Source organism: Hymenobacter glacieicola (genome assembly GCF_014640315.1).
Classification (GTDB): domain Bacteria; phylum Bacteroidota; class Bacteroidia; order Cytophagales; family Hymenobacteraceae; genus Hymenobacter; species Hymenobacter glacieicola.
The window spans coordinates 114,106-171,776 of record NZ_BMGS01000001.1 but is presented as its reverse complement, the minus strand read 5'-3'; the positions used below and the strand labels follow the sequence as shown (position 1 = coordinate 171,776).

Genomic DNA, 57,671 nt, shown 5'->3' with positions numbered 1-57,671 from the left:
CGCCTGGTGGAAGACATTGCCAAAGTATGCGGCGAGCAGGTAGAGGAAGTGGCCTTTATTATCGGGCGCTTTGGCGCGGAGGTGGAGAAAAGCCTCGTGCAGATTGCCGATTCCGTAGGTGCCAAGGGCACTATTCATTACCAGGACGAGCCCCTGGGCACGGCCCACGCCATCCTGTGCGCCCAGTCGGCCCTCGATGGTCCGGTGGTAGTAGCCTTTGCTGATACGCTGTTTAAGGCTGATTTCATTCTGGATTCTTCCGCCGAGGGCACCATCTGGGTGCAGCGCGTAGACGACCCCAAGCCGTTCGGGGTAGTGAAGCTCAACGAGCAGGGCCAGATTACCGACTTCGTGGAGAAACCCCAGGAGTTTGTTTCCGACCTGGCCATCATCGGCATCTACTACTTCAAGGATGGCGAGTACCTGAAAAACGAGCTGCAATACCTGCTCGACAACGACATCAAGGACAAAGGCGAGTACCAGCTCACCAACGCCCTGGAGAACATGAAGAACAAGGGTACCTCCTTCGTGCCCGGCCGCGTGACCGAGTGGCTCGACTGTGGCAACAAGGATGCTACCGTATTCACCAACCAGCGTTACCTGGAGTACCTGCAGGAGCGCGGCGAAAACCTGGTGTCGGAGTCCGCGCAGGTAACCAATTCCGTCCTGATTCCGCCGGTGTACATCGGCGAAGGCGTTATCATTACCGATTCGGTGGTAGGCCCGCACGTTTCCTTAGGCAACCATACCAACGTACGCGCGTCCATCGTTTCTAACTCCATCGTGCAGCAGTCGGCCACGGTGCTGCACGCCAACCTGACCAACTCCATGGTGGGCAGCCACGCTACCGTTGCCAGCACGCCCAATGATTTGAGCCTGGGAGACTACAACACGCTGCGCGTGTGATATTTTTGCGTCTCCTGACGTTTCAGTAGCGCGGACCTTTACCCGGGTCTGTCGTGTTGGGGTTAGGTTTCCTCGTTTCCAAACCGCGGCCGTAGGGTCCGCGCTACTGTTTTCATGAGTCGATTCGGTGCTTTTTCTGTGCTTCTGCTGGGCCTGCTGGTGGCCAGCCCCGGGTACGCCCAACAGGCAAAGCCGGCGGCTCCCACTTCTACTGCGGCTCCGGAAAAGAAGCCCCGCAAGCTGACGCGCAAAGAGCGCAAGGAGTTGGCCCGTAGGGCGGCCCTGGACGCCGCCGCTCAGCAAAAACGCCCCTTATCGGAGAAGGACCGGGAAATGAGCGAGGCTTATTTCGTGGACGGGGTGCGGTTTGTGTTGCTGGAAGATTACAACAAGGCCCTGGAGCGGCTGCTAAAGGCGTACGCCCTCAACCCCACCAATGCGGCCGTCAATTATAAAATTGCTGAAACCAACCTGCTAAGCGGCAACCTCCAGGATGCCACCAACTTTGCGCAGGCAGCCGTGAAGCTAGACCCCCAGAACGCCTACTACTACTTGCTGCTGGCCCAGATTTACGCCTCGCAAAAGCAGTTCGACCAAGCCATTGGCGTGTACACTACGCTGATTAAGCAGGTGCCTAACTCGGGCTACTACCTCTTCAACCTAGCCGATCTGTACATTGCCCAGGGCAAGCTAAACGAGGCGCTGGCGACCTTCGACCAGGCGGAAAAGCAGTTTGGGCCGTTGGATGAGGTATCCTTCAAAAAGCAGCAGATCTACCTTAAGCAAAACAACCTCGACAAGGCCCTGAAGGAAGGCGAAGTCCTGATTACGGCCAACCCGAACGAGGTACGCTACGTGCTGGCCCAGGCCCAGATGTACGCGGCCAACAACCGTTTTCCCGACGCCATTCGGGTAGCGCAGCAGGCCCTCAAGCAGGACCCTGATAATCCGCGGGCCCGCATGATTCTGGCCGACGTGTACCGGCAGCAGAACAACGCCCCGGAGTCGGAAAAGCAAATCAAGCTGGCCTTTGAAAGCCCGGCCCTGGACATCGACGACAAGGTTCGGATTCTGGTTGACTACATCAAGCAGCTGCCCAACCCGGCCCTCAACCAAACGGCCCAGGACCTGGCCGCCATTACTACCCGGGTGCATCCGCGCGAAGCCAAGGCCTTTTCCATTGCCGGCGACATTCAGACGGTAACCGGTAACCGGCCCGCCGCCCGCACCAACTACCTCAAGGCCATTCAGCTCGACAACTCCCGCTACCAGATCTGGCAGCAGGTAGTATTGATTGATGCCGAGCTAAACCAGGTTGATTCCTTGCTCACGCACACGGAGCAGGCCCTGGAGCTATTCCCCAACCAGGCTCCGCTGTGGTTTTACAACGGCGTAGGCCACCAGTTGAAAAAGCAGCCCACCAAGGCCATCAAATCGTTGGAGTACGGCCGCAAGCTGGCCACCGACAACCCCGAGTTGCTGGCGCAGTTCGACACCCAGCTCGGCGACACCTACCACGAGTTGAAGGAATACGCTAAGTCGGATGCAGCTTACGAAGCGGCCCTGACCTTTGACGCCAACAACGCCCAGGCGCTGAATAACTACAGCTACTACCTTTCCCTGCGGGGCGAGAAGCTGGACAAGGCCAAGGAAATGGCGGGCAAGCTGGTCAAGCAGAACCCCGATAACGACACCTACCTCGATACCTACGGCTGGGTGCTCTACCGGCTGAAAGACTACGACGGGGCCCGGCAGCAGTTTGAAAAAGCCCTGAAGACGACCACGGATGCTACCGTAATCGAGCACTACGGCGACGTGCTATTCAAGCTGGGCGAGGCTGATAAGGCGCTGGCGGAGTGGCAGAAAGCCAAAAAAACAGGCGGTGCTTCCCCGCTCATCGACCGGAAGATAAAAGACAAGAAACTATATGAGTAACCGCCTCCTGCTGGTGCTGCTCAGCGCCACGTTGATGCTGGGTAGCTGCAACCGCAAATTGCTTTCCATTGGCTCCAAGGCCAGCAAACCAACGGTGCCCATGCCGGAGTCGGTGCGGGCGGCTAACGTTGATTTCCGCTTTCTGGCGGCGAAAGGCAAGGCGCAGTTTGACCAGCAGAGTGGCAACATCAATGTGCGCATCCGCAAGGACAGCGTCATCTGGATTTCGGCCTCGCTGATTGGGGTAGAAGGCGGCCGCATTTACATCACCCGCGACTCGGTACAGGTGCTCGACAAACTCCACCGCGAGTATTACGCCGGCGACTTCGCCTACCTCAGCAAGCGCCTGAACGTACCCGTCAACTTTGACATGCTGCAGGCCTTGCTGCTGGGCAATTACCTGGCCCCGCTCAGCGCCACTACCCAGCCTACGGTTACTACCGAGGGCCCGGTGCAGCGCGTGAATTATGAGCAGGCCGGCCTGCTGGTGCAGCAGCTGGTAAACCTGGAGCGTGGGCGCATTCAGCAACTGCAGGTACAGGCCCCGGCCAGTGAAAACAAGCTCACCGTCGACTACTCCGACTTCCGGCCCTTGGAGCGCACGGCCCAGCCGTTTGCCCACAGTAGCCTGGTGCAGGTGCAGCAAGGCCAGGCCGCGCCCTCCACGCTTACCATCACCTACCGCTCGATAGATGTGGACAAGGAGCGGCTGCAGTTCCCTTTCTCGGTTCCTAAGGGCTATGCGCGCAAAAAGTAAAAGCTGGCTGCTGGTAGTAAGTTGCGCGTTGTTGCTGGGGGTAGCCGATGCCTCTTGGGCGCAGCGCACGGGCTCCACGGGCCGCAAAAGCAAGGCCCAGCTCGAGCGGGAGCGACGCCTGACCCTGAAGCGCATCAACGAAACCAGCCGGATTCTGGAGCAAACCCAGCAGCAGAAGCAGGCCTCGGTTGGGCAGCTTAACGCGCTGAAGGAAAAGCTCACGGTGCAGCAGGGCGTCATCAAGAACATCAGCAGTGAGCTGCGCTACATTGAAACCGACGTTAAGCAGACGGAAAACCAGGTGCAGCAGACCCGCCAAAGCCTGGAGCAGCTCAAGGCGGAGTATGCCCGCCTGATTTACGCCGGCTCCAAAACGGCCAACGGCTACAACCGGGTCATGTTTCTGTTTGCCTCGGAGTCGTTTAACCAGTTCATGCTCCGCCTTCGCTACATCCGCCAGTACACGGAAGTACGCAAAGCCCAGGCTGCGCAAATCAGCCACACCCAGCAGCGCCTAAGCACCCAACTTACGGGCCTCAAGGAGAAGCAGGAGGAAAAAGGCTCCCTGCTTACTACCCAGATTTCGGAAAAGAAAAACCTGCTCACGCTCAAAACTCAGCAGGATCAGGTCGTCACGAAACTCACCCAGCAAGAGCAGAGCCTACGTCAGGAGCTGGCAACCCGCCAGCAGGCCGTAACCCGCCTCGACAACCTGATTGCTCAGCGGGTACGGGAAGAAATTGCCCGCGCCGCCCGCCTGGCGGCCCGGCGGGCCGCCGCTAAAGCCGCTGCGGCCCGCGCCAGCACTGCGGCTACCGCACCTTCCCGTAGCCCGGGGGCTACTGCCCGCACTACCACTACCGAGGCCACCGAAGCAGCCGCGGAAGCCGCGGCCGAACGCGTCGACCGCGTCACGATGACTCCGGAGGGCGCCGAGCTGGCTTCATCGTTTCATGATAACCGGGGCCGGCTGCCGTGGCCCGTGGGCCGGGGGTTTATCAGCCAGCACTTCGGCCGGCACAATCACCCCGTACTGAAGAATGTAGTAGTAGAGAACCGGGGCGTTGATATTCAAACCAATGCCGGGGAGCCGGTGCGGGCCGTTTTCAGCGGGAAAGTGCTGACCGTGGCCAGCGTGCCCGGCATGAACACCATTGTAATGGTGCAGCACGGTGACTACTTCACGGTGTACGCCAAGCTACGCAGCGTTAGCGTCAGTGAGGGCCAGACCATTAGCGCTCGCCAAACCATCGGCACCGTGTCTACGGATGCGGAAGGGACCTCCGAGGTGCAGTTTCAGGTGTGGCACAACAGCTCCAACCTGAACCCGGAAAACTGGTTGGGCCGCAAGTAGGTAGCAAAAAAAAACACCGCACAGCATGCGGTGTCTTTCTGAGCTATGAAAACAAACTTAGCTATCAGAATCCCTCCCCCGGTCCGCTAGCGGCGGTGAAGCCACCAACCTGGCCAGGGTAATCCCCGATAACATGACGAAAGATACATGCGGCGCTATTTCCTGCTCTAGCAATTTCGCCGAATGTGTTTTTTCCCTCGGTGAATACTCGCATTCTGAATGCTTTTCTCACTTGTTGAGCTTAAATAAGATTTAGGCGGCTCAGTAGCGCAGCTTTATATGAGCTACCAATGGGCACGGGCAGCACGCTGGCAGCCTGTTCGGCACTACGCCCAGCCTCAACAATAACGGCGTCGTTCTCGATGGCAATGATCCGGTCTAGCCGCACAATATACTTACGGTGTACCCGGGCAAAGTCGCGGAGGGGCAGCTTGGCTTCCAGCTCCTTCATGGTGCTGTACACCGTGTACCGCTCGCGGCCGGAGTAGATGTTCACGTAGTCGCCGAGCGCCTCTACATACCGGATATCAGATGTGTTCACCCGCAGCAGTTTATGGTCCTGTTTTATAAAGATTTCATTCTGGCCTCCGTTCAGGTAGAACGATTCTGCCGTGTCGTTGGCCATGCGTAGTAGTCCCTCCAACTTGATTTTTTCTTCTTCCAGCTGCAGGCGGGCCCGCCGCAACTCTAGGTGCGATACTACTTCCCGGGCCAAAATGCGAAGCGCATCGCGCTGCTCTTCGGTTAAGCGGCGGGGCACGGTATCGATGGTGCAAATGGTGCCTAACGCCTGCCCCTCGGGGGTTATCAGCGGTGCGCCGGCGTAAAAGCGAATGTTAGGGTCGCCGGTAACCAGCGCATTTTGCTTGAAAAGGGGGTCCAGCGTCGCATCTTCTACTTCATACACCTTATCTGAGAGAATGGCGTGCTGGCAAAAGGCCAGGTGGCGAGGTGTACTCTTAACGCCCAGGCCCACTTCGGCCTTAAACCACTGCCGCTCAGCATCCAGCAGCGACACCAGGGAAATAGGTGTACCACAGATATAAGCTGCCAACCGCACCAAGTCATCAAAAGCCGCTTCGGGGGGCGTGTCCAGGATGCGGTAATTACGCAGAACTTCCAGACGAGCGGCTTCGTCGAAGCGGCGGGTCAGCGGCTTTACGGTGCTTTCCGTGGCGGAAAAAGTAGGAGACATTAGGGAAGGGAAAGGAGCAGGTGATGAAGCGTGAGCAAGGTAGGATAGTCTATAAACAACTCTCTAAATAGCAGGTATAGTAGCAATTTGTTGCTAACGCCCCGCCGAGTAGACGGATTTGCCAGCTTAACATCATTATTCCCTGGCTAAAGCTGTTGGCCTCAGTCCATTCCAGAGCATTGCCATTAGCGCGCTCATTAGGGTAGCCTGGAGGCGCACGGGAACTGATTTTGAAATTATGCGGTACCTTTACCAATCCCGATGCGTACAAGGCTGCGTATACGTAGCTTTGCCACATAATAACCCGACCTGTTGGTCTTCCTCCCTATGAATTTTGCCTCCCTTTTGCTTGGTATTGGCGGCCTCGGCGGCACTGAGCTACTGCTTATCGGCCTCGCTATCATTCTCTTATTTGGAGCTAAGCGCATTCCAGAGCTGTTCCGGGGCATGGGCCAGGGCATCCGGGAATTTAAGGATGCCTCCAAGGAAGAGAAGCCGGAGTTTCGCGACGGCCCGATCAATCCGAATGATCCCACGGCTCCCCGCCGCTAAATGCTCGCAGTCATGAACACTCCCTTCTTCCTCTTCTTAGGTGATTTGGGCGGTGGTGAGCTAATGCTCATCATGGTCGTTATCCTTATTTTCTTCGGGGCGAACAAGATTCCGGAGCTGGCCCGTGGCCTGGGCAAAGGCATCCGCGAGTTCAAGGATGCCTCCCGTGAAATTCGGAGCGAAATTGAAAACTCCGGCCAGCCCCAGCAGCCCTACCAGCAGCAATTCAACCAGCAACCCTACCAGGCCCCCGTGGCCCCGGTAGCCGAAGCCCCGGCCGTTACGCCGGTGGCTCCGCCCATGGACGGCGGCCTAACCCACCCGGTTACGCATACCCCCGAAGAGCGGCCCCGCCTCGACCAAATGAACTAAACCCTTTTTCGTCTTGAGACGCTTTAACTCCCTCACGGAAGTTCGCCACGAGCTGACGGCAGGCACCACGTCCTGTCGTCAGCTCGTGGCTTATTATCTGGATAATATCCGCCGCAAAGAACACCTGAACGCCTTTTTGGAGGTGTGGCCCGAAGAAGCCCTGGCGCAGGCAGAGGCCGTTGATGCCAAGCTGGCTGCCGGTACGGCTGGCAAGCTGGCCGGCATGGTTATCGGCCTGAAAGATGTGCTGGCCTACGAAGGCCACAGCTTGCAGAGCAGCAGCCACATCCTGGACGGCTTCAAATCCTTGTTTACGGGCACGGCTGTGCAGCGCCTGCTCGATGAGGATGCCATCCTGATCGGCCGCCAGAACTGCGACGAGTTTGCCATGGGTGCCTCCAACGAGACCTCCTATTTCGGCCCCGCCCGCAATGAAATTGACCCCGAGCGGGTACCCGGTGGCTCTTCTGGGGGCTCGGCAGTGGCGGTGCAGGCCGATATGTGCCTAGCTTCCATTGGCTCCGATACGGGTGGCTCGGTGCGGCAGCCGGCCGCGTTTTGCGGAATTGTGGGCTTTAAGCCAACTTACTCGCGCATCTCTCGCTACGGGCTGGTTGCGTACGCGTCTTCCTTCGACCAGATTGGTACACTGACTCGCTCAGTGGAAGATGCCGCCCTGCTGCTGGAAGTTATGGCCGGCCCCGACTCCTTCGACAGCACGGCCAGCCAGCGCGAAGTGCCCGCCTACAGCCAGCAGCTGACGCCGGCCCCGCACTACCGCATCGGCTACATCAAGGATTGCCTGGAGCGGCCGGGTCTGAATCCGGAAATCAAGGCGGCCACGGAGCAGGCCCTGGAACAGTTCCGGGGTCAGGGCCACGTGGTAGAAGCCGTGGACTTCCCTTACCTCGACTTTATCGTTCCTACGTACTACATCCTGACCACAGCCGAAGCCAGCTCTAACCTGAGCCGGTACGACGGGGTGAAGTTTGGCTACCGCGCCCCGGACGCTACGGACTTGGAGTCGCTCTACAAGAAAACGCGCGCCCAGGGTTTCGGCCCCGAAGTGCAGCGCCGGATTCTGCTGGGCACTTTCGTGCTGAGCGCCAGTTACTACGACGCCTATTATACCAAGGCCCAGCGCGTACGCCGCCTCATCAAGGAAAAGACCGACGAGCTGTTGCGCGAGTACGATTTCCTGGTGCTGCCGACTACCCCGACCACGGCCTTCCACATCGGCGACGTGAACAAGGATACGCTGGCCATGTATCTGGCTGACATCTTTACCGTGCAGGCCTCTCTGGCGGGTGTACCCGCCATTTCGGTGCCCGCTGGAAAGGACGCGCAGAGTTTACCCATTGGTTTGCAGATTTTGGCGGGCGCTTTCCGCGAGGAGCACCTGCTGGCGTTTGCCAGCACCGTGACGGAAACTGTCGTTCCCGTAGAGGCCTAACCAGCCCGTAAAGGATAGCCCCGGAGTTTCGCTTTGGCTTCCTTGCTGATGACTGCCGAGCGCAGCCGTAAGCAGGGGCCTACGCGAAGCTTCGGGGTTCTTATTCGCTGCCGGGCTGGCATTTATGTCAATCCGTGCTATTTTTGAAGATGCGCTGGGCTGAGGCACAGCAAGTTGAGGTTTTCGGCTTACCTGCCAGTTTCCATGTAAGATGAAGAAGTCGTTGCTGCGTGCTGCTGTTCCCTTGTTATTTGCCGCTGCCGTGGGGCGCTCCGCGGCGGCCCAGGTTCGGCCCGAACTGCCCCCTACCTCCCCGACTCAAACGCTGCCACCGGCGGATGACTCGTTGCGGGTTAACCTGGAGTTGCTCCCCGATTCTTTGGTAGCGGCGCCGGTACCTGTTGACTCAGTGAAGCTAGCGTGGCTGCGCACTCCACCGGAGCTGCGCGACTTGGTAGGGGACCGGATCAGCTGCTTTGAAACCGATGTGCCGCACGTCTTCAACTCGCATGTACTGGCGTTTGTGCGCCTATTCACGGAACGGCAGCGCGGCTATACCCAGCGCGTGCTGGAGCGCGAAAACCTGTATTTCCCGCTCTTCGAGAAGTATCTGGCCAAGTATAACCTGCCCACAGACCTGAAGTATCTGGCCGTGGTAGAGTCAGCCCTGATTCCGACGGCGAAGTCCCGGGTGGGGGCTACGGGCTTGTGGCAGTTCATGGGCCCAACGGCCAACGACCTGCGCCTGCGCCGCGACGAGTGGGTGGACGAGCGCATGAACCCCGAAAAAGCTACGGAAGCGGCTTGCAAGCATTTGCGCTACCTCTACGGCGTTTTTCACGATTGGGAAATGGTGCTGGCGGCGTACAACTGGGGCGCGGGCAACATGCAAAAGGTAGTGCGCCGCACGGGCAAGAAAACGTACTGGGAGGTGCACCCGAGCCTGCCGGCCGAAACGCGCAACTACGTGCCCACCTTCACGGCCATTATGTACGCCATGAAGTATGCCCAGCAGCACCAGTTGCACTCCCCTACCCTGAAATATCAATACGCGGAGGCCATGGATACCCTGCAGCTGGGTGGCCGAGCCTTTGACCTGACGCGGCTGGCCCGGGCTTGCGGCTACTCTGATTCTATGGTACTGGCCCGCCTGAACCCGGAGCTGCGCAAGCCCTGGCTACCGCACGGTTACCGGCCGTACGCGGTGCAGTTGCCGGCGGCAGTGCGGCCGGCCCTGGCTGTAGTCGACCGGGAGACGCTGTTTGACTACTGTCGCCCCCTGGCCGAGCTGCCGCAGCCGGTGCTGCCACGCCCAGTACTACTAGCCGGGGTTGAGCCCTTCCCTACCCGCGGCCTAGCCGTGGCCGGAGCCGCTGCCGGCGGGCATTCTTCACCGCCTCGTTACCGCCGGGTGCGCCACACTGTGAAGCGGGGCGAAACGGTGGCGTCAGTAGCGGAGCGCTACGAGGTAAGCTCAGCCCAGGTACGCCGCTGGAATAATTTGGGCAAGCGCTCTGCCTTGACGCCGCGCAGCCAGGTAGTAGTTTTTGTGCCGCTGTCAGCCACCCAACTTCCAGCCGGGCCAGCTACTACCTCCGAAGTCCAGGCCCTTGTTGCCACCAGCAACCGGTTGCCGCTGGCGGTACCCGCACGGGTAGGAACTAGCAAAACCAAGCTTACCCCTTCAGAAACCGAAGACGCTACGGAACCAGTACTTACCCGCCCGGCAGCTACCAAGCCAGCCTCGGCTGCAATTCGGGCTACTCGTTCTACCTCTGAGGCTGTAGCCTCAACCGCTGCTGCCAATGAGCCGGCGCCTACTACCTACACCGTGCGGCGAGGCGATTTTCTGGAGAAGGTAGCCCGCACCCACGGCCTGACGGTAGCTCAGCTCATGGCGCGCAATAAGCTGACGGGAGAAGCCCTTACGCCCGGCCAGAAGCTGAACCTGCAGGAGCTGGCCTCGGAACCCGCAGCGGAGCTACTAACCGCTACGCGCGAAGCTGCCACCGCGGCCCAGGAGCCAGCCCGACGAGCTGCGCGGTCGGCTTCCCGCTCTCTGCTGCCCGCTCCGCAAGTACACTTAGTACAGCCTGGCGATACGCTCTACAACATTTCCCGCCGCTACCAGGGCCTCACGGTTGAGAAGTTGCGGGAGCTGAATCATCTGCAGTCAGACGAGGTAAAGCCTGGCCAAAAGCTGATTGTAAAGAGCTGATACTTTTGTGCGGCTAGTTATTAAAAAGCGCAGAGCTTCTTCTGCGCTTTTTTTATATCTAACTATCAACCACTTGACCAAAAATTACATCAATTAGCTCCAGAAAGGGAACTATTTACTTGAAAGTTGGCACGACGCTTGGCTACGACTGATTATAAGCCGCTCTGTCCTTTTCCTTCCTTTTCAATTATGCTGAAATTCGTACGTATCCTGTCGGGTATATCCATGCTGACCTTGGTGGCCGGTTGCCAGAAAGACACCGAAATGCCGGAACCTACCGTAGCTCCTGCCGTGCAGGAGGCCAACCTCAACTTCACTTATACCTACCCCACTGAAAGCAAAGGGCAGACGTTTCTGGCCCAAGCACCTTCCGGCAAGCTGGCTTCAGATAGGCTGACGCTTGTCTTTGAAAAGGAGCCCCGCCCGGCTGGCATGGGCACCGAAGAACGGATTGAGTTCCTGCTACCCAAAGGCAAGCAAAAGGCTGGCCTGGTTGGCACGTATACACTTTCTTCCCAGCCCGACCCGGGCCAGGGCGACATGCTGGCTACGTACGAGCGCCCCACCTACGGCTCGGGCGTTTACCTCAACAAATACTCCGGCAACTCCCACCGGCTGGAAGGAAACTTCGTCATTACTGAGTTTAACGCGGCTCGCCAACTCATCAGCGGGTCATATACCTTCACGATTCGCAACGCCAAGGACCCGTATGTATACCTGGCCGTGGGCTCGCAGGCAGACAGCCGGCGCGATTGTGACATAAAAGTCTACGGCACCTTTAAAGAAATTCCGCTGCTCTAGGCTGCCATAGCTAGGTACCCCAGCGTAACGCTCCGAGTTCAGCTGAACTCGGAGCGTTTTTTCTATCCGGGCGGGGGCGCGTACCTTTGCCGCGGGTTGATATTGCCCATTTTGCTTTCTTGCCCTTTAAAGGAAGCTCCATCCTAGCACCGTAGCATGCTGAAAATAAATAAACAGGACGCCCTGAATTACCACTCCCAAAGCCCCGCCGGCAAAATTGAGGTAGTCCCGACCAAGCCCGTCAGTACGCAGCTGGACCTGGCCCTGGCCTACTCGCCCGGCGTAGCGGAGCCCTGCAAAGAAATTGCCGCCAACAAGGACGAGGTATATAAGTACACGGCCAAGGGCAACCTGGTGGGCGTTATCAGCAACGGGACGGCCGTGCTGGGCCTGGGCAACATCGGGCCCGATGCGTCCAAGCCGGTAATGGAGGGGAAAGGCGTATTGTTCAAGAAGTTTGCGGGCATTGACTGCTTCGATATTGAGATTGACGCCACGGACCCCGAGGAGTTTATCCGCATCGTGAAGTCGTTAGAGCCCACGTTTGGCGGCATCAACTTGGAGGACATTAAGGCCCCGGAGTGCTTCCCGATTGAGACGGCCCTGCGCGAGCAGATGAACATTCCGCTCATGCACGACGACCAGCACGGCACGGCCATTATTTCCTCGGCGGCTTTGCTGAACGCGCTGGAGGTAGTCGGCAAGAACATCCAGGAAATTCGGGTGGTAGTAAGCGGGGCCGGGGCCGCGGCTATTAGCTGCCTGCGCCTGTACCTGGAGCTGGGCTTGAAGCGCGAAAACGTGGTGGTGTTCGACAAGGACGGCATCATTCACCCGCAGCGCACCGATCTGGCGGCCCTGCAGCTGCAGTTTGCCACCGAGCGGCCCATTACTACCCTGGCCCAGGCCATGGAAGGGGCCGACTTTTTCCTGGGGCTTTCGGCCGCCAACGTGCTGGCTCCGGAGTTGCTGCTGAAGATGGCCGCCAACCCCATTGTATTCGCCCTGGCCAACCCCGACCCGGAAATTCCCTACGAGGTAGCCATGGCCACCCGCGAGGACATCATCATGGCAACGGGCCGCTCCGACCATCCCAACCAAGTAAACAACGTGCTGGGCTTCCCCTACATTTTCCGGGGGGCTCTGGACGTGCGCGCCACCGAAATCAACGAGGCCATGAAGCTGGCCGCCGTGCGCGCCCTGGCTGAGCTGGCCAAGGAGCCGGTGCCGGATATGGTGAACAAAGCCTACGGCGACAACACCCTGTCCTTCGGCCGTACCTATCTGATTCCCAAGCCCCTGGACCCACGCCTGATTACCGCCGTTAGTCCGGCCGTAGCCAAGGCCGCCATGGAAAGCGGCGTGGCGCGCATTCAGATCGACGACTGGTTTGCCTACGAGGACGAGCTACGCGCCCGCCTCGGCGTGAATCAGAAGCTGATGAACCGCATTACCCAAGCGGCCCGCAGCAACCCCAAGCGCGTGGTGTTTGCCGAAGGCGACACCTACAAAATCCTCAAGGCGGCCCAGATCCTGCACGATGAAGGCATTGCCCAGCCCATCTTGCTCGGCAACCGCAACAAGATTGCGCGCATTGCCCAGGAAAACTCCCTGGACCTAGAAGGCTGCCAGATCATCGATATTCTGCACGAAGAAGCCAAGCGAGAGGAGTTTGCCCAGAAGCTCTACGAGAAGCGCCAGCGCCGCGGCATCACGCTCTACGAAGGCCGTCGCCTGCTGCGCGAGCGAAACTACTTCGGCAGCATGATGCTGGAAACCGGTGAGGCGGATGCTTTTATTACGGGTCTGAGCAAGGATTACGGCAAGAGCATCATGCCTTCCCTGCAGGTAATTGGGGTAGCCGAAGACGTGAAGCGCGTGGCCTCCATGTACATCATTCAGCACAAGAAGGGCCCTTACTTCTTTGCCGATACTACCGTGAACATCGACCCTTCGGCCGAGGAAATGGTGGAAATTATTGGGCTTACCTCCCGGGCCGTAAAGTTCTTCGACACCGAGCCGCGGGTAGCCGTTATCAGCTACTCCAACTTCGGCTCCAACCCCGGCGAGCTGCCCGATAAAGCCCGCCGCGCCACGGAGCTAGCCAAGCAGCGCTACCCTGAGCTGATTCTGGACGGGGAAATGCAGGCTAACACTGCTCTCAACTCCGAACTGCTCCGCGAGCAGTACCCTTTCTCGCCCCTGGCCGACAAAGGCGGGGCCAACACGCTCATTTTCCCGAATGTTATCAGCGGCAACATTGCCTACAAGGTGCTCCAGGAAATTGGGGGCGCGGAGGTGATTGGGCCAGTACTCATGGGCATGCGCAAGCCGGTGCACATCCTACAGCTCGGCGCTTCCGTCCGCGAAATCGTGAACATGGCCGCCATTGCCGTGGTGGACGCCCAGCACCCGGAGGGCAAAGGCCTGTGATTGGTGATGAGGTGAAAAGTAATAGGTGAATGGTGATGAGGTGAATGGTGACAGGTAACAACCTAAGCCTTCCTCCCCTTCACAAGTGCTAAAAGCCCAGCTGCTTGCCAAGCGGCTGGGCTTTTGCATTCCTGCCTCCGGTTTCCTCACGCCCCGACCTCATCACCCCATTACCTCTCACTTTGATTCCGGGCAAATTCGCCCCAACTTGCTCAACCACCTCATCGGCCCGCCCAGGCCGGCTAAATCAATTAGAACAACTAACCCCCTTGGCACAAATCCCGGCTGTAGCGTGTTGTTCTCGTTCTGACAGTTTCTACTTCAACCACCCCGCATGATTGCCTACGTCGACGGTAAACTCGCTTATAAAGACCCCACCCAAGCCATTCTGGACGTGAACGGCATTGGCTACGAAGTCCGGATTTCCCTGGCTACTTACGCCAAGCTGCCCGCTGACGGGGAAAAGGCCAAACTCTATACCTACCAGCACATTAAGGAAGACGGGCAGGCGCTGTACGGCTTTCTGGACCCCAATGAAAAGGCCTTGTTCATGCAGTTGATTTCCGTTTCGGGTATTGGGCCGGGCACGGGCATCGTGATGGTGTCGTCCATGTCGGTGGGCGAAATCCGCCAGGCCATTGTCAGCGAGGACGTGCGCTCCATCCAGAGCATCAAGGGGGTAGGCCCCAAAACCGCCCAGCGCGTGGTGCTGGAGCTTAAGGATAAGCTCCGCAAAGATGAGCTGCTGGCCAAAGCCGGCATTGATACCGTACCGCTGGCCAAAGCGCACAATACCAACCGTAGCGAAGCGTTAGCGGCTTTGGTAACGCTGGGCTTTGCGCGGGCCGCGGCCGAGAAAACCCTCGACCAGATTCAGCACAAGCACGGCAACGACCTGAGCGTGGAGGAATTGATTAAATTCGCTCTTAAGTCTCATTAAGAGCCGACGGCTATAAGCTAGTAGTTGTCAGCTTTTTTAGTGGCTATTCATTTGGTGTGTTATCCACGGCCAAGGGGTAGCAGCTGACCGCTCCTAGCTTCCTTTTCTCCCCTTTCCGACGACTATTGACGCTTGAATACCGGTAAGAAGTCCCTTGCTGCCTCCCTGGCGGCAGTTGTATCGTTGGTGGCGTGGTGGTCGCAGGCAACGCCGCTGGGCAGCGCGGCTACCCCGTTTGCCATGCAGCAGCTCTGGTCGGATTGGCTGCCCGCCAGCTCCCCGCGGCTGCGCTTGCCGCTGGGCTTTGCCCCCGATACGCCCCGCATTGATACGGCTCGTTACCAGCCCAGCCGGCGCCCGCGCGTGGCCCCGCAGGATCGGGTGGGCACGCCCATGGCACCGCAGCGCCGCCGCTCGCCGCTGGTGCTACCCCTACCCTCCAACGTGCAACTCGACGTGCAGGCCGACGACAGCCTGAAAAACTTCGATGTGCGCGAGAAGCTTGGCTCAGATCTGGACTACCGCGACCCAAGCCGCATGACGTTTGAGGAGTACTCGCGCTGGCAGCAGCAGCAGGCCGTGCGCAACTATTTCCGCCAGCGCTCCGCCGGCGGCGTGGCCGGGGACGCCAACACTCCCGCCAGCAAGCGCCTGATTCCGAAAATTTACCTGGGCCCCATGGCCGACCGGATTTTCGGGGGTAGCTACGTGGACATCCGGCCCCAGGGCTCCGTGACGCTGCGCATGGGTGCGCGCTTCAACCGCAACGAAAACCCTACCCTGACGTTGCGTCAGCAGCGCGTGGGCGACTTTCAGTACGACCAGAACCTCAACCTGAACCTGACCGGGCAGATTGGGGAAAAGCTCAAGCTGACGTTTAACTACGACACCCGCGCGGCCTTCGATTTCGAGAACAACATGAAGCTCGATTACACGGGCTACGAAACCGATATCATCCGCAAGGTGGAGCTGGGCAACGTGTCGTTGCCCCTGAATAACTCCCTGATTACGGGCGGGCAGAACTTGTTCGGGGTAAAGGCCCAGTTCCAGTTCGGGCGCCTGGGCATTACCACCGTGGCCAGCACCCTGCGCGGCCAGGCCGACGAGGTGCGGATTCAGAACGGGGGCCAAAGCCGGCAGTTTGAGCTGAAAGCCAGCCAGTACGAGCGGGACCGGCACTACTTCCTGTCCCAGGCCTTCCGCGACCGGTACGACGCGGCCCTGCGCAACCTGCCCACGGTGCAGAGCGGGGTCGAAATCACCAACCTCGAAGTATACGTCACGAACGACAACCGCCAGAGCGACAACCTGCGCAACGTGGTGGCCCTCATGGACGTGGGCGAGCCTCAGCGCCTGTACCGCCGGCGCTTTCAAAAGCCGGCCGGCCCCAACGCCCAGGCCGACAACAACGCCAACACCCTGCTCAGCCAAATTCTGGCCGGCGGGGCCACGGCCCGCAACGAGCTGGGCGTGGATGACTACCTGACGGGCACGCTGCAGCTGCAGCGCAACATCGACTACGAGCACATCCGGGCCCGCAAGCTGGACCCGCGCGAGTACACCTACAACGCGCAGCTGGGCTACATTTCGCTGAACACGCAGCTGCTGCCTGAGCAGGTGCTGGCCGTTTCCTATCAGTACGTGGACAACCGGGCCAGCGGCACCCGCTCGAATGCGCCCAAGCAGGTAGGGGAAATCAGCTCCATTGACTACGCTTCCCGCAACCAGGACGAGGTCATTTTCCTGAAGATGCTGAAGGCCACCAACCCCGGCGTGGGCCTGGCCGACCCCAGCCAGAACCCCAGCAACGAGAATTTGCTGACCCGCAACCTGCCGACCTGGGATTTGATGATGAAAAACATCTATCCCCTGAACGCCTCCCAGCTCAACCGCGACAATTTTCAGCTCCAGATCATCTACAAGGATGACGTAACGGGCGTGGATTTGATTTCGCTCAAGGAAGGCCAGCGCATTGCCAACCGCCCCCTGATTGAGGTGCTCAACCTCGACAATGTAAACCCCAACAACGACCGGAACCCCGACGGTAACTTCGACTTTTTCCCCGGCATCACCATTGACACGGAGCTGGGCAAGATCATCTTCCCGGAAGTGCAGCCCTTCGGCAACTATCTGGCGGCCCAGTTCGATACGGCTACCTCCGCCACGGAGCGGGAGTTAGCCCGCAAATACGTGTACCGGGAGCTATACACCCAGGTGCAGAGCGACGCCCAGCAGCGCCAAGAAAAGGACAAGTTCTTTCTGCGCGGCCGCTTCCAGGCTACCGCCACCGACGAAATCAACCTGCCCGGCATTGGCATTGCCGAGGGCTCGGTGCGGGTGCGCGCCGGCAGCACCTTGCTCCAGGAAGGTGTTGACTACCAGGTATTCTACGATCAGGCCAAGGTTAAAATTCTGAATCCCAGCTACCTCAACTCGGCTAATGAGCTGCGGGTGGAGTTCGAGAAAAACGCGCTGGTGCAGGTGCAGCCCCGCAAGCTGCTGGGTGCCCGCTTCGACTACCGCGTATCGCCGGACCTGAACTTTGGGGCCACGGTGCTGCACCTGCGCGAAAACCAGGCCCCGGGCATCAACCGCGTCAACATCGGCGACGAGCCGGGCAACAACACCATCTACGGCTTCGACGTGAACATGCGTCGGGAGTCGCGGGCCCTGACCAAGTACCTGGACATGCTCCCCCTGCTTTCGACCAAGGAAGTTTCCTCGGTGGCCTTCAGCGGGGAGTTTGCCCAGCTGCTGCCGGGCCAGTCGAGGCTGGGCAACGGGGAAAGCGGCGGCGAAAACGGCGTCTCCTACCTCGACGACTTCGAAAACGCCCGCACGCCGTACACGCTGGGCGGCCTCAACTCCGCGACTACCTGGCGGCTGGCTTCCACGCCAGCCCCGCTGGGCGGCACCGTGCAGGGCCTGGAAGCAGGCTACCGCCGGGCCAAGCTGGCCTGGTATACCGTGGACCAAACCTACTACACCAACGGCCAAAGCAAGCCCCAGAACATTGGGGCAAACGACCTGAAAAACCACTACGTGCGCGGCATTAAGCGCACGGAAATCTTCCCGAACCGCGACGTAGGCACCACGGGTAACTCCTTCGAGTCGACCTTTGATTTGGCTTACTTTCCCGATGAGCGGGGCCAGTACAACTATACCCCCAACGTCGACCCCAGCCAGCCGCGGCGGTTTTCTGCCACGAATGCGCCCGCTAACCGGGCCCGCTACGGCGGCGTATCGCGCGAAATCACCTTCGATACGGATTTCGACAACGCCAACGTGGAGTACCTGGAGTTCTGGCTGATGGACCCGTTCATCAACACCGAGAACGGCCGGGTAATTGACTCCGACGGGCACCAGTCGAACAACACGACTGGCGGCGACCTGTACATTAACCTGGGCTCCGTTTCGGAAGATGTGCTCAAGGACAATAACCGCTACGAGTTTGAGAACGGCCTGCCCGCTGACGACGCGAACCGTAACCAGGATACTAGCCCTACGCCCTACGGCCGGGTATCACGCCAGCCTTTCCTAACCGATGCCTTCAGCGCTACCCCCGGGGCCCGGGCCCGCCAGGATGTGGGCCTGGATGGGGTAAACGACACGGAAGAAAGGACGCTGGCCGGAGCCCCAGCCGCGTACGGCTCGGTACCCGACCCCGCGGCCGACAACTTCCGCCACCACCTCGACGAGAGCTACGACCAGGCCGACGCCAAGATTCTGGCCCGCTACAAGGATTTCAACGGCATGGAAGGCAACTCCCCGGAGGGCAGCCAGCGCAGCTCCAGTGCCTTTCCCGACAAGGAAGACCTGAACCGGGACAACGTGCTTACGGACACGGAGCGCTACTACGAGTACCGCATGCAGTTGCGGCCCGGGCAGATGGAGGTAGGCCAGAACTTCATCGTGGACAAAATCACGAACAAGAATCGGGATACTGATAATGAGGAAGTAACCTGGTACCAATTCCGGATTCCGGTGCGCCAGCCTACCGGAGTGGTGGGTACGTTGCAGGGGCAGGACTTCGGCTTCAAATCCATCCGCTTTCTGCGCATGTACCTGACGCAGTGGGAACAGCCGGTGGTCTTGCGCATGGTGCAGCCTCAGTTTGTGGCCAACCAATGGCGCCGCTACCTCACCAAAATTGCCGACCCCACGCAGGTTATCGTGAGCCCCGACACGGACGCCGATGCCTTCAATATTTCCACGGTCAGCATTGAGGAAAATGGCCCGGCAGTAACTGCCGGCTCCGATGCCATTCCGTACGTGCTGCCGCCCAACATCCGCCGCGACCGGGAGTACGGCTCCAGCACCGTGAACCGCCAGCAGAACGAGCAGAGTTTGCGCCTGGTGGTGGAAGGCCTGCGCGACGGTTTCGCGAAGGCTGCCTACAAGAACGTGAACCTGAACATGCTGCGCTACAAGCGTCTGCGCATGTTCCTGCACGCCGAAAGCGAGGATGGCACCGTACGCAACGGCCAGCTGCGGGGCTTCGTGCGCATCGGCACCGACTACACCCAGAACTACTACGAGTACTCCCGGCCCCTGGAGCTGACCCAACGTGGCCTCGGGTCCTACACGGCCGAAAATGTGTGGCCTGAAGCCAACCGCATCGACCTGAAACTGCAGGACTTTATTGACGCCAAAGCCCGCCGCAACCAGCAGGCCGCTAACAGCGCCGACTACACCAAGCCCTTCGTGGTGACCCTGCCCGATAACTCCACGATTACCATTGTGGGCAACCCCGACTTGTCGGCGGTGCAGGGCGTGATGATTGGCATTCTGAACCCGCGCGACGACAACGCCACCAAAAACCTGACGCTCTGGGCCGATGAGCTGCGCGTGTCGGAGTTTGATACCGAAAACGGCTGGGCCGCTACCGCCCGCTTCAACGCCAAGCTGGCCGATGTAGCCAACATCACGGCCACGGGCAGCTACGTGACTACCGGCTTCGGCGGGTTGCAGGACCGCGCCCAGCAGCGCTCCATCGACAACATTGCCCGCGGCGACGTAAATGCTACCATTTCGGCCGACAAGTTTTTCCCCGAGAAGCTGGGCATCCGGGTACCGGTGCTCGTGCAGGCCGGCGTGGAAAGTCGCGCCCCCAAGTACGACCCGCTCGACCCCGACACGGAGCTAACCCAGTCCTTGGAGAAATTCAAGACGGCGGAGGAAAAAGCGGCCTACCGCCGGGAGGTAGTAGACCAGACGAGCCAGCGGAGCATTTCCCTGCTCAACGTGCGTAAGGAGCGCACCAACCCCGAAAAGAAAGTCCGCCCCTACGACATCGAGAACTTTGCCCTGAGCTATTCGCTCACGGAGCGCCTGCACACCGACGTGCGCACCGACCGGGATTACACCCGCACCTACACCGGGGCCCTGGCTTACGTGTATCAGGCTACCCCGCGCAACTACACGCCCCTGGCCAAGGTGAAAGCCTTCGACTCGCCCTACCTGAAAATGTTCCAGGAGGTCAACTTCACGCCCCTGCCCTCGCGCTTCTCCTTCCGCGCCGACCTGGACCGCCGCTACAACGAGCGGTTCCTGCAACGCACCCTGGAGCCCGGCCAGGTACCCGTGACAGCTGGCATTCCGGGCGTGTTCCAGAAGTCGTTTTTCCTGAACCGCATCTACGACCTGCGCTGGGACCTGACCAAAGCCCTGGCCATTGACTACACCGCCACCAACCGCGCGGTAGTAGACGAAGGCCCCGGTCGCACCATCGGCGACGACGCCATTGCCCAGCGCAACCGCCAGCAACTGCGCGACAACCTGTTCCGCCGCGGGGGCCGCACCACCAACTTCAACCAGACGGTGGCCTTCACCTACCGCCTACCCCTGGACAAGTTCCCGCTCACCGACTGGCTCTCGGCTGATGCGCGCTACGCCGCCAACTATACCTGGCAGGCGGCTTCCACGGCCTTGCGGGCGCCTTTGCACCCCGGCAACCCCGCTGATACCACCTCCGGGCGGCTGAACCTGGGCAACACCATTCAAAACAACGGGGAACTGAGTGCCAACGGCAAAATTGACTTGGTGAAGCTTTACAATAAGGTGCGCTTCCTCAACATCATCAACAATGCCCCGCCACCCCAGCCCCGGGCCCAAGCCACCGACAACCCGCGCGACTTACGCGGGGGCGTTGCCCGCCGCGCCGCGCCCGGCGTGGTGCCCGACCCCGCCCAGGCCGCCGCTGACTCGGCGAAAGGACCGGAGCTGCGGGCCCTGAAAGCCGTGCTTCGCTCCCTGATGACAGCCCGCTCCATCAACTTTACCTACACCCGCTCCAACGGCACCTTGCTCCCGGGCTACCTGCCCGGCACCCGCTTCTTCGGGATGAACAGCGACTTTGACGCGCCCGGGGTGCCCTTCCTGCTCGGCCGGCAGTACGACCTGGATAACCTGTACCAGCGGGCCGAAAGCCGGGGCTGGTACACCGACAGCAGCCAGTACCTGAACACGCCGCTTAGCTCCCTGCTCACCGAGGCCCTAACCCTGCGCACTACCCTGGAACCCTTCCGCGACTTTGTGATTCAGTTGGATGCCCGCCGCAATTTGGTTCGCAATCGGGAAGTGTTTTACCGCCTGCAGGTAGACACGGTGAAGCTCACGCCCATTCCCGGCCTGGGGCCGCAAGCCAGCAACGCCCTCGGCTCCGGCACCTTCAACACCTCGTTTATTTCCATCCAGACCTTGTTTGGGGACCTGAGCAACCGGGGCGAGATTTCGAAGGCCTTCCAGCGCTTCGTAAACAACCGCGTGTTTGTGCAGCAGCGCCTCGCCGCCGATAATCAGTCCGTAGACCCGACCAATGGGCGCACCGGTACCTACAGCTACAACTCCCAGGATGTGCTGCTACCCGCTTTCCTGGATGCGTACCGGGGCCAGTCGTCGGATGGCTACAAGTCCAAGAAGTTCAACCCCTTCGCGGTACTACCCATCCCGAACTGGACTATTGCGTACAACGGCTTGTCGGAGCTGCCGTTTGTGCAGCGCTACTTCCGCTCCATTCAGCTGAGCCACGCCTACGCCTCCAACTACAACATCAACGGCTACACGACCAACGCTACCTACACCCAGGAGCCGGAAAACCTGCCCAACCGCGTGAACCTGTCTAACGGGCAGTACGTGCCTTACTACATCATTGGGCAGGTGACCATTGCCGAGCGGCTGGCCCCGCTGATTGGCCTGAACTTCCAGACCACCGGCAAGCTCAGCGGCCGCCTGGAATACCGCATCGACCGCAACCTTGGCCTGAACACGAACAACGCCCAGGTGACGGAGCTGCACTCTACCGAAATGATAGTGGGCTTCGGCTTTGCCACGAACCGCCTGAAGCTGCCCTTCCGCGTGGGTGGGGAGCAGCGCATCCTGCGCAACGAGCTTAACGTGCGCTTCGACCTCAGCATCCGCGACAACTTCACCATTCAGCGGACTATTCTGGATGTAGTTGACCCCGGCACCACGGGTACGGCCTCGGCGGGTCGGGCATCCAGCCAAGTAACCAACGGCACCCGCCAGTTCCAGCTCCGGCCCACCGTCGACTACGTGCTTAATCAGCGCCTGAATCTGCAGTTCTTCTTCACCCAGAATATTACGGCCCCGCGCGTGCAGAATGCCTTCCGCAACACGGCCACGGAAGGTGGCGTCCAGCTCCGCTACAGCTTGTCGCAGTAGCGGTGCAGTAGTGATTGAGTGATTGAGTGATTCAGCGAACTGATGAGTTAAACCCGTCTGTCATCCGGAGCTTGCCTTAACGCTCTAACTCACGAATCTCTAACTCACTAAATCACCCAATCACTCACGCACTGTCTCACTATTTCACCTTTAACCTTTACTTTTGAGCCGACACGCTCCGCGTGCACCCATTTACTTTTTCCAAAACCGCACCCCATGAATCTGCCCGCCAGCCTGAAGTACACCAAAGAGCACGAATGGATCCGTGTGGAAGGTGACGTTGCCTTCATCGGCATCACCGACCACGCCCAGAAAGAACTCGGCGACATTGTGTACGTGGACATTGACACCCTCGACAAGGAGGTAGCGCAAGACGAGGTATTCGGCACCGTGGAAGCCGTGAAAACCGTTTCGGACTTGTTCAGCCCCATTACTGGCACCGTACTGGAAGTAAACAGCGCCCTCGACGGTAGCCCCGAGCTGGTAAACTCTGACCCATACGGCGACGGCTGGATGGTGAAAATTGCTATTGCCAACCCAGCTGAGCTGGACGGCTTGCTGACTGCAGAAGCGTACGGTGAGTTGGTAGGCGCCTAGCCCACCGCTCCTATCTATACTGGCCGTGCTTCCTACCGCGCCGCCCCCGCCCCGCCGTCGGGCCCTTGTGGTCCTGCCGCTGGCGTGGGCGGCGCTGGTATTTGCCCTGACCCTGACGCCAGCCCAGGAAATGCCCGATACGCCCCACTGGGAGCTGCTGGCCTTTGACACGGCTGCCCACGCGGGCGTATTTCTGGTGCAGGCCATGCTTACAGTTTATTGGGCGCGGCGGCAATCCTGGTTTCCTCGGCTGCAAGCCCGCGCCTTTAGCGCCGTACTGGCGCTAACCGTTGGGATGGGCGCTTTTATTGAACTACTCCAAATGCTGATGGACCTAGGCCGGCGGGGCGAATGGTCAGATTTATTGAGCGACTCGCTGGGGGTAGTAGGCGGCTTGCTGCTGATGTGGGCTACCCGCCGTTTCTGGCAATGAAAGCGCTTCGTCCTGGCCGCTGCTTCCGGCCCTCCCCTATTACTCTGGCCCTTGCTTTTGCTGGCCTGTTCCTGGCTCCGGCCGCCTACGCCCAGGACATGCCCCGCGTGCGGAGCACTATTGCCGAGCTGGCTTCTCCCGCTTTTCACGGCCGGGGCTACGTGCGCCAGGGCGAGCAAAAAGCGGCCCGCTACCTGCAGCAACGCTTTCGTCAGCTGGGCTTGCAGCCGCTTGCGCCGGATTTTCGGCAGTCCTTTACACTAGATGTCAATACATTTCCGGGTAAGCTGAAGCTCCGCTTAAGCCGGGCGCTGTTTGCTTTCCCATTGCTAGGTAATCAGCGTCGCCTCCGGCCCGGCCTCGATTTTATTGCGGCTCCCGACTGTGGACCAGGCCGACTAAGTATCGGTCGGACGCTAACTTACTTGGATAGCACGTTACTAACGGATGCCGCCGCCCGGCAATGGTTCCTGCGTCTCACGAGCTTCCCGGGTACTGTGGTTTTGTCGGCCCGTACTAAAGCGCGGTTAGCTCAGTATCCGCCGGATATCCGCCAGCGCCTCGACTCGGCCACTGCTGTAATCACCTTGGTTCCGAAACTAACGGCCTCGTTGGCTCCTGTTCAAAGCCGACAGATACGGCTTGAGGCGCTGCCACATCCTTGGTTAACAGGGGCCAGTAACTATTCTGGCTTACCGCCTGCTGCTACGGCCAAACTGCGGGTAGATGCTCAACTTAAAACATCGTACCAAACCCAGAATATCGTCGGCTACCTGCCCGGCCGCATTCAACCCGACTCGTTTTTGGTAGTAACCGCTCATTATGACCACTTGGGCCCGATGGGCAAGCGCGCGTACTTTCCCGGCGCCAACGACAACGCCAGCGGCGTGGCCATGCTGCTGGAACTGGCCGCCTATTATGCCCGCCCCGAAAACCGCCCGGCCTGCTCCCTAGTGTTTATTGCTTTTGGGGCGGAGGAGGCGGGCCTGGTCGGCTCCAAGTATTTTGTGGAGCACCCCCTGGTTCCATTAACGAGCATCCGGTTTCTGCTAAACTTGGATTTGCTGGGTACGGGAGAGGAGGGAGCTACGGTAGTGAACGGACGGGTGTTTGAGCGTCAGTATCGGGAGCTAGCGGAGCTAAACGCTACGGGCCAGTACCTGCCCGCTCTTGCCGCCCGGGGCCGCGCCGCTAACTCCGACCATTACTACTTTTCCGAGCGCGGCGTACCGGCTTTTTTCCTCTATACCCGCGGCGGCATTAAGGCGTACCACGACGTGGCCGACCGTGCCCGAAGTCTACCGTTGACTGGTTTTACCGGTATGTTTAGCTTGCTGCGAGACTTCCTAAACCAGCAAAGCGCCCATTAAGGTTACTGCTGGCTAGCAAAGCAAACAAAAAACCGGGGCCTTCCAGTAGTTGCTGAAAGGCCCCGGTTTTTAAGTAATCAGCTGCCAAAAAGCTTTGGCAAATGTGTTTTAGCTGTTGGCTTTAAGCGAAGCCATGATCTGCTTGGCTACGTTTTCCCACTCCGGCTTCTGACGGTCAGCGCAGGTGAAGGTGCACATGAGCAGCTTGCCTTCCACATCGGTGAAGAAAATCAGGTTGTACACCTCGTGGCCAAGCTCGGGCTTCATCAGCTCCATGTAGCCTACTTTGCGGCCGTTCACTTCCTTCACGCCGTGGTTAAACCACTTAGCTTCTTTGAACTGCTTGGCGTAGGTCTTGTAGAAGTTGTCCGAGTACATGTCGATCATATCCTGATCGGCCGTGTTGTCGGTGTAGGAGAAGGCAATGCTAGCCTCCTTGCTATTGGTGTAGATAACACTTGGACGGCTCTGCGCCTTGGCGTAGTTGAAATCCATTTGCTGTTCGCTCATCACCTCAAAGCCTTTGGGGATGAGAATCTCCACCCGCTCGCTTAGCACGCGCTTTTTGATCAGCTCCACTTCAGCGAAGGGACGGGCAGCCATCAGCAACAGCATCAGGCAAAAAATGGGGGCGGCGAGTAATACTTTTTTCATAAGTATGGACTGAAAAAAGGTGGAATTCAAAAGCAAGATGTGGTCCGAAGAGTGAGAAGTCGCTCTGTTTGGATAACACAATTTACGCACAAAATTTCAAGCTGCAAGTATTTTACAAAAAAATAGTTCCCGCTTTGGGAGAAATCCTTCTGTAATTAGAGCAAAAAAACCTCTTTAAAGCGTAAAAAGGCACTTTACGAGCAACATATAGAGCTAAGCATATTCCAGAGACTTCCCTGAAAAATCCCAATAATGTATTGGGAATAGCCTATACGAGATACTAACGGCAAAGTTCAATTCCTGGATTTTAGTCCCGCACATTTTCCGAGGTAGTACTCAGAGAATGTTGTTGATTTGTTCCTTGATTTTCTCGAGCTCTTCCTTCATTCCTACCACCAAGTGTTGGATGGTAGAATCGTTGGCTTTGGACCCGATAGTGTTGATTTCTCGTCCTATTTCCTGCGAAATAAAGGCTAATTTCTTTCCGGTGGGCTCTGGCAACCCGGCCGTTTCGGCGAAGTAGTGCAAATGGTTGATCAATCGCACCTTTTCCTCGGCAATGTCAAGCTTCTCAATGTAGTAGAGCACCTCCTGTTCAAACCGAATCGGGTTGAAATGCTCGTTGCTGCTAATCTCGGCCAAGTGGGTTTGCAGGCGCTGCCGAACCTGCTCAATACGAATCGGATCGAAGCGCTCCACTTCCGCGAGCAGGATGCGAATTCGGTCAACATAACCTAGAATTTCCGAGGTTAGAGCCTGGCCTTCGTCGCGGCGGAACTGGTTAACCCGGTCCAGGGCCTGCTGTAGCAGGGGCAGTAACTCCTCCCAAGGCGTTTCCTCTTCCTCCTCAGTGGCGGCCGTGGCATCAGTGGGAATGCGCAGGGAGCCTGGCAAAGCGTGGGCAACGGCCGTGAGCTGCTCCAGGGAAAGACCCGTTAGGGCGCTCAGCTCCTGCAATTCTCGGCAGGCTAACGTCAGGACCTCCTTATTAACAATGGAGCCCTGGCCGCCCGTAGCACGCGGACGCGTGAAATCCAGGTTCAGGTTTACTTTGCCCCGAATCAGGCTTTTGGTTACTAGATTCCGGATTTCCAGCTCCCGATCCAGCAGAAACCGGGGCAGCCGCAGGCTCAGATCCAGCGTTTTGGAGTTGAGCGATTTAATTTCAACGGTGGCGGAGTAGCGGTCGGTTTCGCGGTGCGCGATTCCGTAGCCGGTCATCGACTGGAGCATAAGCAGGTAAAGCAAAGTGAGGACGAAAACAGTATTTCCGGCGCGGTCAGGGTGCTGTAGGAAGCGCTGACTCAGGCGTGAGGGAAGTGCAATATTAGCATATCGGCGCTAGTCTGCTTACCCGAACTGTTATTAAAAGATGAACCCAAGCCATTCATCTTCAGCAGCTTTCTCATTATAAATAAAGCAGTTACCGGGTCCTGGTCAGGAAAATGCTAGTTGTGCCCGGCACGCCCTGCCACTTGGGTTGCGGGCCAGTGGCTACCACACGTTGGCGCGTAGCACCCAGACAAACGCGCCGGTTGTCGAGGCAAGTAGCATCCACTATGTTATCAGAGCATCGTCTCTCTTCTAACAGCTTTGTATACTATATAGAGAGGAAGCAGAGCCGGTGGATTTCCGCTTGACTGGAGGCGAAGCTCTTGGTGTTAGTTGAACTATGGCTTGTCTTCTTTCGGCTGCTGGGGTTTCCGGTTAGCGCCTACATGGGTACCCCACCCATTTCATTTGCTACCTTCGTCGCATGCGTGTTTTGCACCTGCCCAAGTGGTATCCTAACCGCTACGACGACCAGGATGGGGACTTTGTAGCGCGGCACGTAGCGGCAATTGCCCAGTCGGCCGCTACGGAGGGCTGCGCCGTACAGGCGGCCGTGCTTCTGGCCACTGTTGCCCGGGCCCCCCTGCCTACCCTGCTCGATAAGGAGCTTGATTTCACGGGTCCGGTTCCTACCCTGCGCTATTACTACCGAAACCGCATTACGGGGCTGGCTCCGGTAGATAAGCTGCTAAAGCTGGGGCTGTATTTTTGGTGCCTGAGCAGCGGGTACCGCCGGTTGCAACAGCACTGGGGCGGCCGGCCCGACCTAGTGCACGTGCATGTGCTGCTGCGGACGGGCTTGTGGGCGTGGTGGCAGCAGCTGCGTCACAGGATTCCCTACCTCGTTACCGAACACTGGACTATTTATCTGCCGGAGCGCGCCCATCATTTGGGCTGGCTGCGCCGCCACCTGACGCGCTTCGTGGTGCGCCGGGCGGCGGTGCTGCACACCGTTTCGGAAAGCTTACGTGGGGCCATGCAGCAGCTGGGTTTTTGGAACCCGCGAACCGTAGTGCTGGCCAATGTGGTTGATACAAGCCTATTTGCCCCCGCCACTACCCCGCGGGTTCCCGGGCAGTTGCTGGTGGTGTCGGCCTTTCATGAGCAAGTAAAAAACATCGGGGGCATTTTGCGGGTAGTGGCCCGCTTACGGCCGCAGTGGCCCCAGTTGCGCCTGCGCCTCGCCGGCTACGGCCCCGACGAGCACCGGCTACGCCAGCAAGCGGCTGAGCTAGGCCTGCTAGCCGATGGTGCCGTGGTGTTTCTGGGCAAGCTGCCGCACCCGGCAGTAGCGCAGGAAATGCAGCAAGCGGCCGCGCTGGTGTCCTTCAGCCGGGCCGAAACCTTTGGCTGCGTGTTGCTGGAGGCCCGCGCCACCGGCTGCCCGGTGGTAGGGCCCGCCACCGGGGGCGTGCCCGAGCTGTTTCAGCCTCCCAGCGCTTTTGGCCTGTTGGTGCCGCCTGATGACGAAGCAGCCTTGGAGCAGGCCCTGACAACAATTCTCACCAACTCCGTGGCCTTCGCCTCCGACAGATTGCGCGCAGATGCGGAACAGCGGTGCGGCTATGAGCCGGTAGGGCGGCAGTTTATTGACTTGTACATCAGTATTATAGGTAACGCAGCCCGCCGGCCCGCCGAAACCGGTGCATCTTAGCGGCCCGTTCGCTTCTGGTACTATATGCTCCGCCGCGTTGTTCACAATTTCGCTACCCGCCTGGGTACTGCCCTCCTCAGCTTCGGCGTCGTCTGGCTGACGGCCCGCTACCTGGGAGCGGCGGGCCGTGGGGCCGTAAGCCTGTTCGTGACGGATTGCGCGGCCCTGCTGCTCTTTATCGGGCTGCTGGGGGGTTCTTCGCTGATTTACCTGGCCCCGCGCCGCAACCTCTGGCACCTGTTGCTGCCGGCTTACGGGTGGGCCGTGGTGGTGTGCCTGGCCGGAACGGCGGCAGTAGCCGGCCTGCGGCAACCTGGTCCGGCCTACCTCGGGCATCTGGCCAGCCTGAGTATTCTGCAAGCCTTCTTTTCAATCAACACGTCCCTGGTGCTGGGGCGCCGCCGCGAAGGAGCGTACAATCTACTGACCATCACGCAGATTGGGCTGTTGGCCGGCAGCTTGCTGCTGGCTTTTCAGGCGGGCGGGCCCTGGCTTTCCATGCAGGCCTACTACTGGAGCTCTTACGTGGCGTTCGGCGTACCGCTGCTACTGAGCTTCATTCCCCTGCTGCGGCAACCCGACCGGCGCCGACGTATGGGGCGGCGCTTGCGCGCTACTACCCGCGAGCTGGCCCGGCACAGCCGGGGCGCCCACTTCTCCAACATCCTGGCTTTCGCCAATTATCGGCTTAGCTACTACTTCGTGGCGCATTACGTCGACCTGCCGTCCGTGGGCATTCTGTCGGTGGGCGTGGCGCTGGTAGAGGCTATCTGGCTGATTCCGCGGAGCGCGGCCCTGGTGCAATACGTTGACCTGGTCCATTCTACCGCCACAGCTGGCCCTTTGCCAGCCGGCGCCCTGCGGGTGGCTCGCCTGGCGGTGCTGGGCACGGCCGCGGCTGTGGGGCTGCTCATTGCCCTGCCGGCCACGGTACTTACCTCCATTTTCGGCGCTGAGTTTGGGCCCGCCCGCCCGGTGATGGTGCTACTAGCCCCAGGAGCCGTTATTATGGCCGTGCAAATGGTAGTCAGCAGCTATTTTGCCGGTCGGGCCCGCTACCGAATCAACAATCTGGCTTCCGTGGTGGGGCTGGGTGTTACCCTGCTGGCCTGCGGACTGCTTATTCCCCCGTTCGGAATTCGGGGGGCAGCCCTGGCGGCTACCCTTTCCTACGGTGCATCTACGGCCTTTCTGCTGCTCCACTTTTGGCGCGATACGGGAGCCTTGCCGATGGCTTTTCTGCCTAGCGCGGCGGATGTCCGCTACTGCTGGCAGCTGCTGCGGGCGCGAATGGCGGCTAAGTAGCGGCTTTTACCGTCACCTCAAACCACGGACTGGGGTCAGCCCAGTAGTCGGGTTGCTGGCTGGGGCGCGGGGTAGGAAAATAAACGGCGCACAGCGTGTTGCCCACCTGCACGAGCTGGCCGGTGGCCGTGCCCGGCAGCCCATCCAGAATACCTGCCAGCACTTCCCACCGGGGCTGCCCGGGCTGCCGGCTGGCATCGTGCCACACCACCACGGTTTCCGGACCCACGAGGTGGGCAAATACCCGCTGGGTATCGGTCCGGACGGCTTCGTACCGATGGTCACCGTCAATGAATACAACCCCAAACGTGCCGAGTTGGGCCATGTCGTAGGTTGCTGAGTTACCCTCCAGGTGGTGCACGTTGGGCAAGGGTCGCGAGAAGAAGCCGTGCAACTCAATGTAACGCTCCGCCAGCCCCAAGGCCCGCAGCTCAGCCCCCGACAAGTTCAAAGTGTACACCTGCGAGGCTACTTCGGCCACGTTGGCGGCACTCTCGCCCCGCCACGTACCAATCTCGAAATAGCGCGTATCCGGGGCCTGCCGAACCAGGGCGCGCAGCAGCGCCAAGTCAGTGGGCAAGGACCCGCCGTCGCGGAAGGCAAACGGCCGGATGGTTTCGCCAGCGGGTGGCAGCAAACCGGGCAGCGGCACGAGGGGTAGCCCCTCTGCTCCAACAAGCCAGCGCGAGGCGTGGCGCAGGGCTTTAGCACGCCAAGTGGCTTCATCGGCCGCCAGCACTGTGTTCAGCAGCCACGGATTGCGCAGCAGGCTGCCCAGCCCGCGCAGGGTTTTGGTGAATCGGGACAAGTAAGAGGGATGCCGTTATAAAGTAGAGAAGTGACGCCTTATCCAGCCCAGAGGCATTGTGCAGCAAATTTGTGACACCAGAACATCAACCCCACCTCGTCACAACTTCACTGCTTCTTGCTTAGCTGATCGGGACTTTGCGCAGAATGGCCTCAATCATATCCTGGGTCCGGATGCCATCGGCCTCGGCTTCGTAGTTGAGCAGGATGCGGTGGTTTAGCACATCGGCCGCTACCTCCTTGATGTCTTCGGGCAGCACGTAGTCGCGCTCATCCAGGAAGGCCACGGCTTTGGCCGCGCGGTGCAGGGCGATGCTGGCCCGCGGGCTCACGCCAAACTGCACATACTGCTGAAACTCCGTCAGGTCGTACTCGGCCGGTTTGCGGGTGGCAAACACCAGCTCAATAATGTACTTCTCCAGGGTCTCGGAAATCTGTACCTGATTGATTTGCTGCCGAATACCGAAGATATCTTCCTTGGTCAGGATGGGGCTTACCTCGCCCACGTAGCTCATGTTGGCCATGCGGCGCATCACCTCCAGCTCGTCCGTTTTCTTGAGGTAGTCTACGTACACTTTCATCATGAAGCGGTCAACCTGGGCCTCGGGTAAGGGGTAGGTGCCTTCCTGCTCCACGGGGTTTTGGGTGGCCAGCACCAGAAATGGCAAATCCAGCGGATAGGTGGTTTCCCCAATGGTCACCTGCTTTTCCTGCATGGCTTCCAGCAGGGCGCTCTGCACTTTGGCCGGGGAGCGGTTCACCTCGTCGGCCAGCACCAGGTTCGCGAAAATAGGCCCCTTCTTGACCTGAAACTCCGACTGGTTCTGGTTGTAAATCATGGTGCCGACCAAGTCAGACGGCAGCAGGTCCGGGGTGAACTGTACGCGCTGGAAGTGCAAGTGCAGCACTTTCGAAAGCGTGCTGATGGTCAGGGTTTTGGCCAGGCCAGGTACGCCTTCCAGCAGAATATGCCCGCCGGTAAATAGCCCGATCAGCAGCCGGTTCAGCATGTAGTGTTGCCCTACTACTACTTTGCCTACCTCGGCAAATACTTGCTTGATTTTCTGCTGGTAGTCGGGAGCCGAAGCAAACTGCGGAGGCATCATACGGGAGCAAAACAGGTCTAAGGAGATTAAAGGTAGAGAAACCTTGCCACTACCCCTAAGCAGGCCTCCTTCTTATAAGGTATCGCCCGAGGGCAACAACTTATTTCCCGTCCTGAGACAGAGTGTTTTTTTATGAAACAACTACAATTTTTTATACTACAAGTACCAGCAAATTTATACCTTCAAGGTACTGAAGCTGTTGATTACCTGTGCTGTTGACTTTGCGAAGCCGTGCGGCTCCGCGCGGGCCCTACCCACGGCCACCCATTCCAACATTGCTGCTTTTCAGCCCCCAATACTGGGGGCCAGCTACTGCATTTACCGTCCTGAATTTCCACCCATTTATTCTGTTTCGCTATGAAAACACTTCTTCTCTTACTGCTTCTGCTTGGTAGTTATGCGGTATCAGCCCAGTCGGGCTGGCAATGGGTAAACCAGCTTAGCGCCTCCGGCGCTAGTATGGCTGCTAAAGGCGTCGTTACGGATGCAGCCGGCAACAGCTACGTTACGGGCTCCTTCGCAGGCACCACCTCGTTTGGCCACTTGTCCCTGACCAGCCGCGGCCTCACGGATCTGTTTCTGGTCAAGTACAATCCCGCTGGTAAGGCAGTGTGGGCCACCCAAATCGGCCGCGACCCAAAAACGCAGGCGTACTCCCAACCCACCGCTAGTGGCGTCGACGTAGCCCTGGACGCGGCGGGCAACGCGTATGTTATCGGCAATTTTACCGGTACCCTGTCGTATGGCAAAAGTGGCACCATCAGCAGCTTCAGCGACGGTTTCAACACGGCACTGGTAGCAAAATTCAGCTCCGCAGGTCAGGTACAGTGGGTTGAGCGGTTCGGCATCGCGCAGTTTAGCTGCTACGGCGCCGCCATTGCCACCGATGCCGCGGGCAACAGCTACGTCACTGGCCGTTCTGATTACGGCGGTATTCAGTTTGGCACTCAGGTGGTGGGGAGCAGCCGCCGGGTCATGTACGTGGCGCGCTACACCCCAACCGGCGCCGTTGCCTGGGCCAAAGTTTCTTCGAACTACAGCAGCTACGGGGCCAGCGGGGCCGACGTAGCCTTGGATGGACGCGGGAACTGCCTGGTGGGCGGGGGCTTCACCAACGATATGGTTCTGGACGGCACTGCCCTTACTACCACCGGCTCCGACGCGTTTTTGGCCAGCTTTCACGCGGCTTCCGGCAGCCTGCAATGGCTCCGGCAAGGCGGCGGGGGTAGTGCCAGCTCAACGGCGTACATCAGCGCCCTCGCCACCGACGGCCAAGGCAACGTGTACGCCGCCGGGCAGCACGCTGGCCGCACGGCCTTCGGGGGGCAACCCCTTAGCAGCAACGGCGACTTTGACCAATTGCTAGCCCGCTACACCCGTACGGGGGCCTTACAATGGGTGTACTCCGGGGGCACCAGCGCGCCGGAGTACAGTTCATGCCTGGTTACAACTCCGGAAGGCACCAGTACCTTGATTGGGCGCCGCCTGAACTCGCGCAACGAGGCTACCACCATAATTCAGAGCATACAGCCCACTGGCACGGCATATTACTCGGAGACGTTGGGCAAAACCGGCAGCTGCATTACCGCCAGCATTGCCCAAGACAAAGCCGGCAAGCTTTACCTGGCCGGCAGCCTGGAAGGTACCGCTAGCTTCGGGGCCACCACGTTGCGGGTGCCCGCCGGAACCGCTGGTTTTGTGGGCCGCCTGCACTTACCGGAGGCTAAGTCTCACCACCGCGGTGGCAGCCACGCCAGCGTGCAGGTGTATCCTAACCCGGTGCAAGGCCGGCTGGTAGCTAGCCTGTCAGGAAACAAGGTTGGCCTGCTGCCCGGCAAGGCCCTGCTCCATAACTCCCTGGGCGTAGTGGTCGATGCCCAACCCTTACTCCTAGCCGACGTCACTCAGGCCCAAGCTACTTTCGATTGTAGCTCGTTACCTAAAGGGCTGTACGTGCTCAAGCTGTACTCCCCGGATGGCACCAGCTACGCCCAGAGCGTTGAAGTTCGGTAGTATAGCGGTTCACTAAAAGCAAAAACGTCCTCCGCAAGCCGCGGAGGACGTTTGTTGTACCAGAGACGGGACTCGAACCCGTAAGCCCTTAGGGCAAGTGATTTTAAGTCACTCGTGTATACCATTCCACCACTCTGGCTCTTGCCTGATTCTTCCCTCGATAACTAGCCGTTAATGCGTGGCAATTTGGGCATAATAGCTGTAAATTTTCAATGCGGTGGTCATTATTTATTCCATTTATGTGGTGAAGTTCCAGCGGAATAGGCTGTTGCAGCCAACGGCTTAACTTGCATTGCTCGCACTCCCATTGCTTCATACCTTCCTTTAACAGACGATTACGAAACCTATAAGTTGAAGTATAAGTCGAATTCTGAACAAGAATTGCTGCTAATTCCAGTGTCGCCCCGAAATTCTTGTACCGCTTCCCACAGTTCCAGGCACTACCTGTAAAATGGCTGGTACTAAGAGCGAGCTTTTGAATTCGTTGCTGCACCGTTTTATAGTTACCACCGGCCGGCACCAAGCCCAAGCGGCTTAAAACTTGGGCCACAGACAGGCTATCTGCTACAAGCTGTCGAAATTGCTCATCGGTGATGTTATGCTTGCGCGGGGCAGCCATTGCTAGTAGTTGTAACTATAGATTCACTCAAGACTTAGCATAAAGCAAAAGACCCTGCCGAATGACAGGGTCTTTTTTTGGAGCGGGAGACGAGGTTCGAACTCGCGACCTCGACCTTGGCAAGGTCGCGCTCTACCAACTGAGCTACTCTCGCTTTTGATCTTGGCGCCGTAGTGGCGTTTTGATGTGACAAAGGTACTACAGGAAACTGCGAAGTCAAGAGCCCGCCGCAAAAAAACCGATACTTTTTCTCTGTTCGCGGCCTTCCAGGCTGATTTTCAGGGAGAAAAATTTCAAGCAAAAACTCACTTTTTAAAGCTAGGCCGCTACTACCTGCTCAGCCTACATCGAAAACCCTACCCCACTTTTGGTCCACACCCGATGAATTCAGGCGGCCTTTAGGTGAGGCAGGGTTTTCGAGGATGGCGGACAAGGAGCCTACTTGCTGTGTAGGGTAAGCTTCAACTCGTTAAGCTTGAGCAGGGCTTCGATGGGCGTTAGCGTGTTCACGTCTAGCTTTTCCAGGAGTTCCCGCAGACGTTCCAGCGCTGGGTCAGCGGGCTCGAACATACTGAGTTGCAGGCTGGGGCGCGGAGCACTGTGCATGGCAGCCGTCGGTTGGGCCTTGGGGCCACGCGGGGCTACCTCCGCTGCGGGGGCGTGCCCGTTCAGTGGCACTACTTTCCCGCGGGTGGGCTCGTCCTCGAGGCCGGCCAGCACTTCGTCGAACTCGGTGGGGGCATCCGCATCGGGGCCGGCGGAGGTGCGCTCCTGCTCCAGGTGGTGCATAATTTCGTTGGCGCGCAGCACTACGGAGGTGGGCATGCCGGCCATGCGGGCCACGTGAATGCCGAAGGAGTGCTCGGAGCCGCCTTCGCGCAGCTTGCGCAGGAACAGGATGCGGCCATCGGCTTCCTTCACGGCCACGTTGTAGTTGCGCACCCGCGGGCAGTCGTCGGCTAGTTGGTTGAGCTCGTGGTAGTGGGTGGCAAACAGGGTTTTGGCGCGGGCCTTGGGCGAGTTGTGCAGGTGTTCCACAATGGCCCACGCAATGCTGATGCCATCATAGGTGCTGGTACCCCGCCCAATTTCGTCCATGAGGACCAGGCTTCTATCCGACAAATTATTGAGGATAGACGCCGTTTCGGTCATCTCCACCATGAAGGTACTTTCGCCCTTGCTCAGGTTGTCGGAAGCGCCTACGCGGGTGAATATCTTGTCGATGATGCCCAGGTGGGCCGCGTCGGCGGGCACGAAGGAGCCGATCTGCGCCAGCAGCACAATCAGGGCCGTTTGGCGCAGCAGGGCCGATTTACCGGCCATGTTCGGGCCCGTAATCACCACAATCTGCTGGTCGTCCTGGTCCAGGCGGATGTCGTTGGGAATGTACTGCTCGCCGGGGGGTAGCTGGCGCTCAATCACAGGGTGGCGACCGGCCCGGATATCGAGGATGGTGGAGTCATCGACGGTGGGCTTGACGTAGCGGTGCTGGCGGGCGGTAGCGGCAAAAGACGCCAGGCAGTCGGCCACGCCAATGGCGCGGGCGTTCTGCTGAATCTGGGTGACGTAGTCGGCGGCAAAGAGCACGAGGTCGTTGTAGATGTTCTGCTCAATGACGAACAGGCGCTCCTCGGCGTGCAGAATCTTCTCCTCGTAGGTTTTCAGCTCCTCCGTGATGTAGCGCTCGGCATTTACCAGGGTTTGCTTGCGAATCCAGGAGGTAGGCACCTTGTCCTTGTGGGCGTTGGTAACTTCGAGGTAGTACCCGAACACCTTGTTGTAAGCAATTTTCAGGGAGGAAATACCGGTTTCCTGCACGGCCCGCTGCTGGAGCTGAAACAGGTAGTCTTTGCCCGAAAAGGCCATGGCCCGCAGTTCGTCCAGCTCCCTGTCTACGCCATCGTTGAGCACGCCGCCCTGGTTGGTCAGAATGGGCGCATCGACCCGGATTTTGGCCTGAATTTCCTCGCGCAGGGTAGTGCAGGGGTTGAGCTGATCGGCCAGCTTCTGCAGGGCGCGCACGCCCGAGGCGGCCAGTTCCTCCCGAATGGGGCCAATGGCTTCCAGGGCTCGGGCCAGCTGCTGGAGCTCCCGCGGGTTCACGCGGCGCACGGCCACCTTGGAAATCAGCCGCTCCAGGTCGTTGATCTGGCGCAGGTGCTGCAGGGTGTTTTCCAGCAGCTCGGGGGTTTGCAGCAGGGCTTCTACCGTATCGAGGCGGCGCTGAATTTGGGCGGGCTCCTTCAGGGGTAGCACCACCCACTTGCGCAGCAGCCGGGCGCCCATGGGCGTCACGGTCTGGTCGAGAATGTCAATCAGGGGCACGCCGCCGGGGTGCTGAGGCTGCACCAGCTCCAGGTTGCGCACCGTAAACCGGTCGAGCCACACGTATTTGTCTTCCTCCAGGCGCCCGATGCTGCCGATGTGGCCCACGTCGGTGTGCTTGGTTTCGGCCAGGTAGTGCAGAATGCAGCCCGCGGCCGTGATGCCCTCGCGCAGGCCATCAATGCCAAAGCCTTTGAGGGAGGTAGTGTTGAAGTGGCGGGTGAGGGTTTCGTGGCCGTAGTCGAAGCCGAACACCCACTCATCCAGCGCGAAGTGGCAGTAATCGGGGCCGAAGTGGCTTTCGAACTCCTGGCGGCTTTTCTTGCAGAACAGCACCTCGGCGGGCAGAAAGTTCTGGAGCAGCTTGCCCAGGTAGTCTACCGTGCCCTGGGCCACCAGAAACTCGCCCGTGCTGATGTCGAGGAAGCTGATGCCAGCTTCCTGCTTACCGAAATGCACGGCGCAGAGGTAGTTGTTGCTCTTGCGTTCCAGCACGTTGTCATGCAGGCTCACGCCGGGCGTTACCAGCTCCGTGATGCCGCGCTTGACCAGGCCTTTGGCCTGCTTGGGGTCTTCAAGCTGGTCGCAGATGGCCACGCGCTGCCCGGCCCGCACGAGCTTGGGCAGGTAGTTGTCGAGGGCGTGGTGGGGAAAGCCGGCCAGCGGGGTTTCCGAGGAGGTGCCGGCCCCACGCTTGGTAAGCGTAATGTCCAGAATGCGGGAGGCCGTTACGGCGTCCTCGCCAAAGGTTTCGTAGAAGTCGCCCACCCGAAACAGCAGCACGGCGCCAGGATGCGCCTGCTTGAGCTGGTAGTACTGCTTCATCAGCGGCGTATCGACGACGGGCGCGGGCCCGAGGGAGCCGTGCGTGCGGATAGGCTTTTTGTTGGGGTCGGCAGTTTTGGTTTTCACTGGCAGGTAGATGTAGCGCGAAGCTCCAGCTTCGCGGATCGTGGGGCGGCAGGACCACGGCGGGGCCCGGGTTGGTTTTACCGGCGCGCGAAGCTGGAGCTTCGCGCTACGGGGCAGTAGCGGGCGTAACAACCGTTGCGCGGCCGGGCGTTCCTACCTTTGCCGCCATGCGCAAACTCTCGATGGAAGAACTGAACCGGCTGACGGTGGCAGACTTCAAAAATACGCGAAAATTCCCCCTTACCCTAGTGCTCGACAACGTGCGCAGCCTGCACAACGTGGGGGCCGCCTTCCGCACAGCCGATGCCTTTGCCATTGAGAAAATCTGGCTCTGCGGCATTACGGGCCGCCCACCCCAGCGCGAAATCACGAAAACGGCCCTGGGCTCCACTGAGTCGGTGGCGTGGGAATACGCTGCTTCCACTACTGAGGCCATTCAGCAGCTGAAGGCAGCGGGCTACGTGGTGGTGGCCGTGGAGCAAACCACCGGCAGCCGGCCCCTGCCCGCCTTCCAGCCCGACCCCGCCCGCGCCTACGCCCTGGTCATGGGCAACGAAGTGTTCGGGGTAGAGGACGAGGTGCTGGCCCTCTGCGACGCGGCCGTGGAAATTCCGCAGTTCGGCACCAAGCACAGCCTGAACGTGAGCGTGGCCGCCGGCGTCGTGCTCTGGGACTTTATTAGCAAGATTGGCTGGGGCCTAACCGAGTAAATGGCGGCAGAAATGTAAGCTTGGCAACAAAGCCTCTCATTTACTCAAAATTACGGTAAGAACTACGCGTTTTCTTGTGTAGATTTGAAACGGACCGCCCCGCGTGGGAGGCCATTGCCCCTGCCCACACCTATTTACCCTCCTAGCCCTTCTTGATGAAGTCAACTTTTACTCCTACGGTGCGCGTTTTAGCTACCGCTGCCCTCTTGGCAGTACCGGGCCTTGCCATGGCTCAATCGGCGGCGCTGCTTGACCAGGCGCGTAATGCGTTGCAGGCGCGCACTTCCGCCCTTGGCCTGAAGAAAACGGACGTTTCTGATCCGGCTATAACCAGCTCGTTCACTGACGACTACAACGGCCTCACGCACGTGTACCTGCGCCAGCGCTACCAGGGCGTAGAAATTTACAACGCCGTAGCCGACGTGCACCTGAACGCGGCGGGGCAAGTGGCTAGTCTGCACAGCACGTTTGTGGCGAATGCGGCAGCCCAGGCCCGGCCGGCCACCCCAGGCCTGACGGCCGAGCAAGCCGTAGCCGCCGCCGCGCGGGCCCTGAACCTGGCGGCGCCCCAAAACCTGCGGGTAACCAAAGCGGGCACCGCAGCGGCGGGCACGGAGTTCTCGACCGGCGGTATTTCCCTGGAGCCGATTCCGGTAAAGCTGATGTACCTGCCCATGCCCACCGGCGAGCTGCGCCTGGTATGGGACGTGACTATTTACCCCCGGGACGCCCGCAACTACTGGAGCGTGCGCGTGGATGCCTCCAGCGGCGCCCTGCTCGACCAGCACGACCTGGTGATTCGGGAGCCCTTCACCATGACGGCCCTCACCGCGCCCCTGGCCCTGGCCTCCACGCCTACCCCGGCGGCCCCCACGGCGGCCCGCCCCACGGCTGGCAACAGCTACAATGTGTGGCCCATTACGGTGGAAAGCCCCAACCACGGGGCCCGGCAGGTAGTAACTGACCCCGCCGACCCGGCCGTTTCGCCCTACGGCTGGCACGATGTGGATGGCAAACCTGGCGCCGATTCCCTGCGCACGGCCGGCAACAACGTGTACGCTTACGAGGACCGTAACAACCGCAACAACTCCACCACGGAGCTCTGGCGCGGGGGCTACGCCCCGAAAGGCGGAGCTAACCAAATCTTCGACGCAGCCTTTAACAGCGCTGTTACCGCGGCCCCAACTGCCAACCTTGATGCGGCCATCATCAACTTGTTCTACTGGAGCAACCTGATGCACGATGTGATGGCGCGCAAGGGCTTTACTGAAGCCAGCGGCAACTTTCAGGCCTTCAACTATTCGGGGCAGGGCCGAGGCAACGACGCCGTGTTTGCCGAAGCCCAGGATGGCATCATTGCCAGCCCACCGGACCTGAACAACGCCAACTTTGCTACCCCCGCCGATGGTCGCAACCCGCGCATGCAGATGTACCTGTGGGACCGTACGGTGGCCCTGGCTAGCGTAACGGCGCCAGCTAGCCTGGCTGGCCCCATTGATGCCACGGAGGCTGCTTTCACCCCGAAGCTTTCCAAAACGGGCCCCATCAGCGGCAACTTGGTATTGGTAAATGACGGCACCACTGCCCCTACCCTAGGCTGTAGCCCGCTAACAAACGCCGCGGCCGTTAACGGCAACATTGCCCTCATTGATCGGGGCACCTGCAACTTCACCGTGAAGATTCAGCAGGCCCAGGTCGCTGGGGCCAAAATGGCCGTTATTGTCAACAACAACCCCGAGCAGGCTCCTTACACCTTCGGGGCTGCTACTGATACTGCGGGCATGCGCATTCCGGCCATCATGGTATCTACTGCCGATGGGGCCCGTTTCAAGACGGCGCTGGCGGCAGGCACCACGGTGAGCCTGAACGTAACGGGCACCACTACCTACTACCGCGACGGTGACTTCGATAACGGCATTATTGCTCACGAATACGGCCACGGTATTTCCAACCGCCTCACGGGTGGAGCTGCCACGGCAACCTGCCTGCGCAATGCGGAGCAAATGGGTGAGGGCTGGAGCGACTTCTTCGGGCTGTGGATGACGACCAAGCCCACTGATGTGGGTACGACTGGCCGCGGTATTGGCACGTACGCCTCTTTCGAAAGCATCACCGGTCCGGGCATTCGCCCCACCCGTTACAGCACCGATATGGCAATAAACCCTTCTACCTACAATTACGTGGGGAAAACGGTAGGGAATACGGCATACACCGCTTCCCACCCCATCGGCTACGTGTGGGCTTCTGCCCTCTGGGATTTGAACTGGGCCCTGATTGCGAAGTATGGCTACAACGCCGACCTGCGCGGCACTACGGGTGGCAACAACATTGCCCTGCAACTAGTAATTGATGGCCTGAAGCTGCAACCCTGTGCACCCGGCTTTATTGATGGCCGTAACGCCATTCTGAAGGCGGACTCCGTAAATAATAAGGCGGCGAATTCGGCTATTATCTGGCAGGTGTTTGCGCGGCGGGGTATGGGCTTTGGCGCCAGCCAGGGCAGCTCCGGCAGCCTCACCGACCAAACCGTATCGTTTGCCCTGCCGGCCGTGCTCAGCAGTCGGCAGCAGCTGAGCGAGAAACTATTGGAGTTGTACCCCAACCCAGCCAATAGCCAAGTGGTGGTACGCACGCAGGTTAGCAGCGCAGCGCCCGTACAGGTAGAGCTGGTATCGTTGCTGGGGCAGCGCGTGAGCGTGCAGCAGGTTTCCGCGGCTCGTTTGCAGCAGGAAGGCGCGCTCATCAACACCGCTGACGTGGCGGGCGGCGTGTACATCGTACGCCTGACTACCTCGGAAGGTACCATCACCAAGAAGGTGGTAGTGCAGCACTAACAGGTGCGGCGCAGTTCGTCTTGGCTGCTTTGCTTCCCGTTAAGAAACGCCCGTCTGGCTTTGTGCCGGGCGGGCAGTTTTTTTAACTTTTTCCGCCTTCTTCCTGGTTATTCGTTTATGAGTTTACCTTTTCCTGATTTGTCTTCGGCTGATGCGGCGCTGCTGGCCCTGCGGCCCACGGTGGATGCCGTGGTGCCAACCGAGGCGGCCAGCTCCGTCGGCGACTTTCTGCACCAAACCCTGCGGCCCGTGCTCAAGCTCCAGAACCAGCGGCTGCTGACCGCGGCGGCCGATTTTCTTGCCGATCATCATGTGCCGTTTGCCGGGGCCGGCGCGGCGGAGCGCCAGCGGGTGGTGGCGGAGCTGCTCACGCGCAATACCAAGCTGCGCTACACCATTGTCGGGCTGGTTACGGGCCTGTTCACCGGTGCCGAAATGGTATTTTACCGCGCCCACCGCCCCGAGCTGAACCGGCGGCTGCTGGAACTGGCTGTTCGGCGGGTGCAGGACCAAACAGCGGAAATTGCTACCCTGCTGCCGCCTGGATGAGTACCTTCTACGCCACGCTGGAAGTAAGTGAGCAGGCCACGGCCGAGGAAATCCGCCGAGCCTACCGCCGGTTGGTTTTGCTGACCCACCCCGACCGCACCCCCGACCCGGCCGCCCACGAGCGGTACCTGGCCATTAATGCGGCGTATGACGTGCTGAGCCAGCCCGAGCGCCGGCAGCTCTACGACGCGGCCTTGGCCATTCGGCGGCGCCCGCCCGCGTCGGTGCCGCCTACTGCCCCCCCACGCCTAGGCCGGGACCGTGACCGGCACCGCCGGCCAGTGGCCCAGGCCCGGCGCGGCCCATCCCCCGATCCGTACGCGGTAGTATTCGCCCGCTACGCTCCCTGGGCCCGCCGCTTCTGCGTGCTCATGCTGGTTTTTTGCGGTTTGCTGCTGGTTGATTTCTGCTGGACCCAGGAATATCCCCGCGAGGTGGTGCAGGCCGTGGAGCGGCACTCCCTGTCGTCGCGCCGGAGCGGGTCCGTTACCTACTACACCTTTCATACCCAGCACGCCAACTTCCGCAACTACGACTATGACTGGACTATTGGCACGGCCCTGGCCATCCGCAAAAGCGCCCTGTTTGGCCAGATTCGGGAGTTTGCCGTGAGCGGAAAGGGCTGGCAGCGCGCCGACCAGGTAAGCATTTATGGCAACTTCCTGTTCGCGCCCCTGCTCCTGCTGCTTATAGCGGCTGCCGGGGCCTTCTGGCGCCGCTCCAACGTGTTCGTGTTCAACTGCAGCCTGGGGTGTGGGCTGCTCCTGCTGGTAGTACTTTACTTTCTGATCAGCGCCTGAAAAGCAAGCTCCATTCTACTGAAAAAGCTCCCGCAACCTGGGTTGCGGGAGCTTTTTCACGTACTGGGTTCAGCGCAGTTAATCGTACTGGGAGTCGCGCAGCTGGACGGGGGCGGCCTTTTTGCGCAGGCGCATGTTCAGCACCTCCACCACCAGGGAGAAGAACATGGCGAAGTAGATGTAGCCCTTCTCAATTTCCTTGTGGAAGGCTTCCATTACCAGCATCACCCCAATCATAATCAGGAAGGAAAGGGCCAGCATCTTGATGGTGGGGTTGCGGTTCACGAAGTCGGCCACAATGCCGCTAAAGACCAGCATAACGCCCATGGACAGGATGACGGCCAGAATCATAATCAGCACGTTATCCACGAGGCCTACGGCCGTCAGAATGGAGTCAAAGCTGAAGACAATGTCAATCAGGATAATTTGCAGGATGACGCTGCCCATGGAGGCGCCGCCTTTGGCGTTGTGCCCTTCTTCTTCCTCGCCCTGCAGCTTGGTGTGAATTTCGGTGGTGCTTTTGCCAATCAGGAACAAGCCCCCACCCAGCAGAATTAGGTCGCGGCCCGTCACGTTCCAGCCCTCGGCCATCCACGGCACGGGTATGCTGAAGAGCGGCGCTTTCAGGCCCACAATCCAGGAAATACTCAGCAGCAGCCCAATGCGGAAGAGCAGGGCCAGCAGCAGCCCGATGGTGCGGCCGCGGCTGTGTTGCTCCTGGGGCAGGCGGTTGACGATAATGGAAATAAAGATGATGTTGTCAATACCCAGCACAATTTCCATGAACGTGAGCGTCAGCAGGCTCACCCAGGTTTGGGGGTCGGAAAAAACGGAGAAGTCGAAGTGCATTGAAGCGGTAGTGAAAGGATGGAGTAGCCCAAGCAGGACGGCAAGGACGAGCGGGCGGGCCAGTTACCGAAGCGAGCTGGCCTTACTACGAAAAAGCCCTGGTTTCGTCCGCCGCGCCCTACGACTTCATGTTGACAAACTGCAGGGGTTGGCCAATATCAGTCCGGCGGAGAATGGCAATGGCGGCCTGCAGCTCGTCGATTTTCTTGGCCGTAACGCGGATCTGGTCGTCCTGCATCTGGGCCTCTACCTTCACCTTACCGTCCTTGATGGCCTTAATAATTTTGCGGCCCGCCTCTTTGTCGACCCCGGCGCGCACCTTGATAACCTTTTTGATAAGGGCGCCATTGGCCTGCTCCTCGGCCGTGAAGTCCAGGGCCGTGCCATCAATGCCTTGCTTTACTACGCGCGTGAGCAGAATGTCCTCCAGGGCTTTCACGCGCATGGAGTTTTCCGAGGTCAGAGTTACGGTATTAGCTTTCTTATCCAGCTCAATACCACCTTTGGTATCACGTAGGTCGTAGCGGGTCTGGAGTTCTTTTTTGGCCGTATTCACCGCGTTTTCAAGCGTTTGCGGATCAACTTTGCTCACGATATCGAATGATGCCATGGGGAGAAGGGAGGTAAGAGGAGAAAGTCTGCGCTACGTAGGGCACCCACGCAGGTTGGCCCAAAGATAGGGAGGTAGCGAAATGGAAGAATGGTTGAGGTGGCCGGTTTTGGTTATCCAGGGCGCCTTGCCCGGCTCTTGCCTACGCTAAGCCCGGGTACGGGCGGCTAACAACCAGCTACCCCGAAACTAGAATTTTTCCCGGCCGCGCAGCAAATCCCAGTACAACTGAAAGTCGGCGCGCAGGGAAAGCCAGGGGTGCTGGAAGGTGGCCGGGCGGTTGTGCTCCACAAAGAAATGCCCCACCCAGGCAAAGCCGTAGGCCGCTCCTACCCCAGCCAGCACCAGCAGGGGCCGGGCCCAGACGACGGCCAGCACTAAGGCCACCAGAAACAGTGTGGTACCAATGAAGTGCAGAACCCGGGTGCCCCAGCGTTGGTGCTCCCGCAGGTAGTAGGGGTAGAACTCGGCGAAGGAGGGAGAAGCAGGCATGGTGGGAAGGGGTTTGCCTAAAGTACTTTACCTTTTGTGGGTATTCCAACCCGTTTGTTTCTGCTTTTTCCGGTTATGACGCCTACTCCCGATACTGCCGCCCTGCTTGCCATCTACAACCAAATCAACCAGTACGGCCGCGCCAACGGCATGGAGCTGCTGGTGCAGCATCCCGGCGACGTACGCTACACCATGACCATCCGCGACGAGCACCTTTCCTCGCCCGGTACTTGCCACGGCGGCGTGCTGGCCGGCCTAATGGATGCTACGCTGGGTGCCGCCGCGCTTTCGTTAGCCTTCACTACTGAGGAATTGGTTTCAACGGTAGAGTTCAAGATTAACTACCTCCACCCCGTCCATCTGCACGATCAGCTGGTGGCCCACGGCTTGGTGGAGCACCACGGCAAAACGCTGGTCGTCAGTAGCGCCTTTATTACCTGCCCCGCCCGCGACAACCTGGTAGTAGCCCGGGGCATGGGTACCTTCAACCGCTACCCCGCCTCCAAGCGCGACTTCCACACCTTGCTGTCCTCAGAGGCAGTGAGGTAGTGATTCAGTGAGGTAATGATTGAGCGAGTTGTCATGATGAGGGGGTACGGCGCCGCCATGCTTCATCACCTTTACCCGAAGTCTAATAAACAAGCAAGCCCTTACCTCCGAGCTGGAAATAAGGACTTGCTTCTTCTTAAAGGGGCAGCACTTCCTGAAGGACGGATGGTGTCGCGCTGCTCGCCCTGACAGAACTGGCTAAATCACCGCTCAAAAAGAAGCCGCCGGGCAACCTGTCTCACACAGGCTGCCCGGCGGCTTGGGAGCTACCGAACCGAGGCTAGTTATTACAGGCGTTCGGGAGAACCGGCCGACTCGTGCTCGTGCTCGTCGTACTCGTCGCCCTCTTCCATTTCGGGGGCTTCTACTTTGCGCACGTTGCGGGCACAGTCTTCGTCGCGGTGGTTGCGGCCTACCGTAAACTCCACCCAGTCGCCTTCGTGCAGTTCATTGAAGTCGCCCTCAGCCATGTCGGCGTAGCTGAAGAACAGGTTGTTCGGGGGCATTACCACGAAACCAAAGCCATTCTTGAGGTTTTTGATGGTGCTGATGCCCACCGTGCCTACCGGGCCCGCGGCCGTGGGGCCGGTGGGGCGCACGGGCTTGGGGGCGGGGAAGGCAACCGGCTCAGGCGTGTTCACGAACATCGACTCGATCAGCTCGTCGCCCGTGCTCAGGCCCTGATCAATGACTTCGTGCATTTGCACGGGGTAGGTAGCCTGCTCCAGCAGCTGCTGCGAGGCGCGGGTTACGCGGTTTTCGCCTTTGAAATCGGTGTACTTGAAGTCCCAGTTCAGCAGCATCACGCGGGTACCCACGGTGTTGAGCTTCTTGATCAAGGGAGCGTAGTCCGAGTCGCCGGCGATGAGCACCACCACGTCGAAGCTTTTGTGGATGGCCAGCTCCAAGGCTTCCAGGGACAGCCACACATCAATGCCCTTTTCCTGCAAACGGCCATCGCGCGTTTTCAGGGGCATGTAGTGGGTCTGGATGCCCATGTTCATCAGGATATCGTCCAGGAGACGGTCATGGAACAACCGATCTTTGTCGCGGGCTTCAGTAGCGGAGAGGCGGCCGCGGAAGAAGTGAGAGTCAATAATCTGGCTCAGGCGTACGTCTACGTCTTCTTCTTCAGCAACTTGATGACGGATAAATTCATGGAGGCCTTCCAAGCTAATACGGGCCTTACGGTCATGCTGGAAGTAGTAGTAATCACTGATTTTCAGGAAATAATTGCCGTCATAGAAGACGCCGATCCTAATCAGAGGGCTATTCATCTGGTTCATACAAGAAACGGGTTGAGCGCAAAAGGGTGTGTGTGAGTAAGAGCGGGTAAGTTGGTTCGGCTGGGCGCCTGGCGTGTACGCGCCCGATCAAAGATACAAGTTGTGAACCTTACAGTAGTGCAATAAACCATGGGCTAGGCTGTTTTAAAGAATGAGCACGTGCGAGTTAGCTGCTAAAAAATATGCGCCAGCTTCTACCGCGTACTAAATGATAACCGGCTAATTAAGGCATCCATGAACATGATAACGGGCTTCTCACGGTAGATATTCTACCCTTATCACCCCCTAGCTATACCCCGCGGACTCCTTTACAATATTAAATGATATATATGTATTATGCGAATCCGATAAATGCAAATTACATGCTTCCGCAACAAACCCAATAGGCTGAGCTTTGCGGAAAATAGTGGGCCTTACCGAAGAAGCTTCCGGTAGAAGTGCTACAAACCGGGCCCGGATAGATACTCTTCAAAGATACATTTTTAAGCCACCCAACGGCCACAAATTCGCCTGACTGGCCTATTCTATAGTCCAAGAGCCAGGAACAACAGACTAACGGCGCCGGGTTCCACCAGCAGGGGCAAATTAGCCCGGGTAGCGCCGCGGCCCACCTCTGCTAGAACCCCAGCCGGCCCACTACCAGCCCGAGCACCAGCAGGCCATAGCCGGCGCAGATGGCCAATTCCAGCAGGTTACCGCTTTTGGAGCCCGTCCGGATCAGGGGAATCTTCAGGGAAAAGTCGGTTAAGGGCATCAGCCACTTTACGCCCGCTTTGGTCAGGGTGTCGGCCAGCAAGTGAGAAGCGTAGCCGGAGCCGGCAAACAGGGCCACTCCGTGCCAGCCCAGGCCTTTATCGGCTAGGTGGCCGATGTAAGTCCACAGACCAGCGGCCCAGAGCGTGTGCGTCCAGGAGCGGTGGGAGGTAAAAGGCGCCACGCACACAAACAAGCCCAGCATGCTTAGCCAGATGTAGCCGGTGTAGAGCCCCGCCACCAGCGTGCACAACCCGGTAAAGAGCAGCGCCAGCTTGCGGGTGGAGTCGCCCTGCATGGCGGCCCCAATCAGGCCGAAAGCCAGGGCAATGGTGAAACCCAAGCGACGGTCGGGGCCGAGGGGGAGCTGGAAATGGGTGTAGAGTGCCAAACCAGCCGCCACGGCCACAAAAGCCCAACGCACGTAGGCCTGCGCAAACCCCAGGCGCTTGCTTAGGCGGGAGCCAGGATGGTCGAGGTCCGGGGCCAGGGAGGAAAAACCGGCCAGGGCAATGCCGGCGGGCGAAAACGGGATACCCGGCACGAGGCCCGCTACGGCCACGCCGGTAATCAGGCCAATGGCCAAGTGAGAAGAACCGCGCACTAAAAAAGTATAGTAGAGAATAAGCCGTAAAGATACCGCTTAGCCGAGCCGCTTTACTACAAGCTGAAGCAGGTTTTTGCGGTTACGGTCAAGCTGCGGCAGGTGGGGAGTTGACAGCCGGGTTCCGCCCCCTCACCACCAGTTCCGGATGCCGGACAATGGAGTGAGAAGCACCTGCGGTTGCCAGCGCGCCGAATGGCCACTGGCTACCCCTGTGCTGGCATGAAGCAGTTGGTAAGCACTGCCTCGCGGCATTAACCGATTCCTCCATATCAACCAACTAAGCTGCATGCCAAGGCACTTTCTGCCCGCGTATTTGCAGCACTTATCATATTTGCTCTGCACCGCATATTCTTTCTGCGTTACACTCGCGCCCTTTACCACGCTCAGGCTTCCTCTCCTCCACGCCTGTCGTTCTGAGCAGCGCGCAGGACCTTACCACGCCGGAACAGCAAACGTACCAACAACTCGTGCTACCGTGACAAGCTCCTACGCTCCCACTCAGGATGACGGCGTGGGGCAAAGGGCTCGTAGGTAGCGAATGGGTATGCAGGTAGTGAATGGGAGTGGAAATGGGTGTAGGGATGCGTGAGGTTGCGAATGGGCAGGAATAGTAAATAACAGGTAGCAACCAAGTTGAGTTGCCAAGAGGGCGACGTGGTAGGGCGAGGCAGCAACTACCCTGCGGGCTGGTGGCGGCACCGGCCTGCTTACCTTGCTTGGGCTGCTTACTCCGGGAAAGCAGCCGCCGGGAAGTGGTGCGAAGCCTAGACAACTATGCGCCCTGCTACCAGCGGCCGGAACTTCCAACCGCGGCAGCGCGTCCACTGCCGCTACCCCGCCATACGCCCTGCTACCAATGGCCGGAGCTGCCGTGCAAGCTGCCCTGGGCGGCTTGCACCTGGGTTTCCAGCAGGGCCAGGCCACGGCGGAAAGCATCGGTTACCTGCTGCTTCTCATGCTCGGGAAGGGGGCCCTGCTGCTGCACCTGCTGGCTTACCTGCCGCAGATGATTCAGAATATCGTCCCACTCGTCGCTTCCCTGCTCCTTCTGCTTGTCCACCATTGCCTTATGCCCGCTGGGGCCACTTCTGCGCGTGAACTGGGAAGATACGCGGCTGGCGAAGAAAAGTGTCGGAAACTTTCGGAGGCCGGCGGGGGTATTCAATAGCGTACATTTCCTGGGGAAGACTAGCCATGAGCTTCCGCTTGGCATAAGCTGGAGAGCTAGTGGCTACCTTTCGCCCGCAGAAATGCGCCTTGCGCAGCCGCTGCGCCCCCGTTGCCCCACGTTTGCCCGACCGGAGTTGACTTCGGCCGGGCTTCTACCTTTGCCTCCTCCCCTAGCCGATACTCGTTTTGAAGGTCACCGATTTTCTCAAGCTTTACTCCCTGGACCCGACCACGCTGACGGTAGGGGCCCGCCTGAATCCGGCCACGCGCAACTCGCTGAAACCGGCGGCCGACAAGCCCGAGGCTCCCGTGCGCCTGCACCTGAAGGGCCTGGTGGGTTCCCAGGATGCGGTGTTGGCCGCCGCCCTGCACCAGGAGTTTCCCGATCAGCACCACCTGTTCATCCTGCACGACCGGGACGAGGCCGCCTACTTCCTGGCCGACTTGCAGCACCTGGTGCCCGAGGAGGAGCCCCTGCTGTTTCCGAGCTCCTATAAGCGGCCCTACTCCTTCGACGAGACGGAAAACGCCAATGTGCTCATGCGGGCCGAGGTACTGAACAAGCTCAACTCCCACCGCGGGCCCAAAACCACCGCCGAGCAGGATGCCGAAAACGCCGCCGACGCGGCCGAGGCTACCGAGGAAGGCACCGCCAAACCCAAGGGCAAACGGGCCAAAGCCAGCGCCAAAGAAACCGCCGGCGCCCTTATTATCACCTACCCGGAGGCCCTGTTCGAGAAGGTTATTAACAAGAAAAGCCTGGTAGCAAATACCTTCCTGGTGAAGGTGGGCGACAAGCTGGATGTGAACTTTATCAGCGACATGCTGGCCGAGTACGACTTCGAGCGCTCGGACTTTGTGTACGAGGCCGGGCAGTTTGCCGTGCGCGGGGGCATCGTGGACATCTTCTCCTACGCCAACGAGCTGCCCTACCGCATTGAATTGTTCGGGGATGAGGTGGAAACCATCCGGACGTTTAACCCCGAAAGCCAGCTGTCGGTGGAGAAGCGCCAGCAGGTGAGCATCATCCCGAACGTGCAAACCAAGCTGCTGCAGGAAACGCGGGAGTCGTTTCTGGACTTTATTCCGCGCAGCACCGCCATTTGGGCCAAGGACGTGCGCCAGACCTTGGACGTGGTAGAGGAGTATTTCGACAAGGCCGAGCAGGGCTTCAAGGAGCTGCTGGCCGCTTCGGGCGGCACGCAGGTGGTCAGCAAGCCGGAGGATTTGTTTGAGTCGAGCAAGACGTTTCGGAAGCTGCTGGAAGGGTTTCCGGTGGTGGAGTTCGGCAAGCGCTTCCACTTCAAGGCCGGGGCCGAGGAGTTTAGCTTCAGCGCCAAGCCCCAGCCCAGCTTCAACAAGGACTTCAACCGCCTGGTCAAGAACCTGCACGACAACCAGCAGAAGGGCTACACCAACATCATTGCCGCCGAGCAGGTGCGCCAGGCCGACCGCCTGCGCACCATCTTCGACGAGCTGGACAACAACGTGCAGTTTCAGCACCTGCTGCTGGGTTTGCGCGAAGGCTACATCGACGAGACGCTGAAACTGGTGGTGTACACCGACCACCAGCTGTTCGAGCGCTTCTACCGGGCCCAGGAGACGCGCAAGTTTTCCAAGAAAAAGGCGCTGACTCTGAAGGAGCTACGCACCCTGGTGCCCGGCGACTACGTGGTGCACCAGGACTACGGCATTGCCCGTTTCGCGGGCCTGACGCAGGTGGAAATCAACGACCGGCTGCAGGAGGCCATCCGGCTGGTGTACCGCGACGACGACGTGCTGACCGTCAGCATCCACGCCCTGCACAAAATTGCCAAGTACTCGGGCGCCGAGGGCACGCCGCCCACCATGAGCAAGCTGGGCTCGCCGGAGTGGGAAAACAAGAAAAAGTCGGTTAAGAAGAAGGTCAAGGACATTGCCGCCGAGCTGATCCGGCTGTACGCCAAGCGCAAAACCGCGCCCGGCCACGCCTTCGCCCCCGACTCCTTTATGCAGGCCGAGCTGGAATCCAGCTTCATCTACGAGGACACGCCCGACCAGGCCAAGGCCACCGAGGACGTGAAGCGCGACATGGAGGTGCCCCACCCCATGGACCGCCTGGTGTGCGGCGACGTAGGCTTCGGCAAGACCGAGGTAGCCATTCGGGCCGCCTTCAAGGCCGTGGCCGATAGCAAGCAGGTAGCCATTCTGGTGCCTACTACCATCCTAGCCATGCAGCACTACAAAACCTTCCGGGAGCGGCTAGGCAACCTGCCCGTGACCGTGGAGTACGTGAACCGCTTCAAGAGCACCAAGCAAATCAAGGAAACCCTGGCCCGCGTGGCCGAGGGCAAAACCGACATTCTCATCGGCACCCACCGCCTCACTAACAAGGACGTGAAGTTCAAGGACCTGGGCCTGCTGGTGATTGACGAGGAGCAGAAATTCGGGGTAAAAACCAAGGACAAGCTCAAGGAGCTGAAAGTGAACGTGGACACGCTCACGCTGTCGGCCACGCCCATTCCGCGCACCCTGCACTTCTCCCTGATGGGTGCCCGCGACCTGTCGGTTATTGCTACCCCACCGCCCAACCGCCAACCCGTGCAAACGGAGCTGCACGTCTTTGACGAGACGCTGGTGCGCGACGCCATTGCCCGCGAGCTGAAGCGGGGCGGGCAGGTGTTCTACGTGCACAACCGGGTGAAAGACATTGAGGAGCAGGCCAGCCTGATTCTGCGCCTGGTGCCCGATGCCCGCGTGACCTACGTGCACGGCCAGATGGAGGGCGACCTGTTGGAAAAGCGCATGATGAAGTTCGTGGATGGCGACTACGACGTGCTGGTGAGCACGACCCTTATTGAGTCGGGCCTGGACATTGCCAACGCCAACACCATCATCATCAACCGGGCCCACATGCACGGCCTCTCCGACCTGCACCAGATGCGGGGCCGGGTGGGCCGTTCCAACAAAAAGGCCTACTGCTACCTGCTCACGCCCCCGGTGGCTGGTCTGCCCTCGGACGCCCGCAAGCGCCTGAGCACCCTCGAGGAATTCTCCGACCTGGGCGCGGGCTTCAACGTGGCCATGCGCGACCTGGACATTCGGGGGGCGGGCAACCTGCTGGGCGGCGAGCAGTCGGGCTTTATCAACGACCTGGGCTTTGAAACCTACCACCAGATTCTGGACGAGGCGGTGCAGGAGCTAAAGGAAACCGAGTTCCGCGACCTGTTCCTCGGCGACCCGACCCAGCGCCTGCAGGAAGCCGCCGGCACCAGCGGCCCCAAGGAGTGCAACATCGAGACGGACCTGCAAGTCCTGATTCCGGACCGCTACGTGAGCAACGTGTCCGAACGACTGCAGCTGTACAGCAAGCTCGACCGGGCCAAAAACCCCGAGGAGCTGCGCAAGGTGCTCACCAGCATGGTGGACCGGTTCGGTCCGCTACCTCCCGAAGTAGAGCAGCTGGCCGACATCGTGCGCCTGCGCTGGCAGGCCTGCCAGGCCGGCTTCGAGAAGCTGACGCTCAAGAAAAACCTGCTCAAAGGCTTCATTCCGGCCACCAACAACGAGCCCTACTTCCAGAGCGACACCTTCGGCAACATCCTCAGCTACGTGCAAACCCACCCCCGCTCCGCCTCCATGAAGGAGCGCAAGGAGCAGCTTATTCTATCGGTGGAGGAAGTGAAAAGCGTCCAAGCCGCCAAGCGTATTCTCAGCGAGTTGGGCAGTGAGGAGAAGGTAGGGGTGTAAAATGCGAAGGGTGAGTTATTAGGGTGATGAGTTATTATTGGTTCGATGGCGAAGATTGAAGAGGAGTCATCATGTTTATCCCCGAATCAATAAGGCTTAATCAATGCCTTTGGCAAAACCCCAAAACCTTTTTAGCAAATTGCATTTGCACTCACAAATAACAATCCCCAAGTATTCATCTCACAAGTCATTACATCAATAAAGCAAAACCGCTATGAATTTCATTTCTCGCAAAGAATTTAAATCATTAACTCCTTTTGAATGGAATGATATTGCTCCACTATCAATAATAACTGGCCTTAATGGCGTTGGCAAAACCCAATTATTACACTTAATGCAATCCGCTTTCTACAATTCTACCCAGGGAGGCACCAATCAAACTGATAATGAAGTTTTTTTTGAAAATTATACACCAACTTCTAATAATTTATATGTAAGAGACTATAATTATGGATTTTCAGAGAATTCATTTAGCTTTTACGGTCTAAACTTTCTTACAAATGCTATTTATGAACATTGCTTTTTAAACAAACATATTCAGCAATATCAAGGAAAAAATAGCTATGGCATGCAAGGATTTATAGACAACTATTTTGACAAAAACGAATCAAATATTCAAGAATGGGAAGCAAAAAATATGCTAAATAGGTTTATAAATGTAGTAATGAATAAACCGAATGAAATAAAAGAATATATTATTGAAAAATCCAATAAAGAACAGAGCAAAATTAAACGTGATGACATTGCTATAAATTTACCTGTGCACATTTTTTTACAAGATAGAGATCTTGCAAGGAACGATGGTACAGATTTTCTATTTTTTATGCATCAATATAAAAAGGTTGCGTTAAAAAAACAGGGCGTCGAATCCGATGGAAACCAAATTACACCTTGGAGCATTTTAAATGAGGTAATTGAAGCAACTAATTTGCCATACATTGTCAATGAACCATCAGCCGAAGAAATGGAGAAAATATTTTCTAGTCCTTTTTCCAGGGTTGACAATGACGCCTATAAGGTTAAATTACTGCATCGGGATAATCAAACAGAAATAGGTTTTCATGATCTTTCATCGGGAGAAAAAGTACTTATGTCATTAGCTTTAACATTATTTTTTTCTCAGGAAATTGGCAGTCAACAACAATTAATGTTATTAGATGAACCTGATGCCCATCTACACCCTTCAATGGCCAAATTATTTTTCAACGTAATATACGATGTTTTAATTAAAAACCACGGAACTCAGGTAGTAATGACTACCCATTCAGCTTCTACAATATCATTAGCACCTGAAGTTCTAGATTGCGGAATTTATGTACTAGGAAAAGGGCCAACATCAATCACAAAAGTTGGCAAACAGACTGCGATAGACATTTTATCAGAAGGTCTGATATTAGTCACGCCGTATACCAAGTACATTTTAGTAGAAGGAATCAATGACAAACCCTTCTTTGAATCAATATATAAAAAATTATCAGACAATAAATTAATAAATCCTACAACATACCTTGCATTTGTCCCTGGAACTGGAAAAGGCAGCGTAAACCACTGGTCAACTGGATTAAGAAACTCTGGGCTTGGTGAAGTTGTTAAAGGAATTATAGATAGAGATAATGGAAATACAGAATCCCCAGGTGTACATCTCCTAAAAAGATATAGTATAGAGAATTATTTACTTGATCCTATTTTTGTTTTATGCGCAGGCAATAGAATCCCTGACTCTATTCCGAAATACGGCTTTACAAGCGGAGATGAGGAAAAAATAAAAGGTTTTACACAGATACAATTACAAGATATAAGCGATAAAATACTTGAAATAGTGGAAAATAATTTACCATCTAAATTACTACCCTTGACTAGCCATGACAAAGAAATTATTGACACCGAGTATAGCAAAGGCATAGTTTTAAGATACCCTAGATGGTTTTTAGAAAAAAGAGGAAAGGATCTATTAGGCGTTTTTCAACAACAGTTCGGACCTACAATTGACCATAGATCTTTAACTTTGGCTTTTAAGCGCCTCGATTTAATCCCTAAAGACTTAATTAGTCTATTCCAAAATCTACAAGCTTAATTACAAGCTACAGTCTTTACTTATACACGTAAAAAGGCTAACCTTCTACCAAGCTCGAACTACAAACTCGCGCTTAGTAGAAGGTTTAGCGTAGCAGCAACTATGATATAGTAGCAAGACAAGAGTTTATGAACAGTCCTAGACGCTACTCCTAAGTTCAGTTTAACTAAATTACTGCTTAGCGTGTGCTTAATTGAACAGAATAAACAGCTAAGACGCATGAACAACTCAGACCTTACCCGTCTGCATTTTTTGAAAACCACTACCGCCACCAAAGCCAACCTGAAGGGCTTGCTCCACCTTGGCTACGGAGGTGGCCTAGAGGCATACAGCTACCACTCGGCTTTCAGCACCGACATGATGAGCTTATCGTGGAACCGGCCGTTGCGCAGGCACGCTTCGCGTAGGCGGCCCTCTAGCTTGAAGCCGGCTTTGGCGTAGGCTTTTACCCCACCTACGTTGGGCTCCGATACGGTGAGCATAATGCGGTTGAGGTGGAGCTCGGTGAAGCCCAGGGCCAGCACTTGCTTCGTGACTTCGGTGCCCACACCCCGGCCCCAGTGGGCTTTCTCCCCAATGAAGATGAAGTACTCGCCCGATTGGTTGAGCCGCGAGATGCCGGAGATGCCCGCGTAGCCAATCAGCTCCTGGGTATCGGTGGTGAAGATGCCCCGGTTAAGGCTGCTGTCGTCGCGGAGGGTGCAGGCAAACCAGGCGTCAATCTGGGCCGGCGTGGTCATGATCTGGAACGCCGAGAGGGAATACTCGATGACTTCGGGGTCGGCAATCCACCGGTAGAAGTGCGTTACGTGTTCCGGTTGCAGAGGGGCTAGCGTAATCATGGGCCAGTTTTGAGCGAATGTAAGGCTCGGGGTAATGGCTTACGCCCCATTCTATTTTGGTTTTGCCGGTGGAGTAGTATTTGCCTTGCTGCAACCCGCGCCAGAGAGTTTCCCAGGTGCCGGCAATGGTATTGGGGTTGTGGGGGAGGCCGCTGAAATGTTGGGGGCTCACCCGGGGGTAGGCGGCTTGGATAGCGGCCCGGTCGCCGAGAAACCACGCTTCCAATTTCTGCACGGCCAGCTGGGTTAGGATGCGGAAGGGCTGCCCCAAAGGCACTGCTCGGCGCTCAGGCCCAACGCTAAACTTCCCTACCCCTGTTCAACCAACAAGCCACCCCGAAAACGGGGTGGCTTGTTGGCTTTTCCACAGACAGAGGGGTAGCAAGCCAAACTAGTTCTGTTGCTTGCGCTGGCGGTTTTCCTGCTTAATGCGCTTTTTCACACCATCGTCCACGCCCTGGCCGGTGGGCACGGGCTGGTACAGGGAGCTGGGGGTAGCGGGCGCAGGTGGGGCCGTTTTGATTTGGTAGCGGTGGGCAACATTGGCCGAGATTCGCTCGGTGAAGTGGGGCAGCAACTGGTGAGAGAAGGAGGCGCCGCGGGCTTTCCAGCCCACCGGCAGCTCCTGCCGGGGCCGCACCGAGGAGCGCACCATAGCATTTACTACTTTACTGGGCGGGTCCATGGCGGCCATGCGCGGGGTGCCGCCGCTGTAGTTGGCCGCGTGCCCCCAAAACGGGGTGTCCACGGCCCAGGGCTCAATAGTCACCACTTTGATGTTCTGGTAGCCCTGCAAGCGCAGCTCCTGGTTTAGGGCCTGATCCAGGTTGCGGATGGCGCCTTTGGTGGCGGCGTACACGGCGTGGTAAGCCAGGGGCACTTTGCTTTCTACCGAGCCCAGGTTTAGGAGCGTGCCGCTGCTCTGCTTCTGGAATATCCTGATGGCGGCCTGGCTGCCGTACACTACGCCCTTCAGATTCACGTCAATCAGGCGGGAGTAATCGGCCAGCGGAATTTCCCAAAACCGCCCGATGCCACCTACCCCCGCATCGTTCACCCATACATCTACCCGGCCAAATTGCTGCAGGGCGGCATCGGCCAGGCGTTGTACCTGCTCGGGCTGGCTGATATCGGTGGTAACCACCAGGGCCTGGCCGCCGGCAGCGCGGATGTTGCCGGCTACTTCTTCCAGCACTTCGGTGCGGCGGGCGGCTAGCACCACGTTGGCTTTCATGGCGCCCAATTGCTCGGCCATGCCGCGGCCAAAGCCGCTGGAAGCCCCAACAATAACGTAGGTTTTGCCCTGCACCTGCTGCCGCACGGCCGCGCCCGGCTTGGAGGTAGCGCAGCCACCCAGCCACCCTCCCAGCAGCAACAGCAGCCACGCCACCAACGGCCGGTAAGGCAACAAGGAAACGGGGCGAGAGGCCGACCGACAAGACGCAGGTTCGGTGGCGCCAAGCTGGCGCTGAGGTAGGAGCTGGTTCATAGTAAAAGAAGCTAGCGAAGCAGAAGTTGCGGCTATTTCCTACGGTAGCTTACCCGGCTTTGATATGGCCCAGCTTTCTGAAAAAGGCCTTTCGGGTAGCAAATACCCGGGCACATGAACATACCCGCGCCCCCGCTTCAGAGTAACCGTTGAGCTACTCTGGGGCGGGGGCGCGGGGTATAAACAGCTACGCCGGACGGCGGGCCAGCAGCGCAGTGCCTCGCCGCCCGAAGGCTTACCAGCGGCTCAGTTAGGTAGGCGCTACACGTGCGGGCGGCGGGAAATCCACTCGGTGGCCTCGCGGGCTACCAGGGCCTGAAACGCCTCCATATCGGCGGGCTTCAGCGTGTCGCCCGACGACTTTTCGTAGATGTCCCGGATTTTGTCGGCCAGGTGCTTGGCCTTTTTCGGCAGGTCTTTCTCCTGAATGTTTTCCTCGTCCAGCAAACGAAAAAGTTCTTCTTTGGGAATTGGGGAGAGGCCGCCGGGAGCTACCCAGCCGCTACCAGCATCAGAGGCGGAAGATGAAGCCATGATAAGAGAGTGTAGTGAAAGAAAGGGTAAAGAGAAAAACCTGTTTGCGGCACCTGGCCAGAGCTGCC

General features: G+C 58.6%; 41 protein-coding genes and 2 tRNA genes (1 of these 43 running past the window's edge). 25 read left to right on the top strand and 18 right to left on the bottom strand.

What is annotated here, in order from left to right:
- The 4 genes from IEW18_RS00710 to IEW18_RS00695 all read left to right on the top strand — a co-directional run.
- Window positions 1-906, top strand: the 3' portion of a protein-coding gene (locus IEW18_RS00710) for a sugar phosphate nucleotidyltransferase (protein ID WP_188555903.1). 105 nt of this gene lie to the left of the window's left edge; 906 of the gene's 1,011 nt are visible here — the last part of the coding sequence; the start codon falls outside the window, past its left edge; it ends in the stop codon at window positions 904-906.
- Between the two features lie 114 nt (window positions 907-1,020).
- Window positions 1,021-2,841, top strand: a complete 1,821-nt coding sequence (locus tag IEW18_RS00705) for a tetratricopeptide repeat protein (protein WP_188555902.1) — start codon at window positions 1,021-1,023, stop codon at window positions 2,839-2,841.
- Complete coding sequence (lolB1, locus tag IEW18_RS00700) at window positions 2,834-3,598, top strand: lipoprotein insertase outer membrane protein LolB1 (RefSeq protein WP_188555901.1); 765 nt, start codon at window positions 2,834-2,836, stop codon at window positions 3,596-3,598. Before IEW18_RS00705 ends, lolB1 begins: the two co-directional genes overlap by 8 nt.
- Window positions 3,582-4,952: a murein hydrolase activator EnvC family protein gene (locus tag IEW18_RS00695; RefSeq protein ID WP_188555900.1), complete on the top strand. Its 1,371-nt coding sequence runs from the start codon at window positions 3,582-3,584 to the stop codon at window positions 4,950-4,952. Before lolB1 ends, IEW18_RS00695 begins: the two co-directional genes overlap by 17 nt.
- Window positions 4,953-5,193: 241 nt before the next feature.
- Here the strand turns inward: IEW18_RS00695 and IEW18_RS00690 are convergent, their stop codons facing one another.
- Complete coding sequence (locus tag IEW18_RS00690; RefSeq protein WP_188555899.1) at window positions 5,194-6,147, bottom strand: GAF domain-containing DNA-binding protein; 954 nt, start codon at window positions 6,145-6,147, stop codon at window positions 5,194-5,196.
- 327 nt (window positions 6,148-6,474) lie between these two features.
- Between IEW18_RS00690 and IEW18_RS00685 the strand changes: the two genes are divergently transcribed.
- The 11 genes from IEW18_RS00685 to IEW18_RS00635 all read left to right on the top strand — a co-directional run bounded on the left by IEW18_RS00685 (window position 6,475) and on the right by IEW18_RS00635 (window position 24,999).
- Entirely contained in the window at window positions 6,475-6,699 is a 225-nt protein-coding gene (locus IEW18_RS00685; RefSeq protein WP_188555898.1) for a twin-arginine translocase TatA/TatE family subunit, read from the top strand.
- Between the two features lie 12 nt (window positions 6,700-6,711).
- Entirely contained in the window at window positions 6,712-7,071 is a 360-nt protein-coding gene (gene tatA / locus IEW18_RS21940) for a twin-arginine translocase TatA/TatE family subunit (protein WP_188555897.1), read from the top strand.
- 13 nt (window positions 7,072-7,084) lie between these two features.
- On the top strand, window positions 7,085-8,524 hold the full coding sequence (gene gatA, locus IEW18_RS00675; protein WP_188555896.1) for an Asp-tRNA(Asn)/Glu-tRNA(Gln) amidotransferase subunit GatA: 1,440 nt from the start codon (window positions 7,085-7,087) through the stop codon (window positions 8,522-8,524).
- Between the two features lie 211 nt (window positions 8,525-8,735).
- The gene (locus IEW18_RS00670) at window positions 8,736-10,742 is read left to right on the top strand and encodes a LysM peptidoglycan-binding domain-containing protein (RefSeq protein WP_188555895.1); all 2,007 of its coding nucleotides are present in this window, start codon (window positions 8,736-8,738) and stop codon (window positions 10,740-10,742) included.
- A 189-nt stretch (window positions 10,743-10,931) separates the two neighbouring features.
- Entirely contained in the window at window positions 10,932-11,543 is a 612-nt protein-coding gene (locus IEW18_RS00665; protein WP_188555894.1) for a hypothetical protein, read from the top strand.
- A 156-nt stretch (window positions 11,544-11,699) separates the two neighbouring features.
- A complete protein-coding gene (locus IEW18_RS00660; protein ID WP_188555893.1) occupies window positions 11,700-13,976 on the top strand; it encodes an NADP-dependent malic enzyme in 2,277 nt (758 codons plus the stop codon).
- Between the two features lie 334 nt (window positions 13,977-14,310).
- Window positions 14,311-14,916, top strand: a complete 606-nt coding sequence (gene ruvA, locus IEW18_RS00655) for a Holliday junction branch migration protein RuvA (RefSeq protein ID WP_188555892.1) — start codon at window positions 14,311-14,313, stop codon at window positions 14,914-14,916.
- 132 nt (window positions 14,917-15,048) lie between these two features.
- Window positions 15,049-22,599 (top strand): T9SS outer membrane translocon Sov/SprA, encoded by a 7,551-nt coding sequence (gene sov / locus IEW18_RS00650; RefSeq protein WP_229728538.1) that lies wholly within the window; start codon window positions 15,049-15,051, stop codon window positions 22,597-22,599.
- Between the two features lie 216 nt (window positions 22,600-22,815).
- Complete coding sequence (gene gcvH / locus IEW18_RS00645; RefSeq protein ID WP_188555891.1) at window positions 22,816-23,196, top strand: glycine cleavage system protein GcvH; 381 nt, start codon at window positions 22,816-22,818, stop codon at window positions 23,194-23,196.
- A gap of 25 nt (window positions 23,197-23,221) precedes the next feature.
- Window positions 23,222-23,629: a VanZ family protein gene (locus IEW18_RS00640; protein WP_188555890.1), complete on the top strand. Its 408-nt coding sequence runs from the start codon at window positions 23,222-23,224 to the stop codon at window positions 23,627-23,629.
- Window positions 23,626-24,999 carry a M28 family metallopeptidase gene (locus IEW18_RS00635; protein ID WP_188555889.1) on the top strand — a complete coding sequence of 458 codons (1,374 nt, stop codon included), beginning with the start codon at window positions 23,626-23,628 and terminating at the stop codon, window positions 24,997-24,999. The genes IEW18_RS00640 and IEW18_RS00635 overlap by 4 nt, the downstream gene beginning before the upstream one ends.
- Before the next feature lie 108 nt (window positions 25,000-25,107).
- On the opposite strand, the gene IEW18_RS00630 is transcribed toward IEW18_RS00635, so the two are convergent.
- Entirely contained in the window at window positions 25,108-25,653 is a 546-nt protein-coding gene (locus IEW18_RS00630) for a hypothetical protein (RefSeq protein WP_188555888.1), read from the bottom strand.
- 336 nt (window positions 25,654-25,989) lie between these two features.
- Window positions 25,990-26,886 (bottom strand): YicC/YloC family endoribonuclease, encoded by an 897-nt coding sequence (locus tag IEW18_RS00625; protein WP_188555887.1) that lies wholly within the window; start codon window positions 26,884-26,886, stop codon window positions 25,990-25,992.
- A 523-nt stretch (window positions 26,887-27,409) separates the two neighbouring features.
- On the opposite strand from IEW18_RS00625, the gene IEW18_RS00620 reads away from it, so the two are divergent.
- Both IEW18_RS00620 and IEW18_RS00615 read left to right on the top strand, forming a co-directional pair.
- Window positions 27,410-28,639, top strand: coding sequence for a glycosyltransferase (locus IEW18_RS00620; protein WP_188555886.1), 1,230 nt, complete (start codon window positions 27,410-27,412; stop codon window positions 28,637-28,639).
- A gap of 24 nt (window positions 28,640-28,663) precedes the next feature.
- The gene (locus IEW18_RS00615) at window positions 28,664-29,944 is read left to right on the top strand and encodes a lipopolysaccharide biosynthesis protein (protein ID WP_188555885.1); all 1,281 of its coding nucleotides are present in this window, start codon (window positions 28,664-28,666) and stop codon (window positions 29,942-29,944) included.
- On the opposite strand, the gene IEW18_RS00610 is transcribed toward IEW18_RS00615, so the two are convergent.
- Window positions 29,937-30,752, bottom strand: a complete 816-nt coding sequence (locus IEW18_RS00610; RefSeq protein WP_188555884.1) for a class I SAM-dependent methyltransferase — start codon at window positions 30,750-30,752, stop codon at window positions 29,937-29,939. The two genes, IEW18_RS00615 and IEW18_RS00610, sit on opposite strands and share 8 nt — an antisense overlap.
- A gap of 121 nt (window positions 30,753-30,873) precedes the next feature.
- Window positions 30,874-31,857: an AAA family ATPase gene (locus IEW18_RS00605; protein ID WP_229728536.1), complete on the bottom strand. Its 984-nt coding sequence runs from the start codon at window positions 31,855-31,857 to the stop codon at window positions 30,874-30,876.
- 357 nt (window positions 31,858-32,214) lie between these two features.
- On the opposite strand from IEW18_RS00605, the gene IEW18_RS00600 reads away from it, so the two are divergent.
- Window positions 32,215-33,870: an SBBP repeat-containing protein gene (locus IEW18_RS00600; protein WP_188555883.1), complete on the top strand. Its 1,656-nt coding sequence runs from the start codon at window positions 32,215-32,217 to the stop codon at window positions 33,868-33,870.
- A gap of 57 nt (window positions 33,871-33,927) precedes the next feature.
- Here IEW18_RS00600 and IEW18_RS00595 read toward each other — a convergent pair.
- The 4 genes from IEW18_RS00595 to mutS form a co-directional block, all read right to left on the bottom strand.
- Window positions 33,928-34,009 (bottom strand) — tRNA-Leu (locus IEW18_RS00595).
- Entirely contained in the window at window positions 33,974-34,489 is a 516-nt protein-coding gene (locus tag IEW18_RS00590) for an HNH endonuclease signature motif containing protein (protein ID WP_188555882.1), read from the bottom strand. Before IEW18_RS00590 ends, IEW18_RS00595 begins: the two co-directional genes overlap by 36 nt.
- A 78-nt stretch (window positions 34,490-34,567) precedes the next feature.
- Window positions 34,568-34,643, bottom strand: a tRNA-Gly gene (locus tag IEW18_RS00585).
- 284 nt (window positions 34,644-34,927) lie between these two features.
- Complete coding sequence (mutS, locus tag IEW18_RS00580; RefSeq protein ID WP_188556332.1) at window positions 34,928-37,639, bottom strand: DNA mismatch repair protein MutS; 2,712 nt, start codon at window positions 37,637-37,639, stop codon at window positions 34,928-34,930.
- A 254-nt stretch (window positions 37,640-37,893) separates the two neighbouring features.
- Between mutS and IEW18_RS00575 the strand changes: the two genes are divergently transcribed.
- The 4 genes from IEW18_RS00575 to IEW18_RS00560 all read left to right on the top strand — a co-directional run bounded on the left by IEW18_RS00575 (window position 37,894) and on the right by IEW18_RS00560 (window position 42,619).
- Window positions 37,894-38,436 (top strand): RNA methyltransferase, encoded by a 543-nt coding sequence (locus IEW18_RS00575; protein WP_188555881.1) that lies wholly within the window; start codon window positions 37,894-37,896, stop codon window positions 38,434-38,436.
- A gap of 155 nt (window positions 38,437-38,591) precedes the next feature.
- The gene (locus tag IEW18_RS00570) at window positions 38,592-41,270 is read left to right on the top strand and encodes a T9SS-dependent M36 family metallopeptidase (protein WP_188555880.1); all 2,679 of its coding nucleotides are present in this window, start codon (window positions 38,592-38,594) and stop codon (window positions 41,268-41,270) included.
- Window positions 41,271-41,387: 117 nt separating this feature from the next.
- The gene (locus tag IEW18_RS00565) at window positions 41,388-41,819 is read left to right on the top strand and encodes a glyoxalase (protein ID WP_188555879.1); all 432 of its coding nucleotides are present in this window, start codon (window positions 41,388-41,390) and stop codon (window positions 41,817-41,819) included.
- Window positions 41,816-42,619: a J domain-containing protein gene (locus IEW18_RS00560; protein WP_188555878.1), complete on the top strand. Its 804-nt coding sequence runs from the start codon at window positions 41,816-41,818 to the stop codon at window positions 42,617-42,619. The genes IEW18_RS00565 and IEW18_RS00560 overlap by 4 nt, the downstream gene beginning before the upstream one ends.
- 78 nt (window positions 42,620-42,697) lie before the next feature.
- Here IEW18_RS00560 and IEW18_RS00555 read toward each other — a convergent pair whose 3' ends face one another.
- From IEW18_RS00555 to IEW18_RS00545, 3 genes are all read right to left on the bottom strand, one after another.
- Window positions 42,698-43,468, bottom strand: coding sequence for a TerC family protein (locus IEW18_RS00555; RefSeq protein WP_188555877.1), 771 nt, complete (start codon window positions 43,466-43,468; stop codon window positions 42,698-42,700).
- A gap of 118 nt (window positions 43,469-43,586) precedes the next feature.
- Entirely contained in the window at window positions 43,587-44,078 is a 492-nt protein-coding gene (locus tag IEW18_RS00550) for a YajQ family cyclic di-GMP-binding protein (RefSeq protein WP_188555876.1), read from the bottom strand.
- A 189-nt stretch (window positions 44,079-44,267) separates the two neighbouring features.
- Window positions 44,268-44,570 carry an Mpo1-like protein gene (locus IEW18_RS00545; protein ID WP_188555875.1) on the bottom strand — a complete coding sequence of 101 codons (303 nt, stop codon included), beginning with the start codon at window positions 44,568-44,570 and terminating at the stop codon, window positions 44,268-44,270.
- Window positions 44,571-44,645: 75 nt separating this feature from the next.
- Here IEW18_RS00545 and IEW18_RS00540 point away from each other — a divergent pair, with 75 nt between their 5' ends.
- Entirely contained in the window at window positions 44,646-45,119 is a 474-nt protein-coding gene (locus IEW18_RS00540; RefSeq protein WP_188555874.1) for a PaaI family thioesterase, read from the top strand.
- Window positions 45,120-45,406: 287 nt separating this feature from the next.
- On the opposite strand, the gene IEW18_RS00535 is transcribed toward IEW18_RS00540, so the two are convergent.
- The 3 genes from IEW18_RS00535 to IEW18_RS00525 form a co-directional block, all read right to left on the bottom strand.
- Window positions 45,407-46,405, bottom strand: coding sequence for an NYN domain-containing protein (locus IEW18_RS00535; RefSeq protein ID WP_188555873.1), 999 nt, complete (start codon window positions 46,403-46,405; stop codon window positions 45,407-45,409).
- 616 nt (window positions 46,406-47,021) lie between these two features.
- On the bottom strand, window positions 47,022-47,762 hold the full coding sequence (locus IEW18_RS00530; protein ID WP_188555872.1) for a metal-dependent hydrolase: 741 nt from the start codon (window positions 47,760-47,762) through the stop codon (window positions 47,022-47,024).
- Window positions 47,763-48,615: 853 nt separating this feature from the next.
- Entirely contained in the window at window positions 48,616-48,828 is a 213-nt protein-coding gene (locus IEW18_RS00525; protein WP_188555871.1) for a hypothetical protein, read from the bottom strand.
- Window positions 48,829-49,121: 293 nt separating this feature from the next.
- On the opposite strand from IEW18_RS00525, the gene mfd reads away from it, so the two are divergent.
- Complete coding sequence (gene mfd / locus IEW18_RS00520; protein WP_188555870.1) at window positions 49,122-52,664, top strand: transcription-repair coupling factor; 3,543 nt, start codon at window positions 49,122-49,124, stop codon at window positions 52,662-52,664.
- Between the two features lie 214 nt (window positions 52,665-52,878).
- Complete coding sequence (locus tag IEW18_RS00515; protein ID WP_188555869.1) at window positions 52,879-54,738, top strand: AAA family ATPase; 1,860 nt, start codon at window positions 52,879-52,881, stop codon at window positions 54,736-54,738.
- Window positions 54,739-55,070: 332 nt separating this feature from the next.
- On the opposite strand, the gene IEW18_RS00510 is transcribed toward IEW18_RS00515, so the two are convergent.
- The 3 genes from IEW18_RS00510 to IEW18_RS00500 all read right to left on the bottom strand — a co-directional run bounded on the left by IEW18_RS00510 (window position 55,071) and on the right by IEW18_RS00500 (window position 57,603).
- The gene (locus IEW18_RS00510; RefSeq protein ID WP_188555868.1) at window positions 55,071-55,580 is read right to left on the bottom strand and encodes a GNAT family N-acetyltransferase; all 510 of its coding nucleotides are present in this window, start codon (window positions 55,578-55,580) and stop codon (window positions 55,071-55,073) included.
- Between the two features lie 391 nt (window positions 55,581-55,971).
- Complete coding sequence (locus IEW18_RS00505; protein WP_188555867.1) at window positions 55,972-57,069, bottom strand: SDR family NAD(P)-dependent oxidoreductase; 1,098 nt, start codon at window positions 57,067-57,069, stop codon at window positions 55,972-55,974.
- Window positions 57,070-57,330: 261 nt separating this feature from the next.
- Window positions 57,331-57,603, bottom strand: a complete 273-nt coding sequence (locus IEW18_RS00500; protein ID WP_188555866.1) for a hypothetical protein — start codon at window positions 57,601-57,603, stop codon at window positions 57,331-57,333.
- Between the last annotated feature and the right edge of the window lie 68 nt (window positions 57,604-57,671).

Bases quoted from the DNA above. Each gene is read 5' to 3' on its own strand.
- IEW18_RS00525 (WP_188555871.1), bottom strand. From the start codon at position 48,828: ATGGTGGACAAGCAGAAGGAGCAGGGAAGCGACGAGTGGGACGATATT.
- IEW18_RS00560 (WP_188555878.1), top strand. From the start codon at position 41,816: ATGAGTACCTTCTACGCCACGCTGGAAGTAAGTGAGCAGGCCACGGCC.
- IEW18_RS00555 (WP_188555877.1), bottom strand. From the start codon at position 43,468: ATGCACTTCGACTTCTCCGTTTTTTCCGACCCCCAAACCTGGGTGAGC.
- IEW18_RS00685 (WP_188555898.1), top strand. From the start codon at position 6,475: ATGAATTTTGCCTCCCTTTTGCTTGGTATTGGCGGCCTCGGCGGCACT.
- IEW18_RS00615 (WP_188555885.1), top strand. From the start codon at position 28,664: ATGCTCCGCCGCGTTGTTCACAATTTCGCTACCCGCCTGGGTACTGCC.
- ruvA (WP_188555892.1), top strand. From the start codon at position 14,311: ATGATTGCCTACGTCGACGGTAAACTCGCTTATAAAGACCCCACCCAA.
- IEW18_RS00550 (WP_188555876.1), bottom strand. From the start codon at position 44,078: ATGGCATCATTCGATATCGTGAGCAAAGTTGATCCGCAAACGCTTGAA.
- IEW18_RS00630 (WP_188555888.1), bottom strand. From the start codon at position 25,653: ATGAAAAAAGTATTACTCGCCGCCCCCATTTTTTGCCTGATGCTGTTG.
- gcvH (WP_188555891.1), top strand. From the start codon at position 22,816: ATGAATCTGCCCGCCAGCCTGAAGTACACCAAAGAGCACGAATGGATC.
- IEW18_RS00660 (WP_188555893.1), top strand. From the start codon at position 11,700: ATGCTGAAAATAAATAAACAGGACGCCCTGAATTACCACTCCCAAAGC.
- mutS (WP_188556332.1), bottom strand. From the start codon at position 37,639: ATGAAGCAGTACTACCAGCTCAAGCAGGCGCATCCTGGCGCCGTGCTG.
- IEW18_RS00635 (WP_188555889.1), top strand. From the start codon at position 23,626: ATGAAAGCGCTTCGTCCTGGCCGCTGCTTCCGGCCCTCCCCTATTACT.
- IEW18_RS00665 (WP_188555894.1), top strand. From the start codon at position 10,932: ATGCTGAAATTCGTACGTATCCTGTCGGGTATATCCATGCTGACCTTG.
- IEW18_RS00625 (WP_188555887.1), bottom strand. From the start codon at position 26,886: ATGCTCCAGTCGATGACCGGCTACGGAATCGCGCACCGCGAAACCGAC.
- IEW18_RS00510 (WP_188555868.1), bottom strand. From the start codon at position 55,580: ATGATTACGCTAGCCCCTCTGCAACCGGAACACGTAACGCACTTCTAC.
- IEW18_RS00535 (WP_188555873.1), bottom strand. From the start codon at position 46,405: ATGAACCAGATGAATAGCCCTCTGATTAGGATCGGCGTCTTCTATGAC.
- IEW18_RS00690 (WP_188555899.1), bottom strand. From the start codon at position 6,147: ATGTCTCCTACTTTTTCCGCCACGGAAAGCACCGTAAAGCCGCTGACC.
- IEW18_RS00515 (WP_188555869.1), top strand. From the start codon at position 52,879: ATGAATTTCATTTCTCGCAAAGAATTTAAATCATTAACTCCTTTTGAA.
- IEW18_RS00670 (WP_188555895.1), top strand. From the start codon at position 8,736: ATGAAGAAGTCGTTGCTGCGTGCTGCTGTTCCCTTGTTATTTGCCGCT.
- IEW18_RS00600 (WP_188555883.1), top strand. From the start codon at position 32,215: ATGAAAACACTTCTTCTCTTACTGCTTCTGCTTGGTAGTTATGCGGTA.
- IEW18_RS00575 (WP_188555881.1), top strand. From the start codon at position 37,894: ATGCGCAAACTCTCGATGGAAGAACTGAACCGGCTGACGGTGGCAGAC.
- lolB1 (WP_188555901.1), top strand. From the start codon at position 2,834: ATGAGTAACCGCCTCCTGCTGGTGCTGCTCAGCGCCACGTTGATGCTG.
- IEW18_RS00695 (WP_188555900.1), top strand. From the start codon at position 3,582: ATGCGCGCAAAAAGTAAAAGCTGGCTGCTGGTAGTAAGTTGCGCGTTG.
- IEW18_RS00505 (WP_188555867.1), bottom strand. From the start codon at position 57,069: ATGAACCAGCTCCTACCTCAGCGCCAGCTTGGCGCCACCGAACCTGCG.
- IEW18_RS00590 (WP_188555882.1), bottom strand. From the start codon at position 34,489: ATGGCTGCCCCGCGCAAGCATAACATCACCGATGAGCAATTTCGACAG.
- IEW18_RS00620 (WP_188555886.1), top strand. From the start codon at position 27,410: ATGCGTGTTTTGCACCTGCCCAAGTGGTATCCTAACCGCTACGACGAC.
- IEW18_RS00545 (WP_188555875.1), bottom strand. From the start codon at position 44,570: ATGCCTGCTTCTCCCTCCTTCGCCGAGTTCTACCCCTACTACCTGCGG.
- IEW18_RS00570 (WP_188555880.1), top strand. From the start codon at position 38,592: ATGAAGTCAACTTTTACTCCTACGGTGCGCGTTTTAGCTACCGCTGCC.
- IEW18_RS00605 (WP_229728536.1), bottom strand. From the start codon at position 31,857: ATGATGCCTCCGCAGTTTGCTTCGGCTCCCGACTACCAGCAGAAAATC.
- IEW18_RS00565 (WP_188555879.1), top strand. From the start codon at position 41,388: ATGAGTTTACCTTTTCCTGATTTGTCTTCGGCTGATGCGGCGCTGCTG.
- IEW18_RS00500 (WP_188555866.1), bottom strand. From the start codon at position 57,603: ATGGCTTCATCTTCCGCCTCTGATGCTGGTAGCGGCTGGGTAGCTCCC.
- IEW18_RS00705 (WP_188555902.1), top strand. From the start codon at position 1,021: ATGAGTCGATTCGGTGCTTTTTCTGTGCTTCTGCTGGGCCTGCTGGTG.
- tatA (WP_188555897.1), top strand. From the start codon at position 6,712: ATGAACACTCCCTTCTTCCTCTTCTTAGGTGATTTGGGCGGTGGTGAG.
- IEW18_RS00540 (WP_188555874.1), top strand. From the start codon at position 44,646: ATGACGCCTACTCCCGATACTGCCGCCCTGCTTGCCATCTACAACCAA.